Origin of the sequence: Brevundimonas sp. UBA4553 (assembly GCF_002387245.1) — a bacterium.
Lineage (GTDB): Bacteria > Pseudomonadota > Alphaproteobacteria > Caulobacterales > Caulobacteraceae > Brevundimonas.
The window spans coordinates 163,955-218,042 of sequence record NZ_DGLD01000019.1; the positions used below are offsets into that span (position 1 = coordinate 163,955).

59 protein-coding genes and 1 riboswitch (2 of these 60 cut by a window edge) are annotated in these 54,088 nt (G+C 66.0%); of the genes, 29 read left to right on the forward strand and 30 right to left on the reverse strand.

The features are described 5' to 3' along the window. Both B4A39_RS13230 and B4A39_RS13235 read left to right on the forward strand, forming a co-directional pair. Window positions 1-2 carry a 2-nt sliver of a DUF411 domain-containing protein gene (locus B4A39_RS13230; protein WP_084375403.1) on the forward strand. It extends 475 nt beyond the left edge of the window, so only 2 of the gene's 477 nt are visible here; the start codon falls outside the window, past its left edge; the stop codon is cut by the window's left edge — 2 of its three bases fall inside, at window positions 1-2. Between the two features lie 49 nt (window positions 3-51). Next, entirely contained in the window at window positions 52-543 is a 492-nt protein-coding gene (locus tag B4A39_RS13235; protein ID WP_165117299.1) for a YybH family protein, read from the forward strand. Between the two features lie 98 nt (window positions 544-641). Here the strand turns inward: B4A39_RS13235 and B4A39_RS13240 are convergent, their stop codons facing one another. The 6 genes from B4A39_RS13240 to B4A39_RS13265 all read right to left on the reverse strand — a co-directional run bounded on the left by B4A39_RS13240 (window position 642) and on the right by B4A39_RS13265 (window position 5,627). Continuing rightward, window positions 642-788, reverse strand: coding sequence for a hypothetical protein (locus tag B4A39_RS13240; protein WP_292036991.1), 147 nt, complete (start codon window positions 786-788; stop codon window positions 642-644). 204 nt (window positions 789-992) lie between these two features. After that, window positions 993-1,169: a hypothetical protein gene (locus B4A39_RS13245; RefSeq protein ID WP_292036992.1), complete on the reverse strand. Its 177-nt coding sequence runs from the start codon at window positions 1,167-1,169 to the stop codon at window positions 993-995. Window positions 1,170-1,231: 62 nt separating this feature from the next. After that, the gene (copD, locus tag B4A39_RS13250; RefSeq protein WP_166604667.1) at window positions 1,232-2,146 is read right to left on the reverse strand and encodes a copper homeostasis membrane protein CopD; all 915 of its coding nucleotides are present in this window, start codon (window positions 2,144-2,146) and stop codon (window positions 1,232-1,234) included. Between the two features lie 4 nt (window positions 2,147-2,150). Beyond that, window positions 2,151-2,513, reverse strand: a complete 363-nt coding sequence (copC, locus tag B4A39_RS13255; protein ID WP_045811500.1) for a copper homeostasis periplasmic binding protein CopC — start codon at window positions 2,511-2,513, stop codon at window positions 2,151-2,153. Between the two features lie 117 nt (window positions 2,514-2,630). Further along, window positions 2,631-3,221: a DUF305 domain-containing protein gene (locus tag B4A39_RS13260; protein ID WP_292036993.1), complete on the reverse strand. Its 591-nt coding sequence runs from the start codon at window positions 3,219-3,221 to the stop codon at window positions 2,631-2,633. A 51-nt stretch (window positions 3,222-3,272) separates the two neighbouring features. Further along, entirely contained in the window at window positions 3,273-5,627 is a 2,355-nt protein-coding gene (locus B4A39_RS13265) for a heavy metal translocating P-type ATPase (protein ID WP_292036994.1), read from the reverse strand. A gap of 177 nt (window positions 5,628-5,804) precedes the next feature. Between B4A39_RS13265 and B4A39_RS13270 the strand changes: the two genes are divergently transcribed. Both B4A39_RS13270 and B4A39_RS13275 read left to right on the forward strand, forming a co-directional pair. Next, window positions 5,805-6,005 carry a metal-sensitive transcriptional regulator gene (locus tag B4A39_RS13270; protein WP_008264328.1) on the forward strand — a complete coding sequence of 67 codons (201 nt, stop codon included), beginning with the start codon at window positions 5,805-5,807 and terminating at the stop codon, window positions 6,003-6,005. A 57-nt stretch (window positions 6,006-6,062) separates the two neighbouring features. Continuing rightward, entirely contained in the window at window positions 6,063-6,488 is a 426-nt protein-coding gene (locus B4A39_RS13275; RefSeq protein WP_008259726.1) for a DUF305 domain-containing protein, read from the forward strand. Between the two features lie 646 nt (window positions 6,489-7,134). On the opposite strand, the gene B4A39_RS13280 is transcribed toward B4A39_RS13275, so the two are convergent. The 10 genes from B4A39_RS13280 to B4A39_RS13325 are packed head-to-tail and all read right to left on the reverse strand — an operon-like array spanning window position 7,135 to window position 14,497. After that, a complete protein-coding gene (locus B4A39_RS13280) occupies window positions 7,135-7,611 on the reverse strand; it encodes a methyltransferase family protein (RefSeq protein WP_292036995.1) in 477 nt (158 codons plus the stop codon). Beyond that, complete coding sequence (locus B4A39_RS13285; protein ID WP_194943540.1) at window positions 7,608-7,736, reverse strand: DUF2474 domain-containing protein; 129 nt, start codon at window positions 7,734-7,736, stop codon at window positions 7,608-7,610. The genes B4A39_RS13280 and B4A39_RS13285 overlap by 4 nt, the downstream gene beginning before the upstream one ends. Then, on the reverse strand, window positions 7,736-8,737 hold the full coding sequence (gene cydB, locus B4A39_RS13290) for a cytochrome d ubiquinol oxidase subunit II (protein ID WP_008259839.1): 1,002 nt from the start codon (window positions 8,735-8,737) through the stop codon (window positions 7,736-7,738). Before cydB ends, B4A39_RS13285 begins: the two co-directional genes overlap by 1 nt. Beyond that, window positions 8,727-10,154, reverse strand: a complete 1,428-nt coding sequence (locus B4A39_RS13295) for a cytochrome ubiquinol oxidase subunit I (RefSeq protein WP_008263196.1) — start codon at window positions 10,152-10,154, stop codon at window positions 8,727-8,729. Before B4A39_RS13295 ends, cydB begins: the two co-directional genes overlap by 11 nt. Window positions 10,155-10,163: 9 nt before the next feature. Next, entirely contained in the window at window positions 10,164-10,958 is a 795-nt protein-coding gene (locus B4A39_RS13300; protein WP_008264059.1) for a sulfite exporter TauE/SafE family protein, read from the reverse strand. Between the two features lie 8 nt (window positions 10,959-10,966). Continuing rightward, complete coding sequence (locus tag B4A39_RS13305; RefSeq protein ID WP_292036996.1) at window positions 10,967-12,244, reverse strand: NAD(P)/FAD-dependent oxidoreductase; 1,278 nt, start codon at window positions 12,242-12,244, stop codon at window positions 10,967-10,969. Beyond that, window positions 12,241-12,663 (reverse strand): TIGR01244 family sulfur transferase, encoded by a 423-nt coding sequence (locus B4A39_RS13310; RefSeq protein ID WP_228184656.1) that lies wholly within the window; start codon window positions 12,661-12,663, stop codon window positions 12,241-12,243. Before B4A39_RS13310 ends, B4A39_RS13305 begins: the two co-directional genes overlap by 4 nt. Window positions 12,664-12,692: 29 nt before the next feature. Further along, window positions 12,693-13,112: a DUF6691 family protein gene (locus tag B4A39_RS13315; RefSeq protein WP_228184657.1), complete on the reverse strand. Its 420-nt coding sequence runs from the start codon at window positions 13,110-13,112 to the stop codon at window positions 12,693-12,695. Then, a complete protein-coding gene (locus tag B4A39_RS13320; RefSeq protein ID WP_228184658.1) occupies window positions 13,109-13,543 on the reverse strand; it encodes a YeeE/YedE family protein in 435 nt (144 codons plus the stop codon). The genes B4A39_RS13315 and B4A39_RS13320 overlap by 4 nt, the downstream gene beginning before the upstream one ends. A gap of 12 nt (window positions 13,544-13,555) precedes the next feature. Next, complete coding sequence (locus B4A39_RS13325; RefSeq protein WP_228184659.1) at window positions 13,556-14,497, reverse strand: MBL fold metallo-hydrolase; 942 nt, start codon at window positions 14,495-14,497, stop codon at window positions 13,556-13,558. A 104-nt stretch (window positions 14,498-14,601) separates the two neighbouring features. Here B4A39_RS13325 and B4A39_RS13330 point away from each other — a divergent pair, with 104 nt between their 5' ends. The 3 genes from B4A39_RS13330 to B4A39_RS13340 are packed head-to-tail and all read left to right on the forward strand — an operon-like array spanning window position 14,602 to window position 16,098. Further along, on the forward strand, window positions 14,602-15,261 hold the full coding sequence (locus B4A39_RS13330; protein WP_292036998.1) for a peroxiredoxin: 660 nt from the start codon (window positions 14,602-14,604) through the stop codon (window positions 15,259-15,261). Beyond that, window positions 15,258-15,677, forward strand: coding sequence for an ArsR/SmtB family transcription factor (locus B4A39_RS13335; protein WP_008259045.1), 420 nt, complete (start codon window positions 15,258-15,260; stop codon window positions 15,675-15,677). The genes B4A39_RS13330 and B4A39_RS13335 overlap by 4 nt, the downstream gene beginning before the upstream one ends. A gap of 25 nt (window positions 15,678-15,702) precedes the next feature. Then, window positions 15,703-16,098 (forward strand): cupin domain-containing protein, encoded by a 396-nt coding sequence (locus B4A39_RS13340; RefSeq protein WP_292037001.1) that lies wholly within the window; start codon window positions 15,703-15,705, stop codon window positions 16,096-16,098. Window positions 16,099-16,101: 3 nt separating this feature from the next. On the opposite strand, the gene B4A39_RS13345 is transcribed toward B4A39_RS13340, so the two are convergent. The 10 genes from B4A39_RS13345 to dsbD all read right to left on the reverse strand — a co-directional run bounded on the left by B4A39_RS13345 (window position 16,102) and on the right by dsbD (window position 26,117). Next, the gene (locus tag B4A39_RS13345) at window positions 16,102-17,595 is read right to left on the reverse strand and encodes a L,D-transpeptidase family protein (RefSeq protein ID WP_292037003.1); all 1,494 of its coding nucleotides are present in this window, start codon (window positions 17,593-17,595) and stop codon (window positions 16,102-16,104) included. 35 nt (window positions 17,596-17,630) lie between these two features. Next, the gene (locus B4A39_RS13350) at window positions 17,631-18,404 is read right to left on the reverse strand and encodes a substrate-binding domain-containing protein (RefSeq protein WP_292037005.1); all 774 of its coding nucleotides are present in this window, start codon (window positions 18,402-18,404) and stop codon (window positions 17,631-17,633) included. Further along, entirely contained in the window at window positions 18,404-19,303 is a 900-nt protein-coding gene (locus B4A39_RS13355) for an MBL fold metallo-hydrolase (RefSeq protein ID WP_008261237.1), read from the reverse strand. The genes B4A39_RS13350 and B4A39_RS13355 overlap by 1 nt, the downstream gene beginning before the upstream one ends. A 64-nt stretch (window positions 19,304-19,367) precedes the next feature. Next, window positions 19,368-20,018 carry a peroxiredoxin gene (locus B4A39_RS13360; protein ID WP_040349365.1) on the reverse strand — a complete coding sequence of 217 codons (651 nt, stop codon included), beginning with the start codon at window positions 20,016-20,018 and terminating at the stop codon, window positions 19,368-19,370. Between the two features lie 99 nt (window positions 20,019-20,117). Beyond that, window positions 20,118-20,642, reverse strand: coding sequence for a DsrE family protein (locus B4A39_RS13365; RefSeq protein ID WP_008262231.1), 525 nt, complete (start codon window positions 20,640-20,642; stop codon window positions 20,118-20,120). A 29-nt stretch (window positions 20,643-20,671) separates the two neighbouring features. Then, window positions 20,672-21,289, reverse strand: coding sequence for an SAM-dependent methyltransferase (locus B4A39_RS13370; protein WP_040349367.1), 618 nt, complete (start codon window positions 21,287-21,289; stop codon window positions 20,672-20,674). Window positions 21,290-21,300: 11 nt separating this feature from the next. Next, window positions 21,301-22,728 carry a bifunctional metallophosphatase/5'-nucleotidase gene (locus B4A39_RS13375; protein ID WP_228184663.1) on the reverse strand — a complete coding sequence of 476 codons (1,428 nt, stop codon included), beginning with the start codon at window positions 22,726-22,728 and terminating at the stop codon, window positions 21,301-21,303. Window positions 22,729-22,736: 8 nt separating this feature from the next. Then, window positions 22,737-23,411 carry a DsbA family protein gene (locus B4A39_RS13380; protein WP_292037010.1) on the reverse strand — a complete coding sequence of 225 codons (675 nt, stop codon included), beginning with the start codon at window positions 23,409-23,411 and terminating at the stop codon, window positions 22,737-22,739. A gap of 22 nt (window positions 23,412-23,433) precedes the next feature. Continuing rightward, entirely contained in the window at window positions 23,434-24,228 is a 795-nt protein-coding gene (locus tag B4A39_RS13385; protein WP_228184665.1) for a TlpA disulfide reductase family protein, read from the reverse strand. Then, a complete protein-coding gene (gene dsbD / locus B4A39_RS13390; RefSeq protein WP_228184666.1) occupies window positions 24,225-26,117 on the reverse strand; it encodes a protein-disulfide reductase DsbD in 1,893 nt (630 codons plus the stop codon). Before dsbD ends, B4A39_RS13385 begins: the two co-directional genes overlap by 4 nt. Window positions 26,118-26,179: 62 nt before the next feature. On the opposite strand from dsbD, the gene B4A39_RS13395 reads away from it, so the two are divergent. From B4A39_RS13395 to B4A39_RS13405, 3 genes are all read left to right on the forward strand, one after another. Beyond that, on the forward strand, window positions 26,180-26,833 hold the full coding sequence (locus B4A39_RS13395) for a response regulator (protein ID WP_008264155.1): 654 nt from the start codon (window positions 26,180-26,182) through the stop codon (window positions 26,831-26,833). Then, window positions 26,830-28,158 carry an ATP-binding protein gene (locus B4A39_RS13400; protein WP_008261954.1) on the forward strand — a complete coding sequence of 443 codons (1,329 nt, stop codon included), beginning with the start codon at window positions 26,830-26,832 and terminating at the stop codon, window positions 28,156-28,158. The genes B4A39_RS13395 and B4A39_RS13400 overlap by 4 nt, the downstream gene beginning before the upstream one ends. A 712-nt stretch (window positions 28,159-28,870) precedes the next feature. Continuing rightward, window positions 28,871-30,658 (forward strand): P-loop NTPase fold protein, encoded by a 1,788-nt coding sequence (locus B4A39_RS13405; protein ID WP_292037012.1) that lies wholly within the window; start codon window positions 28,871-28,873, stop codon window positions 30,656-30,658. A 137-nt stretch (window positions 30,659-30,795) separates the two neighbouring features. On the opposite strand, the gene B4A39_RS13410 is transcribed toward B4A39_RS13405, so the two are convergent. After that, entirely contained in the window at window positions 30,796-33,240 is a 2,445-nt protein-coding gene (locus B4A39_RS13410) for a type I restriction endonuclease (protein WP_292037014.1), read from the reverse strand. A gap of 364 nt (window positions 33,241-33,604) precedes the next feature. Between B4A39_RS13410 and B4A39_RS16470 the strand changes: the two genes are divergently transcribed. Continuing rightward, entirely contained in the window at window positions 33,605-33,772 is a 168-nt protein-coding gene (locus B4A39_RS16470; protein ID WP_409449564.1) for an excalibur calcium-binding domain-containing protein, read from the forward strand. A 420-nt stretch (window positions 33,773-34,192) separates the two neighbouring features. Here the strand turns inward: B4A39_RS16470 and B4A39_RS13415 are convergent, their stop codons facing one another. Further along, a complete protein-coding gene (locus B4A39_RS13415; RefSeq protein ID WP_292037015.1) occupies window positions 34,193-35,056 on the reverse strand; it encodes a nucleotidyltransferase and HEPN domain-containing protein in 864 nt (287 codons plus the stop codon). Window positions 35,057-35,708: 652 nt separating this feature from the next. Here B4A39_RS13415 and B4A39_RS13420 point away from each other — a divergent pair. The 5 genes from B4A39_RS13420 (at window position 35,709) to B4A39_RS13440 (ending at window position 41,623) form a co-directional block, all read left to right on the forward strand. Beyond that, window positions 35,709-36,296, forward strand: coding sequence for a hypothetical protein (locus tag B4A39_RS13420; protein WP_292037016.1), 588 nt, complete (start codon window positions 35,709-35,711; stop codon window positions 36,294-36,296). A gap of 75 nt (window positions 36,297-36,371) precedes the next feature. Continuing rightward, window positions 36,372-37,109 (forward strand): fimbria/pilus periplasmic chaperone, encoded by a 738-nt coding sequence (locus tag B4A39_RS13425; protein ID WP_292037017.1) that lies wholly within the window; start codon window positions 36,372-36,374, stop codon window positions 37,107-37,109. Window position 37,110: 1 nt separating this feature from the next. After that, window positions 37,111-39,732, forward strand: coding sequence for a fimbria/pilus outer membrane usher protein (locus B4A39_RS13430; RefSeq protein WP_292037018.1), 2,622 nt, complete (start codon window positions 37,111-37,113; stop codon window positions 39,730-39,732). Continuing rightward, window positions 39,695-40,630, forward strand: coding sequence for a hypothetical protein (locus B4A39_RS13435; RefSeq protein ID WP_292037019.1), 936 nt, complete (start codon window positions 39,695-39,697; stop codon window positions 40,628-40,630). Before B4A39_RS13430 ends, B4A39_RS13435 begins: the two co-directional genes overlap by 38 nt. Window positions 40,631-40,933: 303 nt before the next feature. Then, window positions 40,934-41,623: a helix-turn-helix transcriptional regulator gene (locus B4A39_RS13440; RefSeq protein WP_292037020.1), complete on the forward strand. Its 690-nt coding sequence runs from the start codon at window positions 40,934-40,936 to the stop codon at window positions 41,621-41,623. A 48-nt stretch (window positions 41,624-41,671) separates the two neighbouring features. Here B4A39_RS13440 and cobU read toward each other — a convergent pair whose 3' ends face one another. Next, window positions 41,672-42,193, reverse strand: a complete 522-nt coding sequence (cobU, locus tag B4A39_RS13445) for a bifunctional adenosylcobinamide kinase/adenosylcobinamide-phosphate guanylyltransferase (protein ID WP_292037021.1) — start codon at window positions 42,191-42,193, stop codon at window positions 41,672-41,674. Between the two features lie 38 nt (window positions 42,194-42,231). Then, a riboswitch (cobalamin riboswitch) is annotated at window positions 42,232-42,440 on the forward strand. 133 nt (window positions 42,441-42,573) lie between these two features. On the opposite strand from cobU, the gene B4A39_RS13450 reads away from it, so the two are divergent. From B4A39_RS13450 to B4A39_RS13510, 13 genes are all read left to right on the forward strand, one after another. Next, window positions 42,574-44,532, forward strand: coding sequence for a TonB-dependent receptor plug domain-containing protein (locus B4A39_RS13450; protein ID WP_292037022.1), 1,959 nt, complete (start codon window positions 42,574-42,576; stop codon window positions 44,530-44,532). Between the two features lie 4 nt (window positions 44,533-44,536). After that, complete coding sequence (gene cobD, locus B4A39_RS13455) at window positions 44,537-45,547, forward strand: threonine-phosphate decarboxylase CobD (RefSeq protein WP_292037023.1); 1,011 nt, start codon at window positions 44,537-44,539, stop codon at window positions 45,545-45,547. After that, on the forward strand, window positions 45,544-46,395 hold the full coding sequence (locus B4A39_RS13460; RefSeq protein ID WP_292037024.1) for an ABC transporter substrate-binding protein: 852 nt from the start codon (window positions 45,544-45,546) through the stop codon (window positions 46,393-46,395). Before cobD ends, B4A39_RS13460 begins: the two co-directional genes overlap by 4 nt. Beyond that, entirely contained in the window at window positions 46,392-47,375 is a 984-nt protein-coding gene (locus B4A39_RS13465) for a FecCD family ABC transporter permease (RefSeq protein WP_292037025.1), read from the forward strand. The genes B4A39_RS13460 and B4A39_RS13465 overlap by 4 nt, the downstream gene beginning before the upstream one ends. After that, entirely contained in the window at window positions 47,372-48,148 is a 777-nt protein-coding gene (locus B4A39_RS13470) for an ABC transporter ATP-binding protein (protein WP_292037026.1), read from the forward strand. Before B4A39_RS13465 ends, B4A39_RS13470 begins: the two co-directional genes overlap by 4 nt. Next, on the forward strand, window positions 48,138-49,082 hold the full coding sequence (gene cbiB / locus B4A39_RS13475) for an adenosylcobinamide-phosphate synthase CbiB (RefSeq protein WP_292037027.1): 945 nt from the start codon (window positions 48,138-48,140) through the stop codon (window positions 49,080-49,082). The genes B4A39_RS13470 and cbiB overlap by 11 nt, the downstream gene beginning before the upstream one ends. Next, entirely contained in the window at window positions 49,079-50,119 is a 1,041-nt protein-coding gene (cobT, locus tag B4A39_RS13480) for a nicotinate-nucleotide--dimethylbenzimidazole phosphoribosyltransferase (RefSeq protein ID WP_292037348.1), read from the forward strand. The genes cbiB and cobT overlap by 4 nt, the downstream gene beginning before the upstream one ends. Continuing rightward, a complete protein-coding gene (locus tag B4A39_RS13485) occupies window positions 50,116-50,883 on the forward strand; it encodes an adenosylcobinamide-GDP ribazoletransferase (protein WP_292037028.1) in 768 nt (255 codons plus the stop codon). Before cobT ends, B4A39_RS13485 begins: the two co-directional genes overlap by 4 nt. Continuing rightward, window positions 50,880-51,407, forward strand: coding sequence for a tyrosine phosphatase family protein (locus B4A39_RS13490; protein ID WP_292037029.1), 528 nt, complete (start codon window positions 50,880-50,882; stop codon window positions 51,405-51,407). The genes B4A39_RS13485 and B4A39_RS13490 overlap by 4 nt, the downstream gene beginning before the upstream one ends. After that, window positions 51,404-52,012 carry a cob(I)yrinic acid a,c-diamide adenosyltransferase gene (gene cobO, locus B4A39_RS13495; RefSeq protein ID WP_292037030.1) on the forward strand — a complete coding sequence of 203 codons (609 nt, stop codon included), beginning with the start codon at window positions 51,404-51,406 and terminating at the stop codon, window positions 52,010-52,012. The genes B4A39_RS13490 and cobO overlap by 4 nt, the downstream gene beginning before the upstream one ends. Further along, a complete protein-coding gene (locus B4A39_RS13500) occupies window positions 52,012-52,383 on the forward strand; it encodes a DUF1636 domain-containing protein (RefSeq protein WP_292037031.1) in 372 nt (123 codons plus the stop codon). Before cobO ends, B4A39_RS13500 begins: the two co-directional genes overlap by 1 nt. Window positions 52,384-52,563: 180 nt before the next feature. Beyond that, a complete protein-coding gene (locus B4A39_RS13505; RefSeq protein ID WP_292037032.1) occupies window positions 52,564-52,920 on the forward strand; it encodes an aminotransferase class I/II-fold pyridoxal phosphate-dependent enzyme in 357 nt (118 codons plus the stop codon). 223 nt (window positions 52,921-53,143) lie between these two features. Further along, window positions 53,144-53,680: a DUF2177 family protein gene (locus tag B4A39_RS13510; RefSeq protein ID WP_292037033.1), complete on the forward strand. Its 537-nt coding sequence runs from the start codon at window positions 53,144-53,146 to the stop codon at window positions 53,678-53,680. Here B4A39_RS13510 and B4A39_RS13515 read toward each other — a convergent pair. After that, on the reverse strand, window positions 53,677-54,088 hold the 3' portion of the coding sequence (locus B4A39_RS13515) for a DUF1295 domain-containing protein (RefSeq protein WP_292037034.1). It continues 392 nt past the right edge of the window; 412 of the gene's 804 nt are visible here — the last part of the coding sequence; its start codon lies beyond the right edge, outside the window; the stop codon is at window positions 53,677-53,679. The two genes, B4A39_RS13510 and B4A39_RS13515, sit on opposite strands and share 4 nt — an antisense overlap.

Genomic DNA, 54,088 nt, shown 5'->3' on the forward strand with positions numbered 1-54,088 from the left:
GACGCAGATCGCGCTCAGCCCGTTCAGATCACCCACAATCCGGAGTTCGCCATGTCCCGCACCTCTCTCGCCCTCGTCCTGTCGCTCGCCGTTCTTTCGGCGACACCCGCCTTCGCCCAGGACCACGCCCACGGGCATGCCCAAGCCGCCGGCTCGGTCGCCGCGGAAGCTGCGGACGCGGCGGCGGCCGTCGACGCCTTTCACGTCGCCCTGAAGGCCGGCGACACGAACGTCGCCCTGGCAATTATGGCGCCGGATGTGATGATCTTCGAGGAGGGTGGCGCGGAGCGATCGCGCGACGAGTATGCGTCCCATCACCTGGGCTCGGACGCCGCCTTCGCCGCCGCCTCTGAAGCGACGGTGACGCGCAGATCGGGATGGGCCGACGGGGACATCGCCTGGATCACCAGCGAAGGCCGCACCACGGGCCAATTCAACGGCCGCGCCGTAGACCGCCTGACGACCGAAACCATGGTCCTCAAACGCCATGCCGACGGCTGGCGCATCCACCACATTCACTGGTCGTCGCGCGCGCCCGGCTGACGCTCAGGCCCGCGCCAGCGGGTCGCCGGCCCTGCGACGTCGGTGAGGAACATCGGGAAGACGCCCGCCCTCGCGGGCGGGCGTCCCCGATAATACGATCAGCAGCAGGTGCAGGCTTCCGCGCAGGCTGCGATAGCGTCGCAGCAAGCGCATACGGCCTGCGCCACGGCGTCCGGCACGGCCGCGAAGGCGGCTGAACCGGAAGCCAGCAGCACCAGGGCTGCGAGGGTGAGAGTGCGTTTCATGGTTTTGATCTCTGTTTGATTGAATGAGTCCGGTCATCTTCAACAGGATCAGCGTCGTGGGGTCGGGTCGTCCGCCTCCACGGTGAAATCGGCATGCCGCGCATCAAGGGATGGATAGAGGACAGACGCATAGACCCGTGCGGGGGTGGATTCACCGCCTTGGGGGACAAGGCCCTGGCAGATGGCCAGACACGCCTTATGGCACTAGATCCTGACGGTCTTCGGCTCGCACGGGACGCCGTCGCCGCTCATCGACATGGACGCCATATCCTGATCGACCGGAGCTTCGCAGGCGATCGAAGCGGTGGACACGAACAGCACGGCAAACGCCGCGAGCAGCGCGGTCGTCAGTCGGAGGAGGTCATGACGCAGGAACGGCATTGTCTGATCATACTTCAACGGTCGGCGGAGCGACGATCTCATTTTGATCATCGCAATCGAGCCTACAGAGACGCCGGGGGCGGCAGGGTTCCCATGACCGCCACGACGCCAATCAGGGCGAGTCCCAGACCCGTTTCGATCAACAGGCTGCGCCGGAGCGCGCTCATGGCGGCGACGGAGGGTTGGCCCGTCTCCAGCGCATAGCCCAGTGTCGGCGTCAGCCGGAACCGGTTGCTCGCCGCCAGCGCAAGCATCAAACCGAAGAGGACGAGCTTGGCGACCAGAAGCTGGCCGTAGAGGTTGCCCGCGATCGACGCCACGCGCTCGGGACCGATCAGGAACCAGCTGTTCACGAGACCGGTCAGCACCAGCAACAGGACCGCGAGCGTTCCAAGGCCGGCGAAGCCATGCAGGGCGCGATGGATTGCAAAGTCGTCCGGACCGGCTCGGCGCAGAAGCAGGGCCGTCAACGCCGCCAGGGCGCCCAGCCACAAGGCCGCTGCCACCGCGTGAATGATGTTGGCGACAAGATGGATGGGCCCGCCCGGACCCTCGGTGGCCGCGCCGTGACCCGTCCATGCGAAGCTGGCGGCCACGATCAGACCCAAGGCGGCCGTCACGCTCCAGAGCGCGCGACCGGGTTTCAGGGCGACCAAGGCGACAAGCCCAAGCAAGGCGGCGGCGGCCCGCACGACCATCGCCATGCCCAGGGCTGTGCCGGTGACCATAAAGGACAGAGACGCGGGTTTCACGGCTTCGCTCAGCGACCCCGCCATGACGGCAGTCTGGGCCACCAGGGCGGCGAGCGAGCCGAGCGCGACGATGATCGCCGCGAGGCGCAATGTCGGTCGCGACCATTCCAGGTTCGGCGCGTCGGCGTATTTAAAGCTGTAGAGAAGGAACAGCGGCGCGCCGAGAAGGACGACGCCGCCGCCGTATTGAAGCCAACGAAGCGCGATGACCGCGACTTCCAGCACGGCGTCAGCGCACCGTGAAGGTGTAGGATCCCGTCATGCGGTGGCCGTCGCTCGAGGCGATACGCCAGTCGACACGGTAGGCGCCGGCGGCCAGCGGGCGAGCCAGCGCGCCCGTGAGGGTCCTGCCGTCCTCGGCGACCGAGGTGCGGATCGCGATCTTCTCCTCCGCCGCATTGACGACGTCGAAGCCGGAAAAGGCGGGAACGCTGCGTTCGCTGAAGGTCAGGGTCAGCGTCCGGGTCGCGGCCACGGTGGAGTCGGGCGCCGGGGTGGCGCTGACCAGGCGAGCGTGGGCCGCCGCCGGTCCGGCGGCGAAGGCCACGACCGCCGCGACGGCGATGAAGGGTGCGGGGTTGAAGTAACGCATACTCAGTCTCCAGACGTTTGGCCGGTCCCGGCCTTCTGCTTCTCTACGCGCCACACGACCGCGTCCCTCATGAAGAGGAAGCGGGGGGCGGCTGAGGCCTTCCCCCGCACGCCGGGGTCAGCGGCGACGCTTCTCGAGGAGCGCCTGCATCTGGGCGATCTCCTCCTGTTGACCACGCACGATGCCGTCGCACAGGGCGATGATCTCCGGATCGGTCAGGGAGGCTTGCTCGCACATCAACACAGCCCCGGAATGGTGCGGGATCATCGATCGCAGGAATTCGTCGTCGCCAACGAACGCCTGGGTGCGCATGCCGACGAAGCTGCCGACGAAGATCACGACGGCGACCGCTCCAATGACCAGGTTCGTTTTGCGCGACGGGTACATGGACCGCATGAAGACGAGCATGAGGACCGCCATCGGCGCGACCATCATCAGGGTCATGTAGACGTTGTTCAAATTGAGATAGAAGTGACCGAGCGTGGCGATCATCGTGTACATGACCAGGTACATGATGACGAAATCGAGCGCCAACTCGAGGTACAGGCTCCGATAAGGGCCGAGTCCACGAGCGTTGCCTTGCCCGCCGTGGTCCATCTGTTGATGAGACATCGTCCGTATCCTCTTCAGAAATTTCAGTTCGTCTTCGCCTGCCGCTGCGAAAGCCTGGAGACTGCGGTCAGCGTCTGAATCAATCCGGCCCGTCACAGCCGGTTCCTCCCTTGGGTGGGTGGGCGGACTGTTGATTGCCTATCCTGGCTAAAGCCTCACCGCGCGCAGTCTCAGCGCATTGCCGATGACGCTGACCGAGGAGAGCGCCATTGCGAGCGCCGCAAGGGCAGGCGAGAGAAGCCAGCCGAAGACGGGATAAAGCAGGCCAGCCGCCACGGGGATGCCAAGGGCGTTGTAGCCGAAGGCGAAAACGAGGTTTTGGCGGATGTTGCCCATCACCGCGCGGGACAGACGCCGTGCGCGCACGATGCCTTGCAGATCTCCGCCCAGCAGGGTGACGCCGGCGCTTTCGATGGCGACGTCCGAACCCGCCCCCATGGCGACGCCGACATCGGCTGCGGCGAGGGCAGGGGCATCGTTGACGCCATCCCCCGCCATGGCGACGATCCGACCCTGCGAACGAAGCTGTTGAACCACAGACGCCTTATCCTGCGGCAAAACCTCCGCCTGGACTTCGTCGATGCCGAGGCGCCGCGCGACCGCTTCGGCCGTCGTCCGGTTGTCCCCGGTCATCATCACCAGCCGCAGACCGGCCGCTTTCAGCGCGAGGATCGCAGCCGGCGTGGTGGCCTTAATGGGATCGGCGATGCCGATGACCCCGGCCGCCTTTCCGTCGATCGCCACGAATATGGCGGTGGCGCCGTCGTGGCGAAGGGCCTCCGCCTTCGGCTCCAGCGCGGAGACGTCGATCGAAAGCTCGCCGAGAAAACGGGTGTTGCCCAGGGCGACCTGGCGGCCCTCAATCGTCCCGCGAACGCCGCGACCGACCGGGCTGTCGAAGTCCGCGGCCTCGGTAAGGGGGATGTCCCGGTCCTTGGCTGCCCGGACGATTGCGTCGGCCAACGGATGTTCGCTGCCCCGCTCGAGGCTGGCCGAAAGACGCAGGATGTCCGCTTCCACGAAGCCGAGGGCGGGCAGGATCGCCGTCACCGACGGACGGCCCTCCGTCAGGGTGCCGGTCTTGTCCAGAACGAGAGTGTCGACCTTCTCGAAGCGTTCGAGCGCCTCGGCGTTCTTGATCAGGACGCCGGCGTGGGCGCCACGTCCCACCCCGACCATGATCGAGATCGGCGTCGCCAGACCCAACGCACAGGGACAGGCGATGATGAGCACCGAAACGGCGGCGACCAGGGCGTAGGACAAACGGGGCTCGGGACCGACCAGGCCCCAGACGACGGCGGCGAGCAGGGCGATCGCGATCACCGTGGGAACGAACCATCCGGAGACCGTATCGGCCAGCCGCTGGATCGGGGCGCGACTGCGCTGGGCCTGGGCCACCATCTGGACGATCTGCGCCAGCAGGGTGTCGGCGCCCACCTTGTCGGCGCGCATGATGAAGGATCCGGTCTTGTTGAGCGCGCCGGCCACGACGCGGTCGCCGACATCCTTGGTCACCGGCATGGACTCGCCGGTCACCATGGATTCGTCGACAGCGACCCGACCCTCCAGGAGTTCGCCATCGACCGGGATCTTCTCTCCGGGCCTTACCCGCAGGCGGTCGCTGACGGCGATCTGGTCAAGCGAGACATCTTCATCGATGCCGTCCGCCCGGATTCGGCGCGCGGTCTTGGGCGTGAGGTCCAGCAGGGCGCGGATCGCGCCCGACGTCTGTTCGCGGGCGCGCAGTTCCAGAATCTGCCCGACGAGGACCAGCACGGTGATGACCGCCGCCGCCTCGAAATACACCGGCGCACTGCCGTCGGCCTTCAGGAAGGCGGGCGGGAACTGGGTTGGCGCGACGACGGCCACGACGCTGTAAAGCCATGCCACGCCGACCCCCATGGCGATCAGGGTGAACATATTCAGCCGCCGGGTGCGCAGCGATGTCCAGCCGCGCTCGAAGAAGGGCCAGCCGCACCAGAGAACCACGGGGGTCGCCAAAGCGAACTGGATCCAGTTCGACATCTGGCCCGGGATGAACATGTGGAGATTGGCCAGGTGTCCGCCCATTTCCAGGGCGAAGACCGGCAGGGTCAGGACCAGACCGACCCAGAAGCGTCTGGTGAAGTCGATCAGCTCGTGGTTGGGCGGGGCCTCCGCCGTGACCGTCTCCGGCTCAAGCGCCATGCCGCAGATCGGGCAGGAGCCTGGGCCTTCCTGCCGGATCTCGGGGTGCATCGGGCAGGTGTAGATGGCGCCGGGAACGGCCGGCTCGGCCTCCACGGGAGGGTTCAGGTAACGCATCGGATCGCCGATGAATTTGGTCCGGCACCCCGCCGAGCAGAAGAAATAGTCCTGACCGTCATGACTGGCTCGGTGAGCGGTGGCCGTCGGATCGACCGACATGCCGCAGACGGGATCCTTGACCGTTGCCGCGCCATCCGAGGCCTTCGCCCCGCAGCAGGCGTGACCCGAGGCATGATTGTGAGGATGCGTGGACATGTCGCTCTCTCCGGCTGACCGAAGAGCTAACATATACCTATGGGGGGTATATCGCAAGATACCCGTCTGGGGTATATGGGGGTGCTCAGGAGGACAGGCCGCATGCAAACCGACACGAAACCCAAAGTCCTCAACAGGCTCAGCCGGATCGAAGGCCAGGTGCGGGGAATCTCCCGCATGGTTGAAGATGACCGGTATTGCGTCGACTTGCTGACCCAACTTCAGGCCGTTCGAGCCGCGCTCCATCGCGTGGAGACCGAAGTGCTACGGGATCACCTCGACCACTGCGTCATGGGCGCCATGACCGGCGACGATCCCGAGGATCGCAAGGCCAAGGCCGGCGAGCTGATCGAGCTCTTGGCGCGGGCCGGACGGTAGAGTTGGCGGAACGAATGGGCCCTCCTGGTCGCTAACGTCGGATCCCAAGGAGCCGTCATGAAACGCATCAGCCTCGTCCTCGCCGCCTGCGCCTTGGCTACGGCCTGTTCCCCGCAAGCCGAAGAGCCCGCCGTAGCCGCGCCTGAGGCCGCCGCAGCGGCGGACGCCCATGGCGGAATGGAGGGCGGCATGGCTGCGCCTGCGCCCGGCGACTCCGTCGCCACCCAAGGCTACAAGGCATCGATGAACACGATGATGGAGGCGATGCCTCCCTTCACCGGGGACGCGGACATCGACTTCATGACGCAGATGCGAGGTCACCACGTCGCAGCCGTCTCGATGGCCCGTGTGGAGCTCGCGCAAGGCAAGGACGCCCAAGCGCGGAACCTGGCCCAGGCGGTGATCTCGGCTCAGGAGCGCGAAATCACCCTGATCGACGCCTGGCTCGCCCAGAAGGGAGCGTCAGCGACTCCCGCCGCCTGATCGCGAGATCAGGGCACCGCGTCCGAGGACCAACGGATGTGCGTAATCCGCCATCTGTCGTCCTCGTGGCGAAAGACCGATCGGCCAGTCCCGCCGTCGTCGAAAATCAGGACGCCGTCGGCCGCAAAGCCAGTGCGGCGTTTGCATTCCGGTCGTCGAGCGCGGCATGACAGGCATCGACGACGCTTGTCGCTATCGCCATACGATCGAGCCGGTAAGCTCGACGACGAACATGCGCATGAGATACAGTGTACGTCCGAGTGATGGTGCAAAGTGGCAAGGCGAATCGAACTCGTTGCATTGCATCTCGGTGCTCAGAAAGTCCGATAGACCGCAAAAGATGACGAATTCACGCAAATGTTATTGCTTAGAATTTTCTGAATGTTTTCAGAATACTTCCCGTTTGTCGGTTATTCAATCGGTCCGGCGACCGATATGCGAGAAAAAACCCCAAGCCGATCAGCGGCTTGGGGTAATTTGTGTAATCGAGTGGGAGTGAGGGGCAGTCATAAGGCGCCCCCTGACGAGATGATTGCGGAGTAATGAGCGGAGCATAGCTGCTTGGTTCACATGCCGCGCCCCGTAACCTCACGGTAGTGACGAAGCGACGGGATAGGGAGGCGTCTGTGGGCCGGGCGAAAGGGGATCACGACGTCATCCGCCGGCCCAGCCAGCGGCGCACCCGGCCCACGTACACGGACCACGCCGCGCCGAAGAGGGCCGCCAGGTGTCGTTCCTCGCGCCGGATGGCGAGACGGTCGGTGGCGAAGGCGGCGACGGGGGCGGCCACGAAGAACCAGGCGTTGTCGAACAGGCCCCCGAGGCCGAGCAGAAGCAGCCCGTTCGCGAGATAGATCGGGTTGCGGCTCCAGGCGAACGGACCGGTCGTGACCAGAGCGGTCGCCGCCCGGTGCGGCAAGATGTTGGCGCGCCGCCGCCGCATCTCCAGCATGACCCAGAGGTCCAGACCAAGGGCGAGCCCGACCAGGAGGCCGCCGGCGGCGAAGGCGCCGGGGAAGAGGGCGGGCGGAGTCCATAGACGCGCCGTGATGAGCGCGACAAGGACGGCGCCGCCCGTGATGAGCGGCGGCCAGGGCCAGCGGTTCGGCGCCTGCGGCGTCACCCGCCGGCCAGCTTGAGAACGCCGCGCAGCAGATAGGCGATCACGCCCAGGACACCCACGCCCAGCACCCAGAGGGCGACGAACCAAAGGCCCTGCCGGAGCCCGTTTCTGGAGTCGCGACGCATCAGTGGTAACCGTCGTCGCCGACCTTGCCCCGGAACACCCAGTAGGCATAGGCGGTGTAGGCCAGGATGATCGGGATCAGGATCAGGGCGCCGACCAGCATGAACAGCTGGCTGGAGGCCGGGGCGGCGGCCTGCCAGAGGGTGATCTCGTCGGGCACGGCGTAGGGGAAGACGCTGACGCCCAGACCCGCGAAGGTGACGGCGAACAGGCCCAGCGACAGCAGGAAGGGCCAGACTTCGCGCTTCTGACGCATGGTCCAGAAGAAGGCGGCCGCGACGATCAGAACGAGCAACGGCACCTGGGCCGTCAGAAGCACGCCGGGCCAGTCGAACCAGCGCCGGGCGTATTCGCCGTCGAGGAAGGGGGTGGCCAGGCTGACCGCGCCGATCATCAGCAGGGTCGCCGGACCCAGTTTCCAGGCTTGCGCGCGGGCGTGGGTCTGGAGCGCGCCTTCCGTCTTCATGTTCAGCCAGGTGGCCCCCAGAAGGGCGTAGCCGACGACGACGGCGGCGCCGGTCAGCAGGCTGAAGGGGCTGAGCCAGTCCCACCAGCCGCCGCCATAGGCGCGGCCCGACACCTCGACCCCCTGCAGGATGGCCCCCAGGGTGACGCCCTGGGAGAAGGCGGCCAGCAGGGAGCCGCCGAAGAAGGCGACGTCCCAGACGGGCTTGGCCCGCACCGTGCGCCAGCGGTATTCGAACGCCACGCCCCGGAAGACCAGGCCCAGCAACATGGCGATGATCGGCGTATAGACCGCCGGCATCAACACGGCGTAGGCGAGGGGAAAGGCGGCGAACAGGCCGCCGCCGCCCAGGATCAGCCAGGTCTCATTGCCGTCCCACACCGGGGCGATCGAGTTCATCGCCTTGTCGCGCTGGTCCCCGGCCTTCAGCGTCGGGAACAGGATGCCGACGCCCAGGTCGAACCCGTCCATGACGATATAGGCGAAGACGGCGAAGGCCAGCAGGCCGGCCCAGACCAGGGTCAGATCAACGCTCATGATCGGTCTCCTCGCCGGTCGGGATGGGGCGGTCCGGGTCGATGGCGGGGGCGGGGGTGATGCCCGCCGTGCGGATCGGGGTTTCCGCCACGCCCGGCTCGTCCCGGTGCGGCGCATGGCTCATCAGACGCAGGATGTAGAAGACCCCGGCGCCAAAGACGGTGAAATAGACCACAGCGAAGGCGGCCAGGGAGGTTGCGACGGCGGGCGCCGCCAGGGGCGCCGCGCTGTCGGCGGTGCGGAGCAGCCCATAGACGGTCCAGGGCTGACGGCCGACCTCGGTGGTGATCCAGCCCGCCAGCACGGCGACGAAGCCCATCGGCCCCATGATCAGGGCGAAGCGGTGCAGCCAGGGCGCATCGTAGAGGCGTTTGCGCAGGCGAGCATAAAGCCCCCAGAGCCCCAGCAGCAGCATGGCCATGCCCAGGCCGACCATGACGCGGAAGGACCAGAAGACGATCTCGACCGGCGGCCAGTCGGCGCGGGCGATGGTGTCCAGACCGGCCAGGGGCGCGTTCGGATCGTGCTTCAGGATCAGGGACGACAGCTTGGGGATCTCGACCGCGCCGTGGACGGTGGCCGCCTCGCGGTCAGGAATGCCGAACAGGATCAGCGGCGCCCCGTCCGGGTGGCTTTCGAAATGGCCTTCCATCGCCATGACCTTGGCGGGCTGATGCTCCAGGGTGTTCAACCCGTGCATGTCGCCGATGAAGATCTGGACCGGGGCGGCGACCAGGATCATGCCCATGGCCATGGCGAACATCTTGCGCGCCCCCTTGTTCGTCCGCTCCTTCATCAGGTGCCAGGCCCCGACCGCGCCGACCACCAGGCCGGTGGTCAGATAGGCCGCCAGCAGCATGTGGGCGAGGCGATAGGGGAAGGAGGGATTGAAGACGATCTTGAACCAGTCGGCCGGTACGAACTGGCCGACCTCGTTGATGGCGTAGCCTTGCGGGGTCTGCATCCAGCTGTTGACCGACAGGATCCAGAAGGCCGAGGCGAAGGTGCCGATCGCGACCATCAGGGTGGCCAGGAAGTGCAGCTTCTTGCCGACGCGGTTCAGGCCGAACAGCATGACGCCCAGGAAACCCGCCTCCAGGAAGAAGGCGCTGAGCACCTCATAGGCCATCAAGGGGCCGATGACCGGTCCGGCCTTGTCGGAGAAGACCGACCAGTTGGTGCCGAACTGGTAGGACATGACCAAACCCGAAACGACGCCCATGCCGAAGGCCACGGCGAAGATCTTCAGCCAGTATTTGAACAGGTTCAGATAGAGGTCTCGCCCCGTCTTCAGCCACAGGGCCTCCAGCACGGCCAGATAGCTGGCGAGGCCAATGGAGAAGGCGGGGAAGACGATATGGAAGGCGACGGTGAAGGCGAACTGCATCCGCGCCAGGATCAGGGCGTCAAGTTCCATGGTGTGGTCTCACCCGATCAGGCCGAGCGCGCCGGCGCTGCGGTAAAGCATATAGAAGGCGACGACGAAGATCAGCCCGGCGAACACTGTGTTCAATAGGCCTTTTTGTCCTGACAGGGCCTTGGCCAGCCGTGCGCCGACCAGACCGCCCAACACCCCGCCGCCGATGAAGACGGCCGCCAGTGGCCAGTCGACCCAGCCGTCCAGGGCGTAGTTGAAGGCCGTCGTCAGGCCGAAGGCCGTCACGCCGACCAGCGACGAGCCGACCGCATAGTAGATGGGCATGCGGGTCGAGACCATCAGGCCAGGGACGATCAGGAAGCCGCCGCCGATGCCGAAGAAGCCGGACATGATCCCTGTCAGGGCGCCGGCTCCCACGAGCTTCGGCGCATTGCCCGGCGTTAGCACCACGTCGGGGTCCCCCGAGGCCGAGCGGCCTCTCAGCATCAGCACCCCGACCACCAGCATCAGCGCGGCGAAGAGAGCCAGCAGCTTCTGACCGTCAACCGCCTTGCCCAGGCTGGAGCCGAGAAAGGCGCCGAAGACGCCGGCCAAGGCGAACAGGCCGGCGATCTTCCATTTCACCGTGCCGTGGCGCGCGTGGTTGAGCAGATTGGCGAAGGCGTTGGCCGCGACGGCGAAGGCGCTGGTGCCGATCGCCAGATGCGGATCCTTGACCCCCACAAGATAGACGATCAGCGGCACGGCCAGGATGGACCCGCCACCGCCGACCAGGCCGAGGGTGAAGCCGACCAGCGAGCCGGCGCCGGCGCCGAGGCCGTACTGCAGCGGGGACAGGTCCATGATCCGGCTCAGGCGACGGCGGGACGAGGTTGGATCGCGGGCTCGACGTGCTCGGGACTGGCCAGCCATTCGCGGCCCTTCAGCATGCCCAGCCAATAAATCTCGGGCAGGGCCTGAGCCTTCAGGTGCCAAGCCAGACGGGTCGGCTTCGTGCCGTCGAGCATCCATTTCGGGAAGCTGGGCAGAAGTTTGCCGCCATAGCCGAACTCGGCCAGGACGATCTTGCCGCGCTCGACCGTGAGCGGGCATGAGCCATAGCCGTCATAGACCGCCCGCATCGGCTGGCCGTCCAGCAGCGACAGGATGTTCTCGGCCACGACGGGCGCCTGTTTGCGGGCGGCCGCAGCGGTCTTGGCGTTGGGCGCCGAGCAGGCGTCGCCCAGGCCGAAGACGTTTTCGAACCGCTTGTGGCGCAAGGTGGCGTCGTCCACCTCGATCCAGCCGCTTTCGGCGGCCAGCGGGCTTTCGCGAATGAAGTCCGGCGCGGTCTGCGGCGGGCAGACGTGCAGGAAGTCGAACTCGCGCCGCGCCTGGCGCACTTCGCCGTCCGCACCCGTCACGGCGAAGGTCGCGATCCGCGCCGGGCCGTCCACCGCGACGAGTTTCGACCCGAAGTTCAGGTCGATGCGGTATTTGCGGACATATTCCATCAGGGCCGGGACGTAGTCCTTGACCCCGAAGAGCACGGGCCCGGCGTTGTGGAATTCGATCTCGATGTCGTTTCGGCCGTGGTCGCGCCAGTGATCGGCCGACAGATACATGGCCTTCTGCGGGGCGCCGGCGCATTTGATCGGCATGGGCGGCTGGGTGAAGATCGCCCGGCCGCTCTGCATCGCCTGCACCAGCTTCCAGGTGTAGGGCGCGGTCTCATAGCCGTAGTTGGAGGTGACGTTGTTGCGCCCGAGCGTTTCCGCCAGGCCCGGAATGGCGCCCCAGTCCAGCTTCAGTCCCGGCGCCGCGACCAGCATGCGATAGCCGATCCAGCGGCCGTCGGTCAGTTCGACGCGATCGTGGATGGGGTCGAAAGCCGCGACCGAACCCCGCACCCACTGGGCGCCTTGGGGGATCAGATCCTCGGTGCGGCGCCGGGTCCGCTCGGGCGTGAAGACGCCGGCGCCCACCATGGTCCAGCCGGGCTGATAATAGTGATGTTCGGACGGCTCGATGATGCGGACGTCGAGGCCCGTGCGGCGGCGCAGGAGGCTGGCGGCCGTGGCGATGCCGGCGGATCCGCCGCCGACGATCAGGACATCGCAGGACTCCAGGGGCGCGTATTGGGCGCTCATGACGCGGCTCCTTCAAGACGGGGACGCAGGGCGCCGAGGTCGTAGCCTGCGGTCTTGGCGCGGGCGATCAGATGATCTGGGCTCTCCGAGGCGGCGTTCGTGAGCGCCCACAGGATGGTCGTGCGCGTGCCGGTGCGGCAGAAACCGAACACGGGCTGGGGCAGGTCAGCCAGAGCCTCGCGGAAATCCGCCACGTCCTGGTCGGAGATGGCGCCGCCGACCACGGGAACGTGGGCGAAGGCGAGGCCGGCGGCCTCGGCGGCCTGGCGCAGAGCCTCGGCGGTGGGCTGGCCGGGCTCCTCGCCGTCGGGTCGGTTGGAGATCACCGACCGGAAACCCTGGGCCGCGATGGCGGGCAGGTCTTCCGGGGCGATCTGGGGCGAGGCGGATAGGGCCTCGTCCAGGGGGCGGATATCCATGGCATTGTCTCCCTAGGGTCTTTTCTGGTTCAGGCGTTTCGGTCGAGCGTCAGGCGGAACAGCGCCATGCCGGCCACGAGGGCGCCGACGAAGACGAAGGCCTGCCAGGCGCCGGTCGTCAGGGCCGCCAGCGCCGGGCCGGGGCACAGGCCGACCAGCCCCCAGCCCAGGCCGAACAGGACGGCCCCGCCGACCAGGGGGGTGTCGATGGTCCGGCTCTCGGGGACGTGAAAGGTCTCGGCCGCGACCGGAGCATCCATGCGCCGGCGGATCAGATAGGCGATGGCGGAGGGGATCAGCGCTCCGCCCATGACGAAGGCCAGCGAGGGGTCCCAGGCGCCCGTTACATCCAGGAAGGCCAGGACGCGGGCCGGGTTGATCATGTCGGACACCACCATGCCGGCGCCGAACAGCAGGCCGCACAGGACGGCGACGATCAGCCGGTTCATGCCAGGCCTCCCAACAGGTGGCGGGTGACGAAGACGGTCAGGGCCGCAACCGCCATGAAGACGCCGGTGGCGACGATGGAGCGGGGCGACAGGCGGGCCAGGCCGCAGACGCCGTGGCCGCTGGTGCAGCCCGAGCCCCAGCGGGTGCCGAAGCCGACGATCAGGCCGCCGAGCACCAGCAGCCAGATGTCCGAGGTGATCTGCACCTCGGGCCTGCGGATCAGCGCCGAGGCCAAGGCCGCGCCGCCCAGCAGGCCGGCGATGAAAAGCAGGGCCAGGGTACGCGGCGCGCCTTTCGACAGGCCGGTCGCCGCAGCGGTCAGGCCGGAGATTCCGGCCACGCGCCCGTTCAGCAACAGGTAGAGACCGGCGGACAGGCCGACCAGCAGGCCGCCGGCCAGGGGCCAGACGAAGGGGAGGGGCTCAAGCATTAGGGTCTCGCCTCACAGCGCGTTCAGCGGGACCTTGAGGTAGCGCACCCCGTTGTCCTCGGGCTCGGGCGGGCGGCCGCCGTTCATGTTCACCTGGACCGACGGCAGGATCAGCTTGGGCATCGGCAGGGTCGCGTCGCGCTGGGTGCGCATGGCGACGAACTCGTCCTCGCTGACGCCGTCGCGAATATGGATGTTGCCAGTGCGCTGGGCGCCGATGGTGGTCTCCCAGGCGAACTCGGTCCGGCCCGGCGGCGCCTTGTAGTCGTGGCACAGGAAGACCCGCGCCTCGTCCGGCAGGGAGGTCAGGCGATGGATCGAGCGGTACAGGGTCCCGGCGTCGCCGCCGGGGAAGTCGCAGCGCGCCGTGCCGTAGTCGGGCATGAACATGGTGTCGCCGGGAAAGACAGCGTCGCCGATGACATAGGCCAGACAGGCAGGGGTATGGCCGGGCACATGCAGCACCGTGGCCTTCAGCCCGCCGATCTCGAACCCGTCGCCGTCGTTGAACAGATGGTCGAACTGGCTGCCGTCGCGGCGGAAGTCGGTCCCTTCGTTGAAGATCTTGCCGAACACCGCCTGGACGGTGAGGATCTCATGGCCGATGGCTAGCTGCCCTCCGAGCTTTTCCTGGAGATAGGGGGCCGCCGACAGGTGATCGGCGTGGGCGTGGGTCTCCAACAGCCACTGGACCGTGAGACCTTCGGATTTCACGTAATCAATGAGGGCGTCGGCCGAGTCGTGCGCGGTGCGGCCGGACGCTGGATCGTAGTCCAGCACACTGTCGATGATGGCGCAGACGTCGGAGCCGGGATCGCGCACGACATGGCTGACGGTGAAGGTGGCCTCGTCGAAGAATGACCTGACGACAGGGCGTTGGCGAGGATTGCCCAGCGCGGCGCGCACGATGTCGGCGGCGTGGTCGCGGGCGGGATCGGGGATGGGCGAGGACATGGCGTGTCTCCGTTTCGGTGACTCAACACATATACCCATTCATGGTTCGTGCAAGTATGTATTTTAATGTAGCGGAAACGGTGGGAAGCGCTTAGCTTGCGGCTATGGAAACGATCGACACCGGGCCAGCCGCCTATCCCCCCGCAATGCGCGCCCTGCGCATCAACGACACGGCGCCGGACTTCAGCGCGCGCACGACGCAGGGCGAAAAGCGCCTGAGCGACTATCGCGGCCGCTGGCTGGTGCTGTTCTCGCATCCGGCGGACTTCACGCCGGTCTGCACCAGCGAGTTCGTGGCCCTGGCCCGGCAGTCGGACGCCTTCGCGGCGATCGATTGCGATTTGATGGCCCTGTCGGTCGACAGTCTGTATTCGCACCTGGCCTGGCTGAAGGACATTTATCGCCGCTTCGGCGTGAAGGTGCCGTTCCCGATCATCGAGGATCCCTCCATGGCCATCGGCCACGCCTTCGGCATGGTGGACGCCGGCTCGAGCGACAGCGCGACGGTGCGCGCCACCTTCGTGATCGATCCCGAAGGCGTGGTGCGCGCCATCAGCTGGTACCCGATGAACATCGGCCGCTCGGTTGATGAACTGCTACGTCTCGTCACCGCCCTGCAGACCTCGGACCGCGAGGCGGCCTCCACGCCGGCGGGCTGGATGCCCGGCGACGCTCTGCTGGAGCCGGCCGCCACCACCCTGGACGCCGCCATCGCCGACGGTGAAGGCGATGCGCCCTGGTACTATCGCGAGCGCCGCGCATGACCGACGATCAAGCGGCCGCCATGGAGCGGTTGAAGGAAAAGGCGCCGGAGGCCGCAGAGCTGTTGCGCCAGCTGGCCAACGCCAACCGGCTGCTGATCCTGTGCCATATCGCCGAGGAGGAACGTTCGGTGGGGCAGCTCGAGGCGGACCTGGGCATCAAACAGCCGGCTCTGTCCCAGCAGCTGGCTGAGCTGCGCCAGTACGGTCTGGTCAAGACGCGTCGTCAGTCGCGCTCGATCTTCTATTCGATCGCCGACGAGCGGGCCCAGGCGGTGATGGGCATGCTGTACGAAATCTTCTGCGGCGATGCGAAGGCGGTCGGCGCCCGCGTCGCCGCCCCGGCGCCCCGCCCATCGACGCCGGCGCGCGGCGACACGGCTCAGTTCGCGCGCATCACCGCCGTCGCACGTCGCTGACGGCCAACCCGCACAGGAGACTCTCGTGAAGGGCTTCATCGACAATATCGAACGTCTGACGGAAGAGAACACAGACTTTCGCCGTGTTCTCTACACCGGCCACAATATGCAGCTCGTCCTCATGGCCATTCCGGCCGGTCAGGAGATCGGCGAAGAGGTCCACGACGACCGCGACCAGTTCTTCCGCATCGAGGCGGGCGAGGGCGAAATCTGGATCGATGGCGTTCGTCACGCCGTGAAGGCGGACGACGGGGTCATCGTCCCTCAGGGCGCCCGGCACAATGTGGTCAGCACGGGGTCCGAGCCGCTTCGGCTCTACACCCTCTATGGCCCGCCGGAGCATCTCGACGGGACGGTTCACGCGACGGTGGAAGAGGCCTCCGCCGACCACGAGCACTTCGACGGCCGCACGACCGAATAGCCGTCAGGGGCCGACGTCGTCCGCATCGGCGCGCCGGTCGTCGGGCCGCGGCAGGTGCAGGGCGATGCCCAACGCCTCCGCCAGACGGGTGTCGCGACGATAGATGTCATCGCGAAAGGCGACGCGGCCCTGGCCGTCCAGGAACGCGGTCCAGTACAGTAGGCGCACGTCGATCGGCCGACCGGTCGCCACACGGACGGTCTGGCCGCTGTCCAGCGCGGCGTCGAAGCGGGCGAGCCTCTCGGGGTCGGGCGCCAGGAGAAGGCGGGCGAAGCCGACGGCGTCCTGCACCCGCACGCAGCCGTGACTGAGATGGCGGAAGCTCTGGTCGAACGCGCCCCGAGACGGGGTGTCGTGCAGGAAGATGGCGTAGCTGTCCTGAAGCTCGAACTTGACCTGGCCCAGGGCGGCATTCGGACCCGCGCGCTGAACCACCATGCCGTTCTGGATCGTCATGTTGTTCGCCCGCATATAGCCGGCGCCACGCGGCAGGATCTCGCGCTGGGCGATGGAGGTCGGCACCGTCCAGGGCGGATTAGCGACGACCGAGGCGAAGGGCCGTTCGAGGCTGGGCGTCGCATTGTCGGCGTCACCCGTCACGACCCGCATCGAATGCACGGGCCGACCGTCCTTCCAGTAGACCATGATGGAGGCGGCGGTGTTCACCTCGATCCGTTCCGGGGCCACGTCCCGCTTCAGCCAACGGCGGCGTTCCAGATTGAGCGCGATCTGGCGGGCACGGGCCTCGGCCGAAATCGACAGCGCCCGCTGGGTCGCCGGGCCGATGCGGGCGTCTGCCTCCAGACCGTGGCGCACCTGAAACGCCCGAACGGCTTCTTGCAGCACCGACCCGTAGTCACCGCCAGACGGGCCGATCATCGCGGCGGCGGCGTCGCTCAGATCGCCTTCCACCCGAAGGCGCGGCAGGAGGGCGGGAAGACGGGGGTCGGACGCAAACGGTTCGATCGTCGCGCCCAGGGCGAAGGGCGGCCAGCCGCCGCGGTCGGCGATGGCGCGATAGCGGAGGAAGCCGTCGCACAAGCCCTGATAGCCGCGGTCCTGGGGCGCGAGGCCCGCCATCGTCTCGGCCAACGTTCCGTCGTCGACCGCCGTCGCCAGCAGCGGCGGCGTATCGACCTGGTTGCGACCCATCTCCCAAAGCGTCTCCACCGATGCCGGGTCGACCCGGCCATGGGCGAGCGCCTCGGCCAGGGTCAGGACGGCCTGGGTCAGTTCGGCTTCACTTAGGGCCAGACCGTCGGGCGCGGATAGACCGTGGCGGTCCGCCAGGGCCAAGGCGTCCATGGCTTGCCGGCGCGCTGGCCCCGCCCAGGCAGGGCGTCCGCCGCGGGCGGCGTAGAAGGCTGCGGTCAGGGCGGTGATGTTCAACGCGGCGGGCGCCGATACGGCTCGCGCGGTCGTCGAGAGCCAGAGCGGCGCTGCGGCCGCCGCGAGCAGGTGTCGGCGGTTCAAGGTACAGGAGCGACGGTTGGCCATGCCGCCGACACCGCGGGGTTCACCTTAAGGCAGGCTTAAGGTTGGCCGGTCCGCCAGCCCCAACGCGCGAAGATGGCGGCCCCCTCGTCGGACTTCAAAAATTCGAGGAACGGCTGGGCGTCGGCGTCCTGGCGGCCGGTCTCGGTCACAACGGCGCCGGCGTCGCGGTAGATGCGATAGGGCTCTTCGACCTCGACCACATCAGCGAGGTCCGGATTGGCGACCTGCCAGATGCCCCAGATGATCCAGGCGTCCAGCGTCGGGTCGTCGATCCAGGCTTGTCGGGCCTCGGCGCTGTTGCGGGCGTAGACGACGATGTTGCGACGCAGCGCGCGCACCTTGGCGATGTCGCCGGTGCGACCGGCCATGTCCTCCCACAGGCCGTTCTGGCCCGCGCCGTTGACGACCAGGACTCGGCGACCCGGCTGGAAGAGATCTTCCAGGCCGCCGACGCCGTTCGGATTTCCCGGGCGAACGAGAATGGAGGCGGTGCGCAGATAGAGCGGCTCGACCGCCTCGACGCGGATGCGGCCCTCCAGAGCGCTGACGAAGTCGGTCATCATCGTCTCGGAGCCGGAGAAGATCAGGTCGCCGTCCGCCTTGGCCTGGTCCAGCCATTGGGGCGTGGGTCCGGCGACCACGGCCACGGCGCGACCGGTGCGCGCCTCATAGGCCTTCGCCGCTTCGCGCATGGCGGGGGCGGGGCCGCCCGGGCCGTAGACATGAAGAGGATCGGCGGGCGTCTGGGCGTGGGCGGCCAGGGCCGTTGCGCTCAATAGGGCGGCCAACGCCAGTGTGGACAGACGCATCAAGAGTTCTCCTGGGGCGGGGCGAAGTGATTGGCGGGGATCTTGAAATAGATGCGGCCGTCCTCGGCGGGTGGCGGCAGCACTCCGCCGCGGATGTTCACCTGAAGCGCGTAGAGCATCAGGTTCGGCAGGGGAAGGGTGGCATCCCGGCCGTCGCGAAGCCGCACGAAATCCGCCTCTCCGCGTCCGCCGCCGACATGGATGTTGTCCGCCTTCTGCTCTCTCACGGTGCTGAAGCAGGCGGGCTCGCGGCCATCGGGACCGTAGTCGTGGCCGACGAAGACGCCGGTCTCCTCGGGCAGGGCCAGGATGTCCTGGATGCTTCGGTAGAGGGCCTTGGAGTCGCCGCCCGGAAAGTCGGCGCGCGAGGTGCCGGCATAGGGCATCATCAGGGTGTCGTGGACGAAGGCGTTGCCGCCGATCACATAGGTAATGGACGCCAGGGTGTGGCCTGGGGAGAAGATGACCCGCCCCGTCAGGTCGCCGACAGCAAACGTATCACCGGCCTGGAAGAGACGGTCCCACTGGCGACCGTCGGTCGGGAATTCGTCGTCCAGGCCGTAAATGTCCTTCCACAACCTCTGGACGCCGATGACCTTCTCGCCGATGGCGGTTGGAGCCTCCAGCTTCTCGTTGAGATAGGGCGCGGCCGAAAAGTGATCGGCGTGTGGATGGGTGTCCAGCAGCCATTCGACCGTCAGGCCTTCCGCCTTGACGTAGTCCAGGATGGCGTCGGCGTTGCGGGTCGAGGTCGCCGCCGCCTTCTCGTCGAAATCCCAGACCGGATCGATGATCGCGCATTTGCGGCTGACCGGGTCGGAGACGACATATTGCCAACTGCCGGTCTTCTTGTCGTGGAGCGCCGCGATGCGCGCTCCGCCGTGGTCGATGATCTGCATGATGGCTCCGTTTGGTTTGCGAAGAAAAGGGCCGGACCGCTTGCGCGGTCCGGCCAGCGTCCGATCAGGCGGCTTTCGGGGCGTCGGGGAGGTCGCGCGTCGAGAAATACCAGTCGGTGTAGACGTAACCCTCGGAAGCGCGAGCCTCGGCCGCCTCGGCGGTCTTGGGCGGAGGGACGATAGCCGGTTGGCCAGGGCGCCAGTTCTCAGGCGTCGCGACCCCGTTGGCGTCGGACGCCTGGAGCGCGGTGAGCAGCCGAACGAACTCTTCGATGCTGCGGCCATTGCTCATGGGATAGTAGACCATGGCGCGCAGCTTGCCTTCCGGATCGATCAGGAAGGTGGCGCGAACAGCCGAGGTGTCGGCCGCCCCGGGGTGGATCATCCCGTAGGCCTGGGCCACCTCCATCTTCAGATCCTCGATGATGGGGAAAGGGATTTGGACGCCGAACTTCTCCTTGATGTTCCGGGTCCAGGCCAGGTGCGAGAAGATGCTGTCGATGGAGAGCCCCAGGAGCTCGCAGTTCATGGCGGCGAACTCATCCGCGTGCTTGGCGAAGCCGATGAACTCGGTCGTGCAGACCGGGGTGAAGTCCGACGGATGGGAGAAGAGGATCAGCCATCTGCCGCGGTAATCGGCCAGGCTGCGATCCCCGTGCGTGGTGCGGGCGTGAAAGTCGGGGGCGGGTTCGTTGAGGCGGGGCAGTCCGGTCATGTCGATGTCTCCTTCAGACGCCCCATTGAACACTTACATACACACTTACACAAAATAATAGTTCTTATGGCCAGGGAAGGTTCCGTCTATGCCGAGCCGTCAGTTCACAACCAGGGCATATCCAGCCTGCTGGTGGTGGATGACCGTCATCAGGGCGGCGAGATCGACGCTCACGCCCGGTTCGAGGTCGGCTTGCGCGATGCCGTTCCCCGCCATGGCCTGGCCGCACAGCCGAACCTGGACGCCGGCGGCGATGAGGCTGCGGATCAGGGCGCTGTTGGGATTGGCGTCGCCCTTGCCTCGCGCGGCCCAGGCGGCGTCGGACAGGACCGCAGGGGTGGCTGCGCCGTGTAACACGACGACGATCTGACGCTGGTCGGCGTCCACGCCGCCCGCCGCCAGCATATTCGCCAGCCGCGCAACGCGATCCAGCCCCTTCAGCGGCCTGTCGTCCGGACCGCCCTGGGAGACGTCGAAGATGACCCGATAGACGCGCGACGGATCCGCCTGTTCGCCGGCCTCGGGCAGGGGCTTGAAGCCGCCGAAGCCAGAGACAGCCTGGGCGAAGCTTGGGGAGGCCGCCAGGGAGGCGGCCAGGGACAGGGCGAGGAGGAGGGTTTTCATGGCGGGTTCCGGTGTGCGGGCGCTGGGGGTCAGGGACGGCGGGCGACGAGATCGATCAGGGCGGACCGGCCGCTATGGCCGGCGCCTTCGGAGACGTCGCTGTCGTGGCTATTCAGATGCAGGATGTCGAAGTCGGCGAAGGCGTCGCGGAGCAGCGCCTCGGTGTAGAGGTTCTCGACCTGCCCCGGGCCGCCCGTTCCATAGGCGATCTGTTCCGGCCGATAGCCCTGCAGCAGGATCAGGCCGCCAGGCTTCACGGCCGCCTTCATACGCTCGAAAATTCGGTCGCGCAGGGGAGGCGGGGCGAACTGAATGAAGACGGCGACCACGACGTCGAAGGCGTCCTGCGGCCAGGCCCAGGTCTCGAGGTCCGCCACCTGAGCGTCCAGTGTGACCCCGCGTCGCTCGGCCAGGGCGAGGGCCTTCTCGATCGCGCGTGGGGCGATATCCGTGGTGGTGACGGCCAGACCCTGTTCGGCGAGCCACACGCCGTTTCGCCCCTCGCCATCGGCGACCGCCAGAGCGGTCATGCCGGGCTGGAGCCGCGCGATCTGAGCGGCCAGAAAGGCGTTGGGCGTCTCGCCGAACAGATAGTCCTGGCGGTCATAGCGGCTGTTCCAGAAGTCGCGGGCGGCGACGGAGTCCATAAGGTGTTCCTTCATATGATGAGGACGCTCGCAGGCAGATCGGTCTCGCCGGGCGTATGGTCGGCGAACCAGGATTCAAGCGCGCCCACAGTGTCGATGTCGAGCGTCCGGCGGTCTCGCCCGTAACGTTCGGGCACCCCCTGGGCGGTGACGAAGGCCACCGGATAGTCCGCCTCCGGCTCGACAGGGCGGTCCCCGACCAGCAGGCGATCAAGGCGCTGCCCCTTGGGATTCTCCAGCTTCACAAAGGCCGTGAGGCCCCGGCAGCGTTTGATGTAGCCGCCCATCTGCGCGTAGGGGTCGGCGGCGAAGGTGCGCTCAAGATTCTCTTCCAGCATCGCCTTCAACTCGGCTCCGGTCAGCGTCGTGCGCGAGATGGGCGGGTTCATCGGCGCCATATTGTAGAGGTCGCCCAGAGTGACCGGGCCCGGTGCGACGGGCGCGCCGTATCGCCAGCCGTTCGAGAAGGCGATGTCCACGCCCGCCGCCTGCGCCGCAGCCGCCAGCAGGACGTCGTCCATCGGCGCGCTGGCCATGGCGTAGCGGTGAAGGGGGATGGCCGTGCGGGCGATGACGCGCGCCAGACGTTCCCGCTCGGGAGCCAGGGCCGTCTCCACCAAGCCGGCGACTTGATCGTCTTGGGGGCCAGCGTCCACGGCTATGAGCCGATGGCGGCGCAGGGACACGCGGCCGTCTGCGATCTCCAGGTCCAGCCGGCCGATATAGGCGCCGTGGCAGCCGGACTGAATGATCAGGGTGTCGCCGACGCGGGCCGGCTCGTGCAGGCGGTTATGGGTGTGGCCGCTCAGGATCACGTCGACGCCCGGCGTCTCGGCGGCCAGCTTGAGATCCTGCGGAAAGCCCAGGTGGGACAGCAGGACGACCAGATCGACCTTCTCCTCGCGGAGCTGGTGCAGTTGCTCCCGGGCTTCGGCCACACCCATTTCAAACCGCACGCCTTCAGAGAAGGCGGGGGGCATGGTTTTGTCGACGATAGGGCAGGCCAGGCCGATCACGCCGATCCTCAGACCGCCGCGCTCGAACACCCATCGCCCGTCGAACACCGGCGCGCCGTCATCTTTGCGAAAGACATTGGCGGCCAGGACGGGATACTCCAGTCGCGCCGCCAAAGCCTTGAACCCCGCCGGGCCATAGGCGAACTCCCAGTGCGCCGTCATGGCGTCGATCTTCAGGGCGTTCATGATCGGAACCAGCGCCTCGCCCCGGCTCGCGACGGCGACCCGCGTGCCATGGAAGGTGTCGCCGTTATCCAGGGTCAGGCACGGACCTTCGGCGCGCGCCTCTTCGAAGAGACGGGCGATGCGGGCGACCCCGCCCAGCCGTTCGACCCGCCAGCCGCCTTCGGTGCGCACCAGTTCGGGATGCGGCTCGAGATAGCCGTGCAGGTCGTTCAGCTGGAGCAGGGTCAGGGTGGTCATGGTCAGTCTCAGCGCAGCGGTTGTCCGGAGCGGATACGACCGATCACGGCTTCGAGTTGCGCCTGGGGCATGCCGCCGGGGATCAGATTGCCGTTGATGATAAAGGCGGGCGTGCCCTGCAGGGCCAGGGCCGCCGCTTCTCGGCCGTTTCGGTCGAGCACCGCGTCGATGTCTGCGCGGTGATCGGCCAGGTCCTGATTCAGGCGCGCCATGTCCACGCCGGCCGACTGGACCAGACGCGTGATGTCCGCCTGGTCGCCGATGCGCCACGGCGACAGCATGAAGGCGTTATGGACGGCCTCGTATTTGCCCTGATAACCGGCGGCGAGGGCGGTCCGGGCGGCGGTCTCCGAGACGTCGCCGAAGATCGGCCAGTCCTTGTACAGGACGCGCACCTTGGGGTCCGCCTTCAGCAGGCCGTCGATCTCCGGCTGCATCTTCTTGCAGTAGGGGCAGTTGTAATCGACGAAGCCGATGATGGTTACATCGGCGTTTTCGGCGCCGATGAAGGGCGCTGCTGGGTTGCGCAGCAGATCGTTGAATCCGACCTGAGCGATGGCCGGCATGTCCTGTCCAGAGGCTGCGGAAGGATTGGCGGGCGCCGCGCCGTTGTCGGCGTCGGCGGGGCCGCAGGCGGCGAGCGCCAGAACGGCGGCGAGGGCAGGGGCGAAGGTGCGGTTCATGGAAGCTCCGTGAGGCGAAGGGTCAGTGCAGACGCGCGATTTCGGTCGCGATCTGTTCGGGGGCGATTTCCCCCATGTGGGCCTTGGCCAGACGGCCGTCGGCGTGGAGGAACAGGGTCACCGGAATGCCGGCCGTGCCGTAGTGGCGCGGCACCGCCATGGCCTCGTCGAACAGCACATGGTCGAGGGCCAGCCCCTGGCTCTGAAGAAAGGCCCGAACGCCGGCTTCGCCCTCGCCCTGGTTGACGAAGAGGAAGCGCACATTCGGATGGGCTTTCTCGGCCTGGGCCAAAGCCGGCATCTCTCGTCGGCACGGCGGGCACCATGTGGCCCAGAGATTGATCACCGTGGGCCGGTCGCCCGGAGCGGAGAGGTCAATTGGCGGGGCGTCCATCGCGGCCAGGGTCAGGGCGGGCGGCGCCATGGGCTGCGTCGCCGAGGCCAACTGATGGGCGGTGGTCCAAACCAGGGCGCTGGCCAGCACAGGCGCAATGGCCCAGGCACGTTCGCGCGTCGTGCGCAGCAGCAGGATCGTGGCCAGGATCACGACCGGCGCGATCCAGATCCAGCTGAACCCGCCCTGCCAGATCGCGAGCGCTCGCCACGGGTCGGCCCCGAAATACTCCCAGTGCGTCGCCACGTGACCGAGGCGGGCGGCGGCCAGACCGCCGAAGACCAGAACCGTGCTCCACAGATTGAAGCGCGGGCTGACCCGGCTGGCCAGCAGTCCGGCGCCGATCATGAAGACGAACACGCCCGCGATGATGGCGAACCGCTCGCCGGACAGTACGACCGGGCCCAGGGTGATGGCGTTCATGCGGCGGCTCCGGCGCTCTGCAAGGCGGATGCGACATCTTGGGCCGACATCTCTCCGATCAGTCGGCTGCCCGGCGCTTCGGTCGCCGAGGGCGAAAGGAAGATCATAGTCGGCGGCCCGACCGCCCCGTGCCGCTCAAGAAGCGCGCGCGCCTCGGGCGTGCTGCGCGTGACGTCGACCTTGATGAGGTCGGTGTTCGAAAGGCCGGCGATGACGGCGGGGTCCTCGAACACCGTCCGCTCGATCACCTTGCAGCTGACGCACCAGTCAGCGGTGAAATAGACCAGGGCGGGACGTTCGCGCGCGCCGGCATCGGCGACGGCGCGGTCCAGCGCCGTCTGATCCAGCACGACCGCTGCGGTTTCGACCGGCGCGGCGGCTGCTAGTCCAGCGGGACGCGCCAGGGGCTCAAGCGGACGCCAAGGGTCGTCCGCCCCGAGGCTGAGGCCGACCAGCAGCAACAGGCCCCAGGTCGCGGCCGCCAGGCCGGCGACACGGGCGACGCCGTTTCTCAGGTTCGGGCTGAGCGGCTGGAACAGGCCGAGAGCCGCCGCCAGACCGAGCGCCAGCGCCGCGCCGAGAGCGAGCGTCGCCGTCGGCGGCAGGATGCGGCTGGCCAGCCACCAGGCCATGCCCAGGAAGATGAAGCCGAACAGCATCTTCACCCGGTCCATCCACGGCCCGGCCTTGGGCAGGAAGCGCGCGCCGACCGTGCCGAACACGATCAAGGGCACCCCCTTGCCCAGGCCCAGGAAGAACAGGGCCGCCGCGCCCAGCCCAACGTCGCCGGTCTGGGCGATGTAGAGCAGGGCGCCCGCCAGGGGCGCGGTGACGCACGGGCCCACGATAAGGGCGGAGACGAAGCCCAGACCTGCGGCTGAGGGCAGGGACCGCCGGCCGTCGCCGCCGTCGCGGGACAGGCGGCTGGTCCAGGCCGAGGGCAGTTGCAACTCGAAGCCGCCGAACATGGAGGCGGCGAGAACGACGAAGACGACAGCCAGAGCGCCGACGGCCCAAACCGACTGGAGCGCCATCTGCAGGTTCTGTCCGGACCAGGCGGCCGCGACGCCCAGGAGGGCGAAGGCGATGGAAAGGCCCAGCACATAGGCGACCGAGAGCATCAGGCCTCGGCGCGTACCGCGCCCGTCCACGCCGCGTCCGATGACGCCGGCCAGGATCGGATACATGGGAAAGACGCAGGGCGTGAAGGCCAGCAGCACGCCGAAACCGAAGAAGGCGAGCAGGACCCAGGTCGCCCCGCCCTGCAGCGCCAGGCGATCGACGAAGCCCGGGTTGGCGTCCAGCGTGACCGCCGGCGATGACGCGACCGGCGAAGGCGCCGCCGCTCCCTCGTCGTTCTCGGGCGCGGGTGCAGCGCCCGGCGCCTGGATCGCCAGCATGGCCGCGGCCTGTGCGGTCTGCGCATCGGCCTCCCGCGCGGCCACGTCGGACTGCGGCCGGGTCGGCACGTCGATGGTGCGCGTCATCGGCGGGTAGCAGATCGAGTCTTCGAGGCAGCCCTGATAGGTGATGTTGACCGACGTCGGCTCGCCGGCCTGCGTCAACGTCTGCGCCGACAGGGTCGCGCGACCCGCGTCGTGCCAGACGTCGACGACGCCGAAGCCCGGGTCGTCCTTGGTTTCGCCGGCGGCCAGTTCCAGCGGCAGAGACTCCTTCCCGCCCGGCGTGCTGGCGACGGTGTGGTCACGATAGAGATAATGGCCAGGCGCAATGTCCCAGGCGAAGGCCAGATCGCCGTCAGCCTCACGCGTCACCGTCAGGGCGAAGGCCTTGTCAGGCGAAAGCGGAGCCTGACCCAAGGCCGAACCCGGCAGGGCGAAGGACAGGACGGCGAGAGCGGTGGGCAGTAGTCGGCGGAAAAACCTCATGGCCATCTCGTCGGCAAGCGAGCTTAAGTCAGGCTTAAGCCGGAGCTTGCACGTCACACCGCATGAGATTGCTCGCCATAGAAGACGATCCCGTTCTCGCTGACGGCCTCCAGGTCGGGCTCAGCGCCTGTGGCTGGACGGTCGAGGTCGTTGGGCGGGTCGAGGACGCCCTCGCGGCGCTGGAAAGCTCGGCGTTTGATGCGGTCGTGCTGGATCTGGGCCTGCCCGACGGCGACGGACTCTCGGTGCTGCGCTTCGTTCGCGAGCGCGACATGGATGTCGGCGTGGTGGTCTTGTCGGCGCGCGATGACAGTCGGGACCGCATAGTGGGTCTGGACGCCGGCGCGGACGATTATGTCGGCAAACCGTTCGATCTCGACGAGCTGGCCGCGCGATTGCGCGCGGTGCGGCGTCGCCTGCTCGGACGTTCGACCCCCGCCTTGCGCCACGGCGGGGTGACCATCGATCCCAAGTCGCGTCTGGCCTGGCGGGAAGAGGGCGACCTGCCCCTTTCGAGACGTGAGTTTGCTATCCTGGAGGCCCTGATGGAACGGCCCGCACAGGTCCTCTCGCGCAGTCAGTTGGAAGAACGCCTGTACGGCTGGCAGGAGGAGATCGGCTCCAACGCCGTGGAAGTGCACATCCACTATCTTCGGGCCAAGTTGGGCGCCGGCTTCATCCGCACCGTGCGCGGCGTGGGATACACCCTGCAATGAGCTCGATCCGCCTGCGTCTGTTCGTCACTCTCGCGCTCGTGACCGCCCTGGTCTGGGGCGGCGCGGTCGTCTGGGTCGAAATCCAGACCCGGGCCGAAGTGCAACGGGTGCTGGACCGGCGCCTGATGGAGTCGGCCCGCATGGTTTCGTCCTTGATGCAGGCCGGCAGCGTGCGCCCGGCGATCCAGGCTCCGGACACCGGGGCCGCCGATGTCTATGACCGTCAGCTCTCCTGCCAGATCTGGTCACTGGAAGGCGATCTGATTGGTCGGTCCCAAAGCGCGCCTGCGGAGCGATTGTCGGAAGGGGGCGACGGATTTTCTGAGCGCACGATCCGGGGCGAGCGCTGGCGCGTCTATACGGTGCATGATCGTGACGCCGGTTTTCGGGTGATGGTTGGGGACAATCTGGCCGTTCGCGAACACCTGGTCGGCAATGTCGTCACCGCCTTGATCGGTCCGGCGGTCCTCGGTCTGCTGGCGCTGGGCGTGCTGATCTGGTGGTCGGTTGGGCGGGGGCTGGCCCCTATTCGACAAATGACCCGCAGCCTTGCGGTACGGGATGCGGAAGACCTGACGGCGTTGGACGTATCGCCGGACGCCCGCGAACTCCGTCCCTTCGCCCTGGCGCTGAACGATCTGATGTCTCGCCTTGGCGCAGCGCGGCGTCGCGAGGCCGAGTTCACGGCCGCCGCCGCGCACGAGTTGCGTACCCCTCTGGCGGGCCTGCGTGTCCAGGCGCAGATTGCGGCGTCGTCTTCGGACCCTGCCGTTCGAAGCCGCGCGTTGGAGCAGATTCAGACCTCTGTCGATCGCACCGCCCGCCTCGTCACGGGGCTTCTCGCCCTGGCGCGCGAGGACGAGATGCCGGTTAGCGACGAAGATCGCCGCTGGGTGACGCTCCGATCGCTGTTTGCGGGAGCGGAAGGCGATTCCCGGGTGTCGATCGTCGAAGGTGACGCCCTGCTGAATGTGGATCCGGATCGCTTCGGGGCAGCGGCCGCCAATCTGCTCGCCAACGCACAGGCGCACGCAAAGTCTTCAATCCTGATCAGTTACGACCCGACTTCCGGCCACTTGATCGTCGAGGACGACGGAGCGGGCGTGGCCTTCTCGGATCTACATCGTTTGGGACGGCGTTTTTTCCGCGCGTCGAATGCCCCTTCCGGAGGGAGCGGTCTGGGCCTCTCTATCGTCCTCGCCACTGTGAAGGCCCATGGGGGACAGGTGCAGTTCTTGCGCTCACCAGGAGGCGGTCTTCGTGTTGAGGTGACAATTCCGGAGCAGGCGTCGGAGTCTTTGAACAACTCGACCAAGCGAGACTGACGGTATCAACCGGCTTCAGTGGCGTCTGTTGTCGGTTTGATGATACGGTATAGTCCAACTACCTATTCGCTTGTCATAGCGGTGCTGGTTGGTCTTGAAGCAGAGTTGCCTGCCGATAGATGGCGACATCACTAGAATTTTATTACGTCGAATTTCACCAATGAATTCAAAAGCGCTGTCCAAGTGACGGTAGCTCGCGCGGTATGGTGCGCGGATGAGAGAAAAGGCGCTGATAAATCAGCGCCTTCTGGTCTATTGAAGGATCGAGTGGGAGTGAGGGACGCGTGAAGGGCGTGCCGGTGGGCCTCTGACTAGGGGATCTCGTGATGATGAGGCGATATTAGTGCTCGCGTTCGGACAAGACGATCCCGTAGCCCTACGGTGGTGAACGGAGACAGGAGACTGACCCTTCCGTGTGCTCTTAATGTCTGCTTCTGACTCAACGCGGTCTTTGACAAAGTCCGCTTTTGGGCAGGCCGTTGATCAGTGGCGAATGCGCAGGTCTGACTCAAAGCGGCGGTTCTAGACGTCGGGTATCAGCGCAAAGCCTTCGGCGATCGCGGGGATATGAATATGGTCCGCTTCGGCTCAATGCGGCGGATTTCGTATTGAGCAGTATCAGACTGGGGGATTATGCGTCCCGCTGTCACCTTGAAGCTCCTAGTCGTTTCGGGGCCAGTTCTGGGCTAAGACGATGCGTATGACTCAAGGGTTGATCAGCTTCCTCGACTATTACCTAGATGAGGCACCGGCCGGTGAGCGGGCTGTCCTGATCACCGGACCATGGGGGTCCGGCAAGACCCACTTTGCGAAGAGCTATCTAGCAGCGAGAGACCAGCGAAAGACAGATCCGCTTAGTCGCGGACACCTCTACGCCAGCCTTTACGGGGTCACCTCGGCCGCCGACATTGCGGACCGGGTGTTCGCCGCCGCTCATCCACTTCTTCAGACTTGGCCTATTCGGATGCTGGCCGGCGCGGCCCAAAGGGCCGGCAATGTGATGACCAAGGGACAGCTGATTACGCCCAGCGACGGCTTGGCGTTGCGCAAGGCGCTCCTCAAGCTCGATGGTGCTGTCCTAGTGCTTGATGATCTAGAGCGGGCAGCCATGCCAGTTGATCAGGTTCTCGGCTTCATCAACGAGTATGTTGAACATCACAAAGTCAAATGCCTTTTACTGGCCAATGAAGCGGACATCGACGATGAAGACCGTAGATACAGTCGCCGACGAGAAAAAGTCGTTGGCTGGACCTTAGCGATAGAAAGCGACGCCGGGACGGTGATCAGTCACTTTGCCGATGCGCTGAAGTCGCCGGGTGCAAGAGCAGCGATACACAAGAATTTATCCGGCTTGGTTGCTGTGTTCGAGGCGGCGGGCGGCGGCAACTACCGAACCGCGAGGGATGTTCTGGGTGCGCTCGACCGTTTAATTCTCCACGCAGATGCCCGCCTGGCGCAGTGTGAAGCCGCGCTCGACGAACTCGCGCCATTCGCCCTAGCTACCGGCCTTGAGCTTCGAAACGGTGCCTTATCGGAGAGTGACCTCAAAAACTTGAGCGTTGCACAAGTGCGCGCCGTGGACGAGATGAGGAGACGTCATCCGGCTGTGAATTGGTCCAACCCGATCGTTCCAGCGGAGGCTTGGGGCCGACTCCTCCTTCAAGGACAATTCGACGAGGCTTCGGTCAACGACCGGATCGGCGTTCACCACCTCGTCGTCGGAGCAGCCAGCACACCTTCTTGGCGACGCCTCTGGCTGTGGTACGAAGCCCGCTCTGCCTCTGAGCTGGACGTGGCATCCGCCGGCGTGCGGGCTGACCTTGAGGCACAACGCATCACGCGTGCGGGCGAGATACTGCATGTCGCAAGTTGTGCCCTCGATCTGGCCTCAAAGGGCTATTTCATATTCGGTGATGCCCCCATCCGATCCTTTATGACAGCTTATGCGCTCCGGTTGTTCGACGCGGGGACCCTAGACACGGACTTGGAGATTTTCGAAGGATTCCAGACCGGAGCCTACGACGGACTCGGCTTCACATCGAAAGACGATCAGGAATTTATCGCCTTCTTCGAAGCCCTGCATAGCTTGGTCGCTGAGGCATTTGCGATGGAGATACGCGCTATGGGGCCTAGCCTGATGGCTAATCTTCGTGCCGGACGCTGGCATCTTTTAACAAAGGCAGAGTTGGATCAGGGAGGGGTGCGAGAAGTGCCCATTTTGCACAACCTTGATGTCGACGAGTTCTGCGATCTCGTTATGGCAGACGGGGCGATCAACAACACCTTGCTGATCGCCCTTAGCATGAGATATCGGAGCCATGTCGCGGATGGTCAACCGTTCGAGATCGAGCGGGCCTGGCTACTGGATCTGCGAGATAAGCTGCTCGCCCGAGCCGCCCTGCAAGCTCCACCTTTTGCAGTCTTCAATGCCGACCAAGTCACGGACCGGTTCGATAAGATAATGCGGAGCTTCGGAGCGAGAGCAGAAATCGCGGACTGACTAATCTCGGCCGCCCCGGGAGTCCGCTTCCGACCCGGTTAGGCATCATGCATGAGCGTCCATTCACGAGCGGAGGCCATCGTTGAGGCTTCGCGCCCTGTGTGTCAGGCGGTTCTAGATCGGCTTCGAGCGTGACGTCAGCCATCCAGTAGGTCGAGTTGCGTGGCCCCCTGTACCCGCTCCCGGCGCGCAAAACTCAATGCCTCTTTCACTTTTCCTATGATGTAGATTGCCCCCGACTGCCTCAGGTCGGCATATCCGGGGTGCACAAGAAGGGTTCGATGTTGAGCTTCAAGGTAGGTCAGCAGTTCCTCGACCACGGCAATATAGCGATGTAGCGATGGTTGGCTGGTACGGTTCTCGATTTGCATAAGCTCGTAGATTCGAGCCCCGAATTTGTCGTCATCCAAAGCAGTGGTCGGAAGAACCGCCGCCAAGTATTCTATTCGGGAAGCCAAGAGCCTCATGTGAGCCCAACCTGAAGCGGTAGCTTTAACGCAGTCCGTAGGCCCGATTTCGGTCAGGGATGAAGTCTCGACTTCTATCAGTTCCTTCTCGAGAGCGAAGAGGCATGCCTGCTCGATGTCAGACCTAACAAAGCCCATGGCTTCAAGCTCGCCGATGGTACGCGTGATCGCCACGAAGCCCATCTGCCCGTTATCGCCCTGAACTTTCCGGCGGCCGATCAGGTAGAATAGTATTTCGGGAACAAGGAAATTCGATGGCCTGACCCAACTAGCTTCGCAGTGAAGCAAGTTGGCAACAAATCCGGTATCGTTATTGAAGAAGCGGAAATCCTGTCGCATCAATGACCGCAGTATCCTGTATTCCGGAAATGACCGGAACCCTGTGCCTTGAGCAACAGACGCAATGATGTCCTCTGGCATGTGGCCAGAAGTGAGGATTGCAAAAAACATGTCCAGCGCGCGCCGAACGTTTCGACCGGCTAATGCTTCCAGAATACGAGAAAGATTAGAGGCTCGTTGAAAAAGCTCAGCGTATATCCCCCGAATGAACTCCCCAGCTCGTCGCTTGGGGTAAGTTATCTGTATGCCAGAAGGTGTCCGATACTTAACTTCTTCAGGGGCTTCTTGATCGATCAGTTCAAGGCTTAGTTCGAGTCGTCGTTTAACGACGTCTACAAAACGCGGTGGGCTAATATGAAATATTTGCCCGCTACGATAGGTGTCGAGTGGAGGTTCGTTTTTGTAGGCTTCGAACGTCGAGTCTCGCATCTGGAGGATAACCAGAGCGCGCGTTTGATCCATGAACCACAGCGCAGCCTCAAAAGCGATGAGTTGGCTAGCTGTGTCTCGCCTGTCCACGTTGTCGAACACAACTATCAGGTTGTCGCCGCGGTCTCCTTGGAGAAAGCGGGATATTCCTCGCGTTAGCTTGAGGGGATCCTGACGCCAGGCTTCGATATCTCTGGCCCGTTCTAGGCCTCCTCGACCAGCAGCAGATAACTCCATCCGGTCGTAAAACGCCTTACGATCCGCCAGGTCCGGAGCAAAAAGGCGTTCTTGGTCGGTAGCATCTCGGATGTCGACCGGCGCTCCCTCTTCGATGATGCTTTCGACGAAGGCTTTGCAAACAAAGTCGTTGATTGACTTGAAATCCTGCGGCGTCGCGAGATTAAAATTCAGAAACGCCCAATGGCTTTTATCTGCGAGCGGCTGAGGTTGCAGAAACTCGCGATAACGCCGAGCAAACAACGATTTCCCAGAACCGACACCCCCAGTAACGAGTTGCAGATCTCCGCCTGCTGGCTTTTCTTGATCAAACCGGGAGATGGGGCGAGTGATTTGATCCGCTCGCCTCCTGCTGGTTGTGATCTCTATTCTAGCTTTCGAGCGCGCCAAGCGGTCCTTTAGGAACGATTCAAGGATTCGGTCGTAACTCGTGATCTCATTGGATGAGATGTATGCGCGGCTGTATATTTCTGGGTCAGTTGACTGATCTCGTGATGAGAAATAACGGCGCAAAATAGGAGCTAGATCTGCCGCAAATGTATTCGGATCAATGCGGGATATGATTTGGGCTGGGCCTGCCCCTTGGTTAAATGGGCGGCGAAAATTAGACGACCGAAGGCGCTCTGATAGAGGTCGGCTTATATCGCTAAGGGCGTCGTCGCCACAGAGCTGAATGAGTTCGTCTAGCTCGCGGCCGCCTACTTTCAGAAGTTCGATGTCAGCAATGAGCTGAGGTTCGGTGTCCCAGTAGCCAGCAAATAAGCGGCGTCCATCCGTAGCCAACACCCGGCTACATGGATTCAACCCAGTCGGAAAAGTCCGATTGATTTCTCCCGCGTAAAGGCGAGCTTCCGCGTAGGCCTGTTCGACATCGGCAGCAGGCGACTTGGCCTCTACCACGAGGATGGGCAAAGAATTCTTGTAGATGCAGAAATCGGGTACGTACCCGATCTTCCGCTTCGTGCCTTTGCCGATGTCCCGCGCTGAGATCCCTTCCTTGCTTCGGATTTCAACCAGCGGAATCCCGAGCAACTCATCACGCGTCAGAAGCGGGATGACGATCTGAGCTTCTACGTCGCCCTCAGTTGCATTGTCTTGAATCGCATCCATCCAGCCACTCTCCTCGCCCAATGGTTAGCCCAATAAGCGGCGAGCCGACAGAGGCACCATGGATGATGGGGCCTATGGCACATTCGAACATCTGCAACTGGTCGAAGGCGACCGTGATGCACCCGGCGAATGTCTAGTTTGGGTCAGCGCTCTAATGTCCGCTTCTGGCGCTTAGGAGCCGTTCACCCTGTTGAGCGACTGTCTGGAAACCCACGGGTTCTATCGTAGCCAAATGGCGCGGCATTCACACAGATGGTCGAAACGTCCCAAGGCGAAGCCGATGCCGATGTGGCTGGTCGGAGTAGGTACGTTCGCGATCGCTTTTGGTGGAGCCACCTACGTCCTGACGCCCGGTGCTCCAGGAATGCCTGAGCTGCGTCGAGAATGGAGCAAGCGGACGACGGATCAACATTACTCCGGGTGCAGCGAAGCGCGCGCCAATAAGCACGAGGACATCGCCTCGTGGGAGCCAAGCTACCGAGAACATATGGACGGGGATGGCGACGGCCTGGCCTGCGAGCCCTATCGGTGAGTGTTTCTGAGGCGCGGGCGGATCAGGCGGAGTAGCTCAGCGAAGGTTAGTTTCGCAGTGGATGGCAATGTCTGTTCCTGGCGCAAAGATGCTGGCGGGAGCAACCCGCCGGCGAGTTTCATTTCTTGCTGGGACGCTGCGTCAGTGCGGATCCTGCCGCAGTTTTCGAGTTCTTCCCGGTGCGACCGTCGCGAAGAACCTTCGACGCCGCCTTGCCAGCTTTCTCACTAGTTTGCTCACTCTTGACCATGAGAACCTCCATCGTCACACCCGATATGGGGCGTCGAACTAACGCGGACCCGATATGTTGTGTTCCCGTGTTCGGCGGATGTCAGATTATGGGCAGCAGTCTTACGCTCGCTGCTGGCGCTGAACGGATGCCCCGCCGATTTGCATCCGGCTCGGCGCCGAGCGCACAGATCAGGCGATGTCGGCCTTCGACTTCAACTCTGCGATCCTGGATTGGCAAAGGTCAGCGACCAGATCGCGCAGCAGGCGGGCGCCCGCGGTCAACCATTCCAGGTCTTCGGCCGAGGCGTCGTACTGGTCGCTGTAGCGGGCTTCGACATAGGCGCGCTTGAGCAGTTCGAAGCGGCGGCGGTCGGCGCGCTGTTCGCGGGGCCAGGCCTCGACCAGATGCGTGTCCACGTCCTCGGCGAGCGAGCGCAGGAACTTGATGTTGTGCGAGCGCGGGAAATAGAAGGTGTGGACCAGAAGGAAGCAGGCGTAGGCGGCTTCGACGGCCTGGTGGAGGCTAAAGGCTGCAAGCTTGCGGTTGCCTTGATTGGCGTAGAACTCGGCACCCTTCAGCAGATCGCCGATCTGCCTAATCCAGTGCGCCTCATATCTTAGAGCGGTATCGACAGCATCTGTCGGCGTCATCGGCTGCGGCGTCGCCAGCGGGTGACCGGGCACGCTGTAGAGCGAGATCCCGTCGCGCACGATGTCAGTCCAGAAGTACTCGCCGCGCTTCAGGGCGTCGTTCACCTCGTGGAGGTCGTGAACGATGATGTTGACCGTCCGGCCGATGGCGGGATCGCGCAGGATCTGATCCTCGGCGTTCCACCAGTAGTCGGCGATGTTGGTCATCTTGGCGTTGTTGACCACGATCAGAAGATCGAAATCCGACAAGTAGCCGTTCTGTGGCTCATCGACCCAGTCGCCGCGCGCATAGGAGCCGAAGAGGATGATCTTCAGCACCATCCCGCCGCGACGCCACTCCTGCGTGCCGCCCCCGCCGCCGTTCTTGGCCGCCTCGAATCCGGCCAGCAGCGTGTCCCGCACGCGCTCAAGCTCGCGCTGCTGCCGCTCCGGTAGATGGTGCAAATCAGACCGCATAGGGTGAGTCTAAACGAAAACGTCCCGGCTGCACCAATCAACGGTCAAGGTGGGGTGATTTACACCTGAAATGCGTCAAGCTCGGACATTCGTCTCCGAGCGGGGGATGGACATTCGTGGGCCCACGGTGACTTTTGCGTGGGCGGTGACAGTGCTGTCCCGCGAAAGGCCCGGGCCATCCGCCGGAACCGCACCTGTCGGCCTTGAAGAGCGACAGTCGCGCCATGTTTTCTGCATTGGCTGCAGTTGGCGAAGGTCGGACAGGCGGGCGAGACGGGTCATTTTATGCTGGGCTGGGCATGCAGGGCATGTGCGTTCGGGGCGGAGCAAGGCCTGAGCCGACGAAGGCACGGTCCGATCAAGTCCCTGGCGGTCCTACCGTTCCTTCGCCCGCCCAACATTGTCTGGTAGCGCCGTGGGTGGACCCGGCGCGGCTCGGGAGCATCAGCAAATTTGACTAGGTAACCATGACCACGCGCTTGCGTGATGTCGGCCCGGAATGAGCGGCCCAATATGGCCGCAATGTGGTCATCGCCGCATTGGCTCGTCCATCAGGTGATGTGGCGAATTCTTCAACACCGTCATTTCGGAGGCTATTATGCGTGGTTTTGTTTTTGCGGCGGCCGCCGCTGCAGCTCTGCTTGCCATCCCGGCCGTATCCAGCGCCCAGACGAACGTCACTGTTTCCACCAGCGTGACTGATTTCTGCGGCATCGGCCTTGCCAATGTGGCGGGCGGCAACGTCGCCGTCGCCAACGGCGCCCGTCAAAAGGTCACCACCCTGCGGATGTCCTGCAACTCGGCGACCGGTGCGAAGCTGACCTCGAGCGCCCAGAACGGCGACTTCAAGTCGCCTGCCGGCGTGCTGATCAACTATGACTGGGATCTGGTGGTCCAGGGCGTGCCGGCGCTCGGCTTCGCCGCCGTCGACACCTGGCCCGGCAGCCCGGCCATCGTCACCAACTCGGGCGGCTATAGCCAGGCTCTGGCCGACGGCATCTTCGCCGACCTGTTCCTGAACCTTTGCTACAACGTTCCGGGCGGCCCGGGCGTGGGCGGCACCCAAGGCGATCCGACCAACCCTGGCTCTTCGGGTTGCGCGGCTGCGCCCTCGGGACCTGGCGCGGCCTCGGCCCCCGCCGGCACCTACACGGAAGTCTTCACCTTCGCGCTGAACCCGGCCTGACCGGAAAGTGAAACGGGGAGCCGATGGAGCGGCTCCCCGTTTTTCTGCGCGCATTTCTGCAGGGAGGATGCAGTGATGAGAATGCCCATCGTCGCGGCCGCGATCGCCGCCTTGGTTATGAGCCTGGGAACGCCCGGGGACAGTCGCGCCATGGACGTGTCGCCCATGGTCGCCAAGATCACGCCGTCCGGCAACGGTTCCAGCTACCGATTGACGGTCAGGAACGACAGCGCCGCTGCGGCCACGGTCGAAATTGAAGTCTATCGAATGCAGGTCGATGAGACCGGCGCCCGAAGCCTGACGCCGGAAGACAACGACATCGTCGTCTTTCCGGTCCAGTCGGTCATTCCGCCGAACCGCGAACAGGTCGTTCAGGTCCGCTATCTGGGCGAGGCCAGCAGCGAAGGGCGGATGTATCTGATCCGGGCCGCCCAGTTGCCCATCAACATGCAGACCACTTCGGCGGACGGCGAAGCCGGCGCCGACATCAAGGTGGCCTTCAACATCAACACCTATGTCTTCGTAGCGCCCGCGAGTGCGCGCGGGGCGGTCGAGGTGACCTCGGTGTCACGCGCGTCCAATGGGGACGTGCTCTTGTCGGCGCGCAACACCGGGTCCGGCTTCGCTCATCTCCGCGAGGCCCGTTTCACCCTGACCACGGCCGACGGCAAGGCGCACGAGATTCCGGCTGCGGACGTGGATGTCGGCGAAGTCAGCGTGATCGCCGGCGGCGCCACGCGTCAGATCCGTATCCCGGCCGCCTTGGCCGCAGCGGCAACCGGCGACGTCACGGCGTCGATCGCCCTGCTGTGAGATGGCCAGCCGCAAAACGAACTGGCGACGCCTCGGCGTAGCGGCCTGCCTGAGCGGCAGCGTCGCCTCGCCCAGTCGCGCCGACACGTCTTTCGCCGCGGACGAGGTGGTGCGGACAGCGCGTGACTATTCCGTCGAGGCGTTCGGCTCTTCGACCGCCGTGACGGTCCCGATCGAGCGGGACGCCTCCATCGTCCCGCTCGCCGCCGGCGCCGCGCCGGTCAATCCCTCCATGGGCGGCGCGGCGACCGGCGGGACCCAGGACGAGGCGCCGACGGCGCGCCCTACGCCGGTGCTCACGCCGATCCAGGGACCTCTGACGCTTGATGGCGTCTACCTCGGCGACATCAGCGGCGAAGTGGACATGCAGGGGGAAGGCGTCGTCGACGCCGTGGCCCTGATGGATCTGTTGGGGCCCAAGGTGTCGCCGGGCGTGCGCGATCGGCTCAAGGCGATTATCGCCTCGCAACGCCGCGTCAGCATGGCTGATCTGCGAGGCGAGGGCTTTTCAATCGCGTTCGATCCTCTGTCGCTGACGTTTGTGGCTGAACTGGCGGTCGATGCGCGCGCGCGTCGCGACGTCAGCTTCGCCCGCAACGAGGTGATTGATCCCAAGGCCTTCGACCAGCCGGCGCACTTCTCGGCGGGGGCCAATATCAGCCTGGCCCAGCTCTATTCTCACGACGAGGATCGCTTCGCGCCTCTTGCCGGCGGCATCGACATGTTCGCCAACCTGGGCGGCTTCGACGGGGTCACGTTGACGGCCGGGGTCGACTATGACGGCAGCAGTCAGGATCAACGCTGGCGTCGCCGTGAGATCCGGCTGTCCAAGGACCTGTTTCAGTCGGCCGTTCGTCTGACGGCGGGCGAGTTCTCGCCGCCTGTGGAAAGCTTTCAGGGGTCGCAGCGCTTTCTGGGCGTATCAGCGGCGCGGGCCTATTCGACCATACGTCCTTTCCAGAACGTCCGGCCGTCGGGACGTCGCCAGTTCATCCTGGACCGCCCGGCCCTGGTGGTGGTCGAGGTCAACGGCGTCGTCGTGGAGCGTCTCAGACTGGAGGCAGGGCCTTACTCACTCTCCGACTTTCCCTTCGGCCAGGGCGCCAATACGGTGCGGTTGTTGGTCGAAGAAGACAGCGGCCAGCGCGAGATCGCGGTTTTCGATCTGTTCGGCGGGGCCGGGCTTCTGGACCCGGGCGTTCTGGATTTCGGCGTCTCGGCCGGGGTGCTGGAGGAGGGGGGGCAGCTTGAATACGGCTCGACCCTCGCCGCGACCGGCTTCGTCCGCAAGGGGATCACCGACGCCCTGACCGTTGGCGCCAACGCCCAGTGGGCCGACGGCCGTGGACAGGTCGGCGGGCTGGCCACCTGGGGGAGCCGCCTGGGCTTGATCCAGGCTGGCGGCGCCGTGAGTCACAACGGCGACACGGGTGCGCAGGGCTATATTGTCTCGCTGGACTACATGCGAGAGGCGACCCTGGCGCGCGAGATCGACCTGCGGCTGGTCGCCTCGGCCCAGGCGACCAGCAAGTTCTTCCAGACGGCCTTCCAGAACTCGGCCTTCAATCGTGAACAATGGCGGGCCGCGGGTCAGGCCCTGGTCCGCTACAAGGCCTATTCCGTCAGTCTCGGCGCCGCCTTTGTCAAAGGCCGTCGACAGGAGGATCGCACGGATTTCAGCGTTTCCGTCGGCCGGACCTTCCAGAAGTTCGGCGTCAACCTGGCCTGGCAGCGCGGGGCCACGAGTGATGGCGTGGAGGAGACCCGGTTCGGCCTGACCCTGACCACGCGCTTTGGCGGTCGATGGAGCAGCGCGGCGCGCTATGACAGCCAGAACGACTTCCGCGAAATCGGCATCTCGCGCTCGTCATCGGGACGCCTGAACGACCTCAGCGGCGACATTCGCTTCTCTGAGGACCGCAACAATCAGACCATCGCCGGCGACCTGCGCTACATCAACAACCGCTTTGACGCCGAGATCGTTTCCAACCGCCTGGTGTCCACGACGCCGGGTGGGACTACGCGGCAGGAATCCCTGTGGCGACTGTCGACCCTGATCGGCTACGCCGACGGCGCCTTCGGCGTCGGCCGCGCCGCCCGGGAGGGCTTCATCATCGCCAGCCCGCATTCGACCCTCAAGAATGCTCAGGTGAGCCTGACGGATTCCAGCGGCTATCCCGTCGCGCGCAGCGGTTTGTTCGGCTCAGCCCTGGCCGGGATTGATCGCGGCTACGGTGTTCGTCGCTACGAGCTGGAGGTCGATCCGCTGCCGCCTGGCTATGACCTGGGCAGCGGCGTGATCAACACCTTCCCGGGGTATGGCAACGGCTATCGCGTGATCGTCGGCAGCGACGCCTCGTATACGGCCAGAGGCGTGCTGATGTCGCCGGAAGGGCCGGTCGCCCTGGTCGGGGGCGTCATCGTCGCGGCCGATGCGCCTGCAGACGCGCCGGGCAAGCCGTTCTTCACCAACAGAGGCGGTCGCTTTGTCGCCGACGGCATGGCGCCCGGCCGCTATCGGCTCGTGGTGCGCGGAGAAACTCTCGGAGAATTCGTCATTCCCGCCAATGTGGAAGGAATTATCGATGTCGGCGCAATCAATGTATCCCGCCCGCTACCTTAGGGTTTCAGGGCGAGGCGTCTTCTGGCGCAGCGCGGTCCTGGCGGCGGCTCTGCTCGGGTTCGCCTCAGCGGCTGAGGCTTGCGACCTGGCTCTGGTGCAGGGCGCGCAGACGGCGCGGATTGAATACAACCCCTTTGCTGTCGCCCCCACCCCCGGGGCCCTGGATGTGACGCTGGAAAACAGGGGGGAGACTGAGTGCGATCTGCGCCTGTCCTTCACCGACGAGACCGGCATTGAGGTGACCAGTGTCGTGCTAGGCGGGATCGAGGTGCGGTTTCGCCCGCGTGAATCGTCAGGCGTTTTGGCGGCGGACGTGAAGAAGGCGGTGTTCCAGTACCTGCTGGCGCCGGAAACGAAAGGCGTCGCTCAACTCGACGCCATCGTCGCGCGGGGCGCGGTGGCCGAAGCCGGCGAGTACGGCGTGGATCTGCGTCTTCTGGTCAGAAACCTGGATGGGGTGGAGTTGATCGCGCCGATCCCTGTCCGTCTGCTGTTGCAGTCGACCCCGCGCGCGCAGCTGAACCTGGCCGGCGCCGCCGGCGCGTTCGGCGAGGGCTTGAGCGTGGAGGTCGTCGACTTCGGAGAGGCGGTCACGGGCGCCACGCGCCGCATCTTCGTTCAGGTGCGGGCCAACGCCCCATCCATCCTGTCGATCAAGTCAGAGCATCAGGGCGTCATGCATCGCGTCGAAGAGGTGGAGAACGCCACTGTCGTGCCCTACGCGGTCGAGCTTGACGGCCAATCGGTCGATCTGACGGGCCTCTGGACAAAAGAAATTGATCCCCCCAGGACCCTGGCGGGCGTGTCTTTGCCGATGAATTTCATCTTGGGTCAGATCAATGGTCAGATGAGTGGTCGCTACGAAGACCTGATAACGATCGACGTTTATCCGAAATAGGCAGAATAGAATTAAGATATTGATCTTATTGTTCTGGTTAACAATCGATTAATTCTCGCCATAATCAATTATGCATTGGTGCGTTAGCATCAGAAATGGTTGTTTCATGTCTCTATAGGGCGCTGTATTCGGCATTTTCCTGATCTAAATTTTTTGCCTGAAGCGTGCTGTATGACGCTGAAAACTCAAGTTTCTCAAATTGATCTTGAACGATTTTCCGATTTGTTGAAACAGTGTTCGGCGTGATCGGGCGTGAAGGCGCTTCCGGTCGCGACGGGGCCGGGAGCCGCTGGGAGCAGGGACGTGATTGTCAGTCAGAATGCCGCTGGCTTGGCGGCCGGGGTCGTCGACGACCAGATCATGCAGATGGCGGGTGGCGGGCGCGGCGGTGCGCCCTTTGTCGAGCGCAGGTCGTTCGTCAGGCCTCTGTCGATCAGGTCCAGTCCGCGATTTTCCGAGGCTGAGGCCTGGTTCGAGAACGATGAAACGGCGCGGTTCGTCCTCGACATGGGCGGGCGGGTCCTGACAAGCAACGCCGCTGCGCGCGCTCTGGCCGCCTGCGGCATGCTGGGATCCGGCGGGGTGTTCATCTGTTCCGCGCACCGCAACCGGGCGGAACTGGATCTTCTGCTTGCTCGACTTTCCGAGGGGCGAGAGAAGGCGGGTCGTATCCTGTTCCGCGCCGGCGATGACGCCTGGTGTATTCTCGACCTCATCACCGCCATCGAGACCCCGGGCCGCGTCTTCGCCACCGTGCGTCCCGTCAAGCCGCTTGATGAGGAGAAGCTGGCGGCGGTGGGGTGCGTTTTCGGCCTGACGCGGATGGAGAAGTCGGTGCTCCTTCTCCTGGCGAGCGGCGAGGCCCCCAAGGAGATCAGCCGCAGGCTGGACATGTCCATCCACACCGTGCGGTCCCATCTGCGCTCTATCTGCATGCGCATGGGCGTCAAAGGCATCAACGGCGCCCTGCGCCTGAGCTTCATGATGACCTGACAACCGGTCTTTCGCCCGCTGCGCCGTGGCTGTGGGATCTTTTCGTGCTCAGCAGGGCTGCAACTCCAGCTTCATGCCGGCGACGATCAGGCAGGCGTGGTCTGCCACGGAGGCGATCTTCTGGTTGAGGCGACCGGCCTCGTCGCGGAAGCGGCGGCCCAGAGGGTTGTCGGGGACGAGCGACCAGCCGACCTCGTTGCTGACCACCCAGACATCCGCTGAACAGTCGGCCAAGGCACGGGCCAGATCGTCCATGGCGGCGGCAAGATCGTTCTCGGCCAGCATCTGATTGCTGAGCCACAGCGTCAGGCAATCGACCACGGCGATGTCCCCGGCGGCCAGTTCGCGAAGGGCCGCAGCGAGGTCCAGAGGCACTTCGCGGGTCCGCCAGCCGTCGCCGCGTTCGATCTGGTGCCGATGGATGCGGTCCCGCATCTCATCGTCGAAAGGCTGAGCCGTCGCCAGCAGCAGGGGCGGGCGTCCGCTGGCCGCCGCCGCCTGCTCGGCCTGCCTCTGGGCGTAGCCGCTTTTGCCCGATCGGGCGCCGCCAAGGACCAGGATAACGGCCATGCTTGTCTCTCCGGTTGACCTGAGCTGCGCGCAGCCCTACTGCCACGATCGCGTCAGGTTCCCCGAAAGGGGATCAAAAGGGAACGGAGTGTGAAACTCCGGCTGTTCCCGCAACTGTAAGCGGCTAGCCCGCGCGTCATACGCCACTGGCGGTCCGGAAGGCCACGGCCTGAACGATTTCTGGGAAGGCGACGCGCACCGGCCTTGATCCGCGAGCCAGGAGACCTGCCTGTCGCCGTCGTTCTCCGCGCGGTCGGGATGTGCCGAGCGGTCGAGGCAACTCGTGTGACGACAGTCGTAAACCAGCCGCGTCAGCGGCCGCTTTCGCTTATCCAGAGCGGAGGTTGGTCCGGCGCGGCGTCGTCATATGGAGAACCGGAATGAACCGAATCGCATTCGCTAGCCTGGCCGCCGCCAGCCTTCTGGCCGCCGCCCCGGCCTTTGCCGCCGAAGTCACTGATCAGCAAGCCGCCGCCCCTGATGTGGCTGGTCGCGCCGGCGCCACCGCCGTGGCCGACGTCATCGTCACCGCCAACCGTTCGGCGCAGCCGATCGAACGCGTCGGCGCCTCGGTCACGGTCCTGACCCAGGCCGCCATCGAGGCGCGTCAGACCCCGGCCGTGGCCGAGCTTCTGGCTCAGACGCCGGGCGTCAGCTTCACCCGCAACGGCGGCGTCGGCACGACGACGGGCCTGAACATTCGCGGCGCCGAGAGCCAGCACACCGTCGTTCTGATCGACGGGGTCAAGCTGAACGACCCGTCCTCGACCCAGGGCGGCTTCAACTTCGGCAACCTGCTGGTCGGCGACACCGCCCGCATCGAAGTGCTGCGTGGCGCACAGTCGACACTGTGGGGCAGCCAAGCCATCGGCGGCGTGGTCAATATCGTCACCGCCGAGCCGACAGAGGCGCTGCAAGGCTCGCTCGACGCCGAGGCCGGCGCGCGCGGCACCACCTACTTCCGTGGCGGTATCGGCGGCGCCAATGATCGCCTGAGCTGGCGCCTGGCCGCCAGCCGTTACGACACCGACGGTTTCTCGGCCTTCGCCGCCGGCAAGGAAGACGACGGCTACACCAACACGGGCCTGTCGGGCCGCCTGAATCTGAAGATCACGGACGCGGTGTCGCTGGACCTGCGCTCGGTCTGGTCGAACGGTCAGAACGACTTCGACGCCTTTAACGGCGACAGCCGCGAGTACGGCAAGACCAAGGAACTTGTCGGCTATGCCGGCCTGAATTTCGATCTGCTGGATGGCCGTTTCCGCAACCGCATCGGCTACGCCTACACCGACACCAACCGGCGCAACTACAATCCCGCGACCCTGGTTCAACCCCTGACCTTCGACGCGGCGGGCGAGAACCGTCGCTGGGAATATCAGGGAACGTTCGCTGTCACCGAGGCGCTGAACACCACCTTCGGCATCGAGAGCGAGCGTTCGGAAATGCGCACCCGCTCGCCGTCGGCCTTCAACCTGAACCCCGCCTTCTCGCGCGGCCAGGCGGACCTCGACAGCGCCTACGCCCAGGTTCAGTGGACGGTGCTTGACGGTCTGACCCTGACCGGCGGCCTGCGTTACGACGACCACGCCCAATACGGCGACAACCTGCTGGGGCAGGTCGCTGCGGCCTGGGCCCTGAACGACGGCGACACGGTCGTGCGCGCCAGCTGGGGTCAGGGTTTCCGCGCGCCGGGTCTGTATGAGCTCTACAGCGAGTACGGCAATCTGACGCTGCAGCCGGAAGAGTTCGACAGCTGGGAGTTCGGCGTCGAGCAGCGTCTGTTCGACCGGGCCGTGGTCTCCGCGACCTACTTCAACCGTCAGGCCGACAACGAGATCCGCTACAACGGCTGCTCGACGCCCTCGACCGATCCCCTGTGCACCGTCAACGGCATCGGCCGCTGGGGCTACTACAAGAACGTCCAGAAGACCGAGACCCAGGGCGTCGAACTGATCGGCCGCGTTGATGTGACCGACCGTCTGAATGTCAGCGCCAACTACACCTGGACCGACGCCAAGAGCGCCTCGGGCGCTACGGACGGCAAGCGCCTGACGCGCCGGCCCGAGCACATGGCCAATCTGGCCGCCGACTACGCCTGGGCCTTTGGGCTGAAGACCGGCGTGGCCGTGCGCTATGTCGGTGAGACGTTCAACAACGACGCCAACACCGTCGTCGTGGACGAATACACCCTGGTCGATATCCGCGCCTCCTATCCGATCAACGACAATCTGGAAGTTTATGGTCGGATCGAGAACGCCTTCGACGAGGAGTATCAGACGGTCCTGAACTACGGCACGCCGGGCCAAGGCGTGTTCGGCGGCGTTCGCGTCCGGTTCTGATCCGATGCATGACGCCGCGTTTCTGACGACGGCGACCCGGCACGGCGGCGGCCTGATGAAGGCCGCCGCCGCCTATCCTGACGCGCCGCGCCCTTGGCTGGACCTTTCCACTGGGATCAATCCCGAGCCTTGGCGAGGGCCCCGCGCGCCGGAGGAGGCGCTGAACCGCTTGCCCGACCCTGGCGCCCTGGGCGCTCTCGAAGCGGTCGCGGCGGCGGCGTTCGGCGCGACGCCGGATCGAACGGCGGCGACGGCCGGAGCTGAGGCGGCGATCCGCCTTCTGCCCCTGCTGCTCGGCGTGCGTTCGGTCGAGATCGTCGGTCCCACCTATGGCGCGCATGCCGAATCCTGGCGCGCGGCGGGCGTGGCGACTCGCCTGATCGCAGCGGATCAGGCGACGGTGTCGCCGGCGGGCGTGCTGGTCATTGTCAATCCGAACAACCCGGACGGTCGCCTGACGCGTCGCGCCGACCTTATTGCTATGGCCCGCGCCCGTTCGGCGGAGGGGCGCTGGCTGGTGGTGGACGAATCCTTCATCGAGTGCACGCCGGAAGAAAGCGTGTCGGATGTTGTCGAACCCGGCCTGATCGTCCTGCGCTCGTTCGGCAAGTTCTACGGACTGGCCGGGGTGCGGTTGGGTTTCACGCTCGCCGCGCCTGAACTGGTCGTGCGCCTGCGCGCGCTGCTGGGCGATTGGCCGGTCGGCGCCGACGCCCTGGCCGTGGGGCGCGGGGCCTATGCGGACAAGGCGTGGCGAGGACGAACCGTAACGGCCCTGATCGCCCGTGCGCACGGCCTCGACAGCCTGCTGGCGCGGGCGGGCTTCGAGGTTCTGGGCGGGACAAGCCTGTTTCGCATGACGCGCACGCCGCACGCGACGCGCTGGTTCCAGCACCTGTGCCGGGCAGGCATCCTGACACGACCGTTCGATCATTCGCCTGACGCCCTCCGCTTCGGCGTGCCGGCTGAGCGGGACCTGCCACGGTTGGCGCGTGCGCTGGAGGCGTTCTCGTGACGGCGACGCGGCGAGCCGCCCTGGTTGGGGCAGGGGCGGCTCTGATCTCGCTGCCCGCTCTGGCAGGCGCGTCGCCGCGGCGGGTCGTGTCGCTGAACGCCTGCCTCGACGCCATCCTGGTTCACGTCGCGGACCGGGGGCAGATCGCGGCCCTCAGCCATTATGCGCGCGAGCCCGTCGGCTCGACCATTTCCGAGGTGGCGAAAACCTTGCCCTTCACCTGGGAGACGGCGGAGGAGGTCATCGCCCTGCGGCCCGACCTGGTGCTGACCAGTCGTCACAGCGCGCTCGCCACCCGGAATGCGCTGGGCCGCATGAACATCCCGACCGAACTGTTCGCCGTCCCGGACAGCGTGGCGGCCAGTCTGGATCAGGTGCGCGAGGTGGCGCGTCTGGTCGGTCGCCCCGCTCGGGGCGAGGCCCTGACCGCCCGCATCGAAGCCGCCATCGCCGCCGCTGCGCCGCCGCCCGGATCGCGGCCGCTGAAGGCCCTGATCTATCAGCCCAACGGTTTCGCCGCCGGGCGCGGCACCCTGATGGACGAGATGATGACCCGCGCCGGCTTCGAGAACGTCGCCGGACGCTACGGGCTCGGTAAATGGGGCAATGTGCCGGTCGAGCGGCTGCTGGCCGATCCGCCTCAGGTCCTGCTCAGCGGCGTGCCGGTTCCGGGCTCCCGCACCTGGGCCGATCGGGTGATGCGCCACCCGGCGCTGGCCTCTCTGTCCGGACGGATGGTGCAGGCGAGACTGGAAGAGAAGCTGCTTTATTGCGGCGGCCCGGTCCTGATCCAGACCGCCGCCGCCCTGGCTCAGGCGCGCCGAACGGCGCTGGAGGCCCTGACATGACCTTGCCGCGTCCCCTGATCCTGATCGGGCTTTTGATCCTGATCATGGCCCTGTCGCTCGCTAGCATGAGCGCCGGTCGGGTCTGGATTCCGTGGAGCGACTGGGCGTCGCAGCGCGGCGATCCGGCCTGGGCCATCCTGTTCGAACTGCGCCTGCCGCGCACCGTCCTGGCGCTGATGGTGGGGGCGGTGTTGGGTCTGACGGGGGCGACGCTGCAAGGCTATACGCGTAATCCGCTGGCCGATCCCGGCATGCTGGGCGTCTCGACCATGGCGGCGCTGGGGGCAGTGCTGACCTTCTATCTGGGGACGGCGGCGAATGCGCCCTGGGTGTTGCCCGTCGCGGCCATGGTCGGCGCAGGCGCAGGCGTCTGCCTGCTTCTGGCCCTGGCGGGGGCGACCAGCAGCGTCGTCACCTTCATCTTGGCCGGCCTGGTGATCCAGACGATGGCCGGGGCCGGCGTGGCGCTGGCGCTGAACCTCGCCCCCAACCCCTGGGCGGTGAACGAGATCGTCAACTGGCTGATGGGCTCTCTGGCCGACCGCAGCCTGGTCGAGCTTAAGCTCGCGGCGCCAGGCATGATTGCCGGTTGCCTGTTGCTTATGACGCAGGGACGGACGCTGGACGCCCTGACGCTGGGCGAAGCGGGGGCGCGGTCGCTGGGGGTTCGGCTGGATGCGGGGCGGGCCATGCTGGCGCTGGGCGCCGCTCTGGCGGTCGGATCGGCGGTGGCGGTGACGGGGTCGATCGGCTTCGTCGGTCTGATCGTGCCGCACCTGCTGCGCCCCCTTGTCGGCGCTCGGCCCGGCGGACTGTTGCTGCCGTCCGCGCTGGGCGGCGCGGCCCTGACCCTGGCGGCGGACATTCTGGTGCGGCTGACGCCCTCGGCCGCAGAGATCAAGCTGGGCGTCGCCATGGCGGCTCTGGGCGGGCCCTTTTTCCTGGCCCTGTTGATCAGCATGAGACGGAAGCTGGCATGAGCCTTCTGACTGCGGAAAGCCTGTCCGTTCGCCTGGGCGACAAGCTCGTGCTGAACGGCGTCGGCGCGGCCTTCTCGCGCGGTCTGGTCACAGCCGTGGTGGGACCGAACGGAGCGGGAAAGTCCACCTTGCTGGATTGTCTGGCGGCCCTGCGTCGGCCGGACACCGGCCAGGTGATGCTGGACGGGAACCCGCTTCGAGACCTGCCGTCGCGTGAGCGGGCGCGGCGCATCGCCTATCTGCCCCAGAACGCGGAGATCGCCTGGGCGGTGGACGGCCGCACCTTCGTTGGTCTGGGCCGCACGCCTTATGTCGGCGCCTGGGGGCTGACCGCAGCGGACCAGACGGCCGTGGAACAGGCCATGGCCGTGACCGGGGTGGAAGCCTTCGCCGATCGTGTGGTGTCCAGTCTGTCTGGAGGAGAGCGGGCGCGGGTTCTGATTGCGCGAGCCCTGGCCGGCGATCCGCAATGGCTTCTGGCTGACGAACCTCTGGCGGGGCTCGACCCCGGCCATGTTCTGGACGCCTGCGACCTGTTCCGACGTCTGGCCGACGAGCAGGGGCGGGGAGTCATCCTGACCCTGCACGACCTCGACGCTGCCCTGCGCGTGGCGGACCGTGTGATCGTATTGGCCGAGGGGCGGGTCTTGGCGGACGGCGCGCCAGCCGAGTCCCTGTCGCCCGGAGTGCTCAAAGCCGCCTACGGCGTCGAGGCGCGAACGCTGGAGGGCGCGCGCGGCCCTGTGCTGGAGATGGTCGGTCGTGCCCGCTAGCCTGCCTACGCCCTGGATCGTCGCAGGCGCGCTCCTGGTCGAAGGGGCGGTCGGCTGGCCGCGCCGCCTGAGCCATCCGGTCGTGTGGATCGGCGGCCTGATCGCCGCCCTGGAGCGACGCTGGAACGGCGCTGAACGGCCGGCGACGACGCGACGCGCCCTCGGCGTTCTGACCTTGGCGATCCTGCTGCTGGTGGCGGGTGGAGCAGGCTGGGGCCTTGAGAAACTGGTCGCTGTCACGCCCTTCTGGTCCGGCCTGGTGCTGTTGTTGCTCTGCGGGGCGACGGGTCTGGCGGCGCGCAGCCTGTTCGACCACGTCCGCGCCGTCGCCCGCCCGCTGAAGGCGGGCGATCTGCCCGCTGCCCGCCAGGCTGTCGGCATGATCGTCGGCCGCGACGTCGGTGCGATGGACGAGGGTGAGATCGCCGCCGCCGCCCTAGAGAGCCTGGCCGAAAGCTTTTGCGACGGCGTCGTTGCGCCCGTCTTCTGGTTCGTCATCGGTGGCCTGCCGGGCCTGTTCGCCTACAAGGCGGTCAACACCGCCGACAGCATGATCGGCCACATGGAACCGCGCTGGCGCGCCTTTGGGTGGGCCGCCGCACGCGCCGACGACGTGATGAACTGGATTCCTGCGCGCATCGCCGGCGTCCTGATCGCTCTGGGCGGTGGACAGGGCTGGCGCATCATGTGGCGGGACGCCGGCAAACACGCCTCGCCCAACGCCGGCTGGCCGGAAGCCGCCATGGCGGGCGCGTTGAGGGTGCGGTTGGGCGGACCCGTTCGCTACGACGGGGTGGTCAACCACCGCCCGGATTTCGGAGACTGGGCGCCGCCTCGCGCCCACGACCTGCGCCGCGGCATGCGCGTCTACGGCGTCGCTTGCGGTCTGTTGATGCTGCTCCTGATTACTGGAGGCTTTGTGTGGCCGCAATGACCCTGGACGATCTGCTGGCCGTTCCAGCGCTGGACCGGACTCTGGAGCCAGCCCTGAAAGGCGCTATTGACGGCAAGGCCAAACCGCGGGGCGCGCTGGGCCGGATCGAGGGACTGGCCTTGACGCTAGGCCTGATCCAGCGACGGCTGAAGCCAGTTGTCGACCGCCCGACCTTGCTGGTCTTCGCCGGGGACCACGGTCTGACCCGTTCAGGCGTGGCGGCCTTCCCGTCGAGCGTCACCGTGGCCATGGTCGACACCCTGCTGGCGGGCCGCGCCACCGCGACCGCCTTCGCCCGCGCCGTCGGCGTCGAGGTCAGGGTCATCGACGCGGGGGTCGCCGCAGACCTTTCGGACCGCGAGGGGCTGATTCACGCAAAGGTCGCGTTCGGGACCGCCGATGCGTCGGTCGACGCGGCCATGACGCTGGAGCGGGCCGAGGCGGCGTTGCTGGCCGGGGGGCGGATCGCCGGGAAGGCGATCGCCAACGGCGCCGATCTGATCGGGCTGGGTGAAATGGGCATCGGCAACAGCGCCTCAGCGGCTCTGTTGATGCACCGACTGGCGCCTGCGCGGCTGGACGTCTGCGTGGGGCAGGGGGCGGGCCATTCACCGGAAGGTCTGGAGCGCAAGCGGTCGGTCCTTCATCAGGCGGCCGCTCGATCGGACGCGACGGAGCCCCTGGACGTCCTGGTCCAGTTCGGAGGGTATGAGATCGCCATGATGGCGGGGGCCTTGCTGGCGTCCGCCAAGGCCGGAGTTCCCGTGCTGATCGACGGCTTCATCGGCACGGCGGCGGCCTTGTTGGCGGTTCGACTGGCGCCTGCCGCGCGCGACTATTGCCTGTTCGCCCATGTTTCGGCCGAAGCGGGACATCGCGTGATGCTGGAGGCCATGGACGCCCGCCCGCTGCTGGCGCTGGAGATGCGTCTGGGCGAGGGGACCGGCGCGCTGCTGGCCGTGCCCCTTGTCCGGGCCGCCTGCGCCCTTCTGTCCGAGGTTGCTGAACTGTCCGACGTGCTGGAGGCGGCGCGGTGATCCGCCGCGAGACCCGCCTGTTTGTCTGCGCCGTCCAGTTCCTGACGCGTATCCCCACGCCGCAACTGGCGGGGTTTCAACCGCAATGGATCCAGCAGAGCGCGCGCTACTATCCGCTGGTGGGCCAGATCGTCGGCGGTCTGGCGGCCCTTGCCCTCTATGGTGCGGCTCAGATCTGGAGCCTCTGGATCGCGGCTCTCCTGGCGGTGGCGGCCGGCGTCGTCCTGACCGGCGGCTTTCATGAGGACGGACTGGCCGACACGGCCGACGGTCTGGGCGGCGGTCAGACCCGGGCGCGGCGCCTCGAGATCATGAAGGACAGCCGTCTGGGGTCCTATGGCGCGCTGGCGCTGGGCCTGACCCTGGCCTTGCGGGTCGCGGCGCTCTTGATGGTGTTGCAGGTGTCGGTCATGCTGGCGGCGATCACGCTGGTGGCCGCGCACGGTCTGGGGCGCGCAGCGGCGGTCGGCGCCATGGCCGTCATGCCTTATGGCGGCGATCCGGGTATGGCCAAGGAGGGCAGACCGGATCAGACCTCCTTCTTCAGTCTGACGGTCGCCGCGGTCATTGCGGTGTGGCCGCTGGCTTTTCTTCCACCGGCAGCAGGCGCCGCAGGGGTTGCGCTGGGCCTTGTGGTCGGCGCGGTTCCTGCCTGGCTGGCGTGGCGGCTGATCGGCGGGCGCACAGGGGATGTTCTGGGCGCAGTCGAGCAGGCGTTCGAGATCGGTTTCCTGCTGGCCGTCGCGGGGATGGTGGTCGGATGAAGCTGATTGTCGCGCCCCTGCATCAGGTCGCCGCCCTGGCGGTCCGCCATCGCCCGTCCCATTTGATCAGCCTTGCGTCGCCGAACCATGTCGACCCGCCTCTGGTCGACCTGACCGTGCGTCGGTTGGACCTGAGGTTCAACGACATCGCCGCGTCGCGCGAAGGCCTGATCCCGCCAAGCGAAGCGGACGTCGTCGCCTTGCTGGCCTTTGCCGACGACTGGGACGGCGCGGACCCGTTGCTCCTCCATTGCTGGGCGGGTGTCAGTCGGTCCACCGCTGCGGCCTATGCCATAGCTTGCGCTCTAACCGCGCCGGGCGGCGAGGCCGACTGGGCGCTTAGGTTGCGCCGGGCTGCGCCGACCGCCACGCCCAATCCGCTGATCGTCGCTCTGGCCGATCGCCTGCTGGGTCGTGGCGGCGCCATGGTCCGCGCCGTCGCGGCGATCGGGCGTGGAGCGGAGACGACCTGGGGCGCCGCTTTTGAACTTGATCTGCCGCCACAAGGAGTCTTGCCCCGATGACCGACGCCGATCTGAACGCTCGTCACGCCGACAAGATGAAGAAGGTCCAGGCCGCCCGCGTCCGGATGATGGCGACCAAGACGGTCGAGCGGGGCCTGGTCATCGTCCACACGGGAACCGGAAAGGGCAAGACGACGGCCGCCCTTGGAATGGTCTGCCGTATGATCGGCCACGGCATGAAGGTGTCGATCATCCAGTTCATTAAGGGAGCGATGGAGACCGGCGAGCAGAACCTGTTCGACGCCTTTCCCGATCTGGTCGAAATGCGGCCGATGGGCGAGGGCTTCACCTGGGACACCCAGGACCGCACGCGTGACATCGCCAAGGTGCGCGAGGCGTGGGAGGCAGCCAAAGCCCGCATCATGGACCCGGAATGGAAGATGGTGGTCTGCGACGAGCTGAACATCGCGCTGCGTTACGACTACCTGCCCGTTCAGGAGGTGCTCGACGTGCTGGCTTGCCGCCCCGCAGACACCCATGTCGTCATCACGGGCCGCAACGCGCCGTCGGAACTGATCGAGGCGGCCGATCTGGTCACCGACATGCAGATGGTGAAGCACCCGTTCCGCAGCGGCGTAAAAGCCCAGGCCGGAGTTGAGTTCTGATGGCGGCCCGCCTGGTCGTATGCACGACCTGCCGGGCGTCAGAAGACGCGCCTCTTGACGCTGGGGGCCGTGCCGGAGGCCAGGCGCTTCTGGACGAGGTGCTGGCGGCGGCTTCGACAGAGCTTGGGAACGTCCGGGTCGAGGGGCAGGCCTGCCTCTGGGCGTGTTCCAGCTTCTGCACCGTCTATCTGTCCGAGCCCGGCAAGCCCGCCTATCTGGCGGGGCGGTTCTCGCCGACGCCTGAGGCGGGACGCGATATCCTGGCCTTCGCACGGCTCTATGCGGCGAGCGAGAACGGAGCCGTGGCCTATCGCGATTGGCCCGAAGGCATGAAGGGCCATTTCATCGCGCGCCTGCCCGCTGATCGGTAGGACAAGATGCTACCTAGAATACCTGGGCGTTATCGCAGGATTTCTGACTTTGGGCGCGCGCGGCGAGGTGCGAGGTTGGGGACGTCGCTTCATGTGAGGCTTCCCCTCGAAACTGCGGGCCGCGCGTGCGGCCCGTGTCTTTTCTGGCTGGACCCGCGCGTCTTGAGGTCGCTTCACGTCATGCGCCGCAACGCCCTTTTCGACATTCTTTTGGTCACTGTGTTCGAGCGCATGTCGGCGCTGGCGCGGGATGCGGGAGCCATCAACCTAGGACAGGGTTTTCCGGACGGTCCTGAACCTGTGGACTTGCTGGAGCCGGCGGCCCGAGCGCTGAGCGTGCGAAGCAACCAGTATCCGCCCTCGCGCGGCCTTCCGGAACTGCGGGCGGCCGCCGCGGACTTCTATCACCGTTTCGACGGGCTTGCTCTGAAGGCAGAGAACCTCGTGGTCACTTCGGGCGCTACCGAAGCGCTCGCCGGGGATCTGATGGCCGCGATCACGCCCGGGGACGAGGTGATCGTCATCGAGCCGGCCTAAGACGCCCGAGCGCGCGGGCGGCGTCGCGCGATCTGTCATGCTGGCCCCGCCCGCGGGGCGTCTGACGTTAGAGACGGTGGAGGCGGCGGCTTGGGCGTGTCGCGAAGCGATTCCGCCTTCATCGTCGACGATCCCATCGTCACGGCGCTGCTCGGCTGGAACCAGGGCAAGTATCATCTTCAGGTCGCGGCCATGGTCAATGTGCCCATCGGCAACGACTTCCATGCTGAGCTATCACTCGAAAGGTTTTCTCCGAGGCCTCGGCGTCTTCAAGGGCAAGGTCTCGGGCGTCGTCTTCGATCCGATGGGCGGCGCGGCGCGTATGTCTTCCAATGCGCTGGAGGATTCCATGAACGTCGTCGTCGCCTACGTCCTGACCCTGATCGTCTTTGCGGTGATCGACACGGCCTGGCTGGGAACCATGGGGGATCGGCTGTACCGGCCCTTGATCGGGACCATGCTGGCGGACAAGTTCCGGATCGCGCCCGCCATCGCCTTCTACGCCATCTACGCGGCTGGACTGACCCTGTTTGCGGTCATGCCAGGATTGGCTGAGGGCGGCTGGAAGAAGGCTCTGCTCTGGGGCGGCCTGTTCGGTCTGTTCGCCTACGCCACCTATGACCTGACCAATCTGGCGACGCTCAAGACCTGGAGCCTGAAGCTGTCCCTGATCGACATGGCCTGGGGCGCCTTTGTCAGCGCCAGCGCGTCGGCGACGGCCTGCGCCCTGGCCATGCGGTTGCTGCGGACCCCGGTCTAGCCCCTGGGCGGACGGGGGAAAAAGACGCTGGTGCGCGCGGCGTAGGCGGCGAAGGCCGCGGGGCGCGACCGTCGCATATGGGCTTCCAGCAAGGGAACACCCGATACCCGTGTCAGCAGCCAGTAGATGTAGGCCGGTCCGCTCAGGGCGAGCCAGCCCCAGGGCCAGACGCCGCTGAAGTTCAGCGCGAACACCGGCCAGGCGCACCATCCCAGCCATTCGAAGAAGTAGTTGGGGTGTCGCGACCAGGCCCAGAGACCTGCATCGCACACCTGCCCCTTATGGGCGGGATCGGCCTTGAAGGCGGCGAGTTGCCGATCGGCGACGGTCTCGCCGATAACGGCGCACAACAGGATCAAGGCGGCCAGACCGTCTTGCAGCCCGAGCCCTGGCGCGGGATTGCGCGCC

Excerpts from the sequence above, each read along its gene's own strand:
- B4A39_RS13235 (WP_165117299.1), top strand. The coding sequence starts at position 52 with ATGTCCCGCACCTCTCTCGCCCTCGTCCTGTCGCTCGCCGTTCTTTCG.
- B4A39_RS13240 (WP_292036991.1), bottom strand. The coding sequence starts at position 788 with ATGAAACGCACTCTCACCCTCGCAGCCCTGGTGCTGCTGGCTTCCGGT.
- B4A39_RS13245 (WP_292036992.1), bottom strand. The coding sequence starts at position 1,169 with ATGCCGTTCCTGCGTCATGACCTCCTCCGACTGACGACCGCGCTGCTC.
- copC (WP_045811500.1), bottom strand. The coding sequence starts at position 2,513 with ATGCGTTACTTCAACCCCGCACCCTTCATCGCCGTCGCGGCGGTCGTG.
- B4A39_RS13265 (WP_292036994.1), bottom strand. The coding sequence starts at position 5,627 with ATGTCCACGCATCCTCACAATCATGCCTCGGGTCACGCCTGCTGCGGG.
- B4A39_RS13270 (WP_008264328.1), top strand. The coding sequence starts at position 5,805 with ATGGTTGAAGATGACCGGTATTGCGTCGACTTGCTGACCCAACTTCAG.
- B4A39_RS13275 (WP_008259726.1), top strand. The coding sequence starts at position 6,063 with ATGAAACGCATCAGCCTCGTCCTCGCCGCCTGCGCCTTGGCTACGGCC.
- B4A39_RS13285 (WP_194943540.1), bottom strand. The coding sequence starts at position 7,736 with ATGCGTCGCGACTCCAGAAACGGGCTCCGGCAGGGCCTTTGGTTCGTC.
- cydB (WP_008259839.1), bottom strand. The coding sequence starts at position 8,737 with ATGAGCGTTGATCTGACCCTGGTCTGGGCCGGCCTGCTGGCCTTCGCC.
- B4A39_RS13295 (WP_008263196.1), bottom strand. The coding sequence starts at position 10,154 with ATGGAACTTGACGCCCTGATCCTGGCGCGGATGCAGTTCGCCTTCACC.
- B4A39_RS13300 (WP_008264059.1), bottom strand. The coding sequence starts at position 10,958 with ATGGACCTGTCCCCGCTGCAGTACGGCCTCGGCGCCGGCGCCGGCTCG.
- B4A39_RS13305 (WP_292036996.1), bottom strand. The coding sequence starts at position 12,244 with ATGAGCGCCCAATACGCGCCCCTGGAGTCCTGCGATGTCCTGATCGTC.
- B4A39_RS13310 (WP_228184656.1), bottom strand. The coding sequence starts at position 12,663 with ATGGATATCCGCCCCCTGGACGAGGCCCTATCCGCCTCGCCCCAGATC.
- B4A39_RS13315 (WP_228184657.1), bottom strand. The coding sequence starts at position 13,112 with ATGAACCGGCTGATCGTCGCCGTCCTGTGCGGCCTGCTGTTCGGCGCC.
- B4A39_RS13320 (WP_228184658.1), bottom strand. The coding sequence starts at position 13,543 with ATGCTTGAGCCCCTCCCCTTCGTCTGGCCCCTGGCCGGCGGCCTGCTG.
- B4A39_RS13325 (WP_228184659.1), bottom strand. The coding sequence starts at position 14,497 with ATGTCCTCGCCCATCCCCGATCCCGCCCGCGACCACGCCGCCGACATC.
- B4A39_RS13330 (WP_292036998.1), top strand. The coding sequence starts at position 14,602 with ATGGAAACGATCGACACCGGGCCAGCCGCCTATCCCCCCGCAATGCGC.
- B4A39_RS13335 (WP_008259045.1), top strand. The coding sequence starts at position 15,258 with ATGACCGACGATCAAGCGGCCGCCATGGAGCGGTTGAAGGAAAAGGCG.
- B4A39_RS13345 (WP_292037003.1), bottom strand. The coding sequence starts at position 17,595 with ATGGCCAACCGTCGCTCCTGTACCTTGAACCGCCGACACCTGCTCGCG.
- B4A39_RS13350 (WP_292037005.1), bottom strand. The coding sequence starts at position 18,404 with ATGCGTCTGTCCACACTGGCGTTGGCCGCCCTATTGAGCGCAACGGCC.
- B4A39_RS13355 (WP_008261237.1), bottom strand. The coding sequence starts at position 19,303 with ATGCAGATCATCGACCACGGCGGAGCGCGCATCGCGGCGCTCCACGAC.
- B4A39_RS13360 (WP_040349365.1), bottom strand. The coding sequence starts at position 20,018 with ATGACCGGACTGCCCCGCCTCAACGAACCCGCCCCCGACTTTCACGCC.
- B4A39_RS13365 (WP_008262231.1), bottom strand. The coding sequence starts at position 20,642 with ATGAAAACCCTCCTCCTCGCCCTGTCCCTGGCCGCCTCCCTGGCGGCC.
- B4A39_RS13370 (WP_040349367.1), bottom strand. The coding sequence starts at position 21,289 with ATGGACTCCGTCGCCGCCCGCGACTTCTGGAACAGCCGCTATGACCGC.
- B4A39_RS13375 (WP_228184663.1), bottom strand. The coding sequence starts at position 22,728 with ATGACCACCCTGACCCTGCTCCAGCTGAACGACCTGCACGGCTATCTC.
- B4A39_RS13380 (WP_292037010.1), bottom strand. The coding sequence starts at position 23,411 with ATGAACCGCACCTTCGCCCCTGCCCTCGCCGCCGTTCTGGCGCTCGCC.
- B4A39_RS13385 (WP_228184665.1), bottom strand. The coding sequence starts at position 24,228 with ATGAACGCCATCACCCTGGGCCCGGTCGTACTGTCCGGCGAGCGGTTC.
- dsbD (WP_228184666.1), bottom strand. The coding sequence starts at position 26,117 with ATGAGGTTTTTCCGCCGACTACTGCCCACCGCTCTCGCCGTCCTGTCC.
- B4A39_RS13395 (WP_008264155.1), top strand. The coding sequence starts at position 26,180 with ATGAGATTGCTCGCCATAGAAGACGATCCCGTTCTCGCTGACGGCCTC.
- B4A39_RS13400 (WP_008261954.1), top strand. The coding sequence starts at position 26,830 with ATGAGCTCGATCCGCCTGCGTCTGTTCGTCACTCTCGCGCTCGTGACC.
- B4A39_RS13410 (WP_292037014.1), bottom strand. The coding sequence starts at position 33,240 with ATGGATGCGATTCAAGACAATGCAACTGAGGGCGACGTAGAAGCTCAG.
- B4A39_RS16470 (WP_409449564.1), top strand. The coding sequence starts at position 33,605 with ATGCCTGAGCTGCGTCGAGAATGGAGCAAGCGGACGACGGATCAACAT.
- B4A39_RS13420 (WP_292037016.1), top strand. The coding sequence starts at position 35,709 with ATGCGTGGTTTTGTTTTTGCGGCGGCCGCCGCTGCAGCTCTGCTTGCC.
- B4A39_RS13425 (WP_292037017.1), top strand. The coding sequence starts at position 36,372 with ATGAGAATGCCCATCGTCGCGGCCGCGATCGCCGCCTTGGTTATGAGC.
- B4A39_RS13430 (WP_292037018.1), top strand. The coding sequence starts at position 37,111 with ATGGCCAGCCGCAAAACGAACTGGCGACGCCTCGGCGTAGCGGCCTGC.
- B4A39_RS13435 (WP_292037019.1), top strand. The coding sequence starts at position 39,695 with ATGTCGGCGCAATCAATGTATCCCGCCCGCTACCTTAGGGTTTCAGGG.
- cobU (WP_292037021.1), bottom strand. The coding sequence starts at position 42,193 with ATGGCCGTTATCCTGGTCCTTGGCGGCGCCCGATCGGGCAAAAGCGGC.
- B4A39_RS13450 (WP_292037022.1), top strand. The coding sequence starts at position 42,574 with ATGAACCGAATCGCATTCGCTAGCCTGGCCGCCGCCAGCCTTCTGGCC.
- cobD (WP_292037023.1), top strand. The coding sequence starts at position 44,537 with ATGCATGACGCCGCGTTTCTGACGACGGCGACCCGGCACGGCGGCGGC.
- B4A39_RS13465 (WP_292037025.1), top strand. The coding sequence starts at position 46,392 with ATGACCTTGCCGCGTCCCCTGATCCTGATCGGGCTTTTGATCCTGATC.
- B4A39_RS13470 (WP_292037026.1), top strand. The coding sequence starts at position 47,372 with ATGAGCCTTCTGACTGCGGAAAGCCTGTCCGTTCGCCTGGGCGACAAG.
- cobT (WP_292037348.1), top strand. The coding sequence starts at position 49,079 with ATGACCCTGGACGATCTGCTGGCCGTTCCAGCGCTGGACCGGACTCTG.
- B4A39_RS13490 (WP_292037029.1), top strand. The coding sequence starts at position 50,880 with ATGAAGCTGATTGTCGCGCCCCTGCATCAGGTCGCCGCCCTGGCGGTC.
- cobO (WP_292037030.1), top strand. The coding sequence starts at position 51,404 with ATGACCGACGCCGATCTGAACGCTCGTCACGCCGACAAGATGAAGAAG.
- B4A39_RS13500 (WP_292037031.1), top strand. The coding sequence starts at position 52,012 with ATGGCGGCCCGCCTGGTCGTATGCACGACCTGCCGGGCGTCAGAAGAC.
- B4A39_RS13505 (WP_292037032.1), top strand. The coding sequence starts at position 52,564 with ATGCGCCGCAACGCCCTTTTCGACATTCTTTTGGTCACTGTGTTCGAG.
- B4A39_RS13510 (WP_292037033.1), top strand. The coding sequence starts at position 53,144 with ATGCTGAGCTATCACTCGAAAGGTTTTCTCCGAGGCCTCGGCGTCTTC.